The sequence below is a fragment of the Mucilaginibacter sp. P5_A6 genome (assembly GCF_056400585.1).
In genome coordinates this window covers 57,672-115,342 of sequence record NZ_JBFUKZ010000011.1, presented here as the reverse complement: position 1 = coordinate 115,342, position 57,671 = coordinate 57,672, and the positions used below count along the sequence as shown (strand labels likewise).

Annotated in this window: 42 protein-coding genes, 1 pseudogene and 1 riboswitch (1 of these 44 only partly in view); of the genes and pseudogenes, 17 read left to right on the top strand and 26 right to left on the bottom strand. The window is 42.7% G+C overall.

The window, feature by feature from the left end; all coding sequences use genetic code 11:
• The first annotated feature begins 416 nt into the window (after nucleotides 1-416).
• Nucleotides 417-4,457, top strand: a complete 4,041-nt coding sequence (locus tag AC1DO4_RS13990) for a hybrid sensor histidine kinase/response regulator transcription factor (protein ID WP_477416792.1) — start codon at nucleotides 417-419, stop codon at nucleotides 4,455-4,457.
• 184 nt (nucleotides 4,458-4,641) lie between these two features.
• On the opposite strand, the gene AC1DO4_RS13985 is transcribed toward AC1DO4_RS13990, so the two are convergent.
• The 5 genes from AC1DO4_RS13985 to AC1DO4_RS13965 form a co-directional block, all read right to left on the bottom strand.
• Entirely contained in the window at nucleotides 4,642-5,985 is a 1,344-nt protein-coding gene (locus tag AC1DO4_RS13985) for a family 43 glycosylhydrolase (RefSeq protein ID WP_477416790.1), read from the bottom strand.
• A 325-nt stretch (nucleotides 5,986-6,310) separates the two neighbouring features.
• Complete coding sequence (locus tag AC1DO4_RS13980; RefSeq protein WP_477416788.1) at nucleotides 6,311-7,888, bottom strand: glycoside hydrolase family 43 protein; 1,578 nt, start codon at nucleotides 7,886-7,888, stop codon at nucleotides 6,311-6,313.
• A gap of 225 nt (nucleotides 7,889-8,113) precedes the next feature.
• The gene (locus AC1DO4_RS13975) at nucleotides 8,114-9,238 is read right to left on the bottom strand and encodes an alpha/beta hydrolase-fold protein (RefSeq protein ID WP_477416786.1); all 1,125 of its coding nucleotides are present in this window, start codon (nucleotides 9,236-9,238) and stop codon (nucleotides 8,114-8,116) included.
• A gap of 55 nt (nucleotides 9,239-9,293) precedes the next feature.
• The gene (locus AC1DO4_RS13970) at nucleotides 9,294-10,742 is read right to left on the bottom strand and encodes a family 43 glycosylhydrolase (protein ID WP_477416784.1); all 1,449 of its coding nucleotides are present in this window, start codon (nucleotides 10,740-10,742) and stop codon (nucleotides 9,294-9,296) included.
• Nucleotides 10,743-10,792: 50 nt separating this feature from the next.
• The gene (locus tag AC1DO4_RS13965) at nucleotides 10,793-11,524 is read right to left on the bottom strand and encodes a hypothetical protein (protein ID WP_477416782.1); all 732 of its coding nucleotides are present in this window, start codon (nucleotides 11,522-11,524) and stop codon (nucleotides 10,793-10,795) included.
• Between the two features lie 983 nt (nucleotides 11,525-12,507).
• Between AC1DO4_RS13965 and AC1DO4_RS13960 the strand changes: the two genes are divergently transcribed.
• Complete coding sequence (locus AC1DO4_RS13960) at nucleotides 12,508-15,531, top strand: SusC/RagA family TonB-linked outer membrane protein (RefSeq protein WP_477416780.1); 3,024 nt, start codon at nucleotides 12,508-12,510, stop codon at nucleotides 15,529-15,531.
• A gap of 30 nt (nucleotides 15,532-15,561) precedes the next feature.
• Nucleotides 15,562-16,944 (top strand): SusD/RagB family nutrient-binding outer membrane lipoprotein, encoded by a 1,383-nt coding sequence (locus AC1DO4_RS13955; RefSeq protein WP_477416778.1) that lies wholly within the window; start codon nucleotides 15,562-15,564, stop codon nucleotides 16,942-16,944.
• 495 nt (nucleotides 16,945-17,439) lie between these two features.
• Here the strand turns inward: AC1DO4_RS13955 and AC1DO4_RS13950 are convergent, their stop codons facing one another.
• The 4 genes from AC1DO4_RS13950 to AC1DO4_RS13935 are packed head-to-tail and all read right to left on the bottom strand — an operon-like array spanning nucleotide 17,440 to nucleotide 19,206.
• Nucleotides 17,440-17,841 (bottom strand): VOC family protein, encoded by a 402-nt coding sequence (locus tag AC1DO4_RS13950; RefSeq protein ID WP_477416776.1) that lies wholly within the window; start codon nucleotides 17,839-17,841, stop codon nucleotides 17,440-17,442.
• Between the two features lie 11 nt (nucleotides 17,842-17,852).
• Nucleotides 17,853-18,302: an SRPBCC family protein gene (locus AC1DO4_RS13945; protein ID WP_477416774.1), complete on the bottom strand. Its 450-nt coding sequence runs from the start codon at nucleotides 18,300-18,302 to the stop codon at nucleotides 17,853-17,855.
• A 37-nt stretch (nucleotides 18,303-18,339) separates the two neighbouring features.
• A complete protein-coding gene (locus AC1DO4_RS13940) occupies nucleotides 18,340-18,765 on the bottom strand; it encodes a DoxX family protein (RefSeq protein ID WP_477416772.1) in 426 nt (141 codons plus the stop codon).
• Between the two features lie 18 nt (nucleotides 18,766-18,783).
• Nucleotides 18,784-19,206, bottom strand: coding sequence for an SRPBCC family protein (locus AC1DO4_RS13935; RefSeq protein ID WP_477416770.1), 423 nt, complete (start codon nucleotides 19,204-19,206; stop codon nucleotides 18,784-18,786).
• A gap of 130 nt (nucleotides 19,207-19,336) precedes the next feature.
• Here AC1DO4_RS13935 and AC1DO4_RS13930 point away from each other — a divergent pair, with 130 nt between their 5' ends.
• The 5 genes from AC1DO4_RS13930 to AC1DO4_RS13910 all read left to right on the top strand — a co-directional run bounded on the left by AC1DO4_RS13930 (nucleotide 19,337) and on the right by AC1DO4_RS13910 (nucleotide 26,250).
• Nucleotides 19,337-20,314, top strand: a complete 978-nt coding sequence (locus tag AC1DO4_RS13930) for a GlxA family transcriptional regulator (protein WP_477416768.1) — start codon at nucleotides 19,337-19,339, stop codon at nucleotides 20,312-20,314.
• A gap of 437 nt (nucleotides 20,315-20,751) precedes the next feature.
• On the top strand, nucleotides 20,752-22,890 hold the full coding sequence (locus AC1DO4_RS13925; protein WP_477416766.1) for a xanthine dehydrogenase family protein molybdopterin-binding subunit: 2,139 nt from the start codon (nucleotides 20,752-20,754) through the stop codon (nucleotides 22,888-22,890).
• Nucleotides 22,891-22,925: 35 nt separating this feature from the next.
• Nucleotides 22,926-23,399: a (2Fe-2S)-binding protein gene (locus AC1DO4_RS13920; RefSeq protein ID WP_477416764.1), complete on the top strand. Its 474-nt coding sequence runs from the start codon at nucleotides 22,926-22,928 to the stop codon at nucleotides 23,397-23,399.
• Complete coding sequence (locus tag AC1DO4_RS13915; RefSeq protein ID WP_477416762.1) at nucleotides 23,396-24,046, top strand: cytochrome c family protein; 651 nt, start codon at nucleotides 23,396-23,398, stop codon at nucleotides 24,044-24,046. The genes AC1DO4_RS13920 and AC1DO4_RS13915 overlap by 4 nt, the downstream gene beginning before the upstream one ends.
• Before the next feature lie 47 nt (nucleotides 24,047-24,093).
• Entirely contained in the window at nucleotides 24,094-26,250 is a 2,157-nt protein-coding gene (locus AC1DO4_RS13910) for a molybdopterin cofactor-binding domain-containing protein (RefSeq protein WP_477416760.1), read from the top strand.
• Between the two features lie 285 nt (nucleotides 26,251-26,535).
• Here the strand turns inward: AC1DO4_RS13910 and AC1DO4_RS13905 are convergent, their stop codons facing one another.
• The 5 genes and pseudogenes from AC1DO4_RS13905 to AC1DO4_RS13885 form a co-directional block, all read right to left on the bottom strand.
• On the bottom strand, nucleotides 26,536-27,186 hold the full coding sequence (locus tag AC1DO4_RS13905; RefSeq protein WP_477416758.1) for an SDR family NAD(P)-dependent oxidoreductase: 651 nt from the start codon (nucleotides 27,184-27,186) through the stop codon (nucleotides 26,536-26,538).
• Between the two features lie 120 nt (nucleotides 27,187-27,306).
• Nucleotides 27,307-27,415: pseudogene (locus AC1DO4_RS13900) on the bottom strand (alcohol dehydrogenase catalytic domain-containing protein); the annotation flags it as partial.
• Nucleotides 27,416-27,539: 124 nt separating this feature from the next.
• The gene (locus AC1DO4_RS13895) at nucleotides 27,540-28,037 is read right to left on the bottom strand and encodes an NAD(P)H-binding protein (protein WP_477416845.1); all 498 of its coding nucleotides are present in this window, start codon (nucleotides 28,035-28,037) and stop codon (nucleotides 27,540-27,542) included.
• Between the two features lie 174 nt (nucleotides 28,038-28,211).
• Nucleotides 28,212-28,820 (bottom strand): flavodoxin, encoded by a 609-nt coding sequence (locus AC1DO4_RS13890; protein WP_477416756.1) that lies wholly within the window; start codon nucleotides 28,818-28,820, stop codon nucleotides 28,212-28,214.
• A 10-nt stretch (nucleotides 28,821-28,830) separates the two neighbouring features.
• Nucleotides 28,831-29,814, bottom strand: a complete 984-nt coding sequence (locus tag AC1DO4_RS13885) for an aldo/keto reductase (RefSeq protein WP_477416754.1) — start codon at nucleotides 29,812-29,814, stop codon at nucleotides 28,831-28,833.
• Between the two features lie 170 nt (nucleotides 29,815-29,984).
• Between AC1DO4_RS13885 and AC1DO4_RS13880 the strand changes: the two genes are divergently transcribed.
• The 4 genes from AC1DO4_RS13880 to AC1DO4_RS13865 all read left to right on the top strand — a co-directional run bounded on the left by AC1DO4_RS13880 (nucleotide 29,985) and on the right by AC1DO4_RS13865 (nucleotide 33,841).
• Nucleotides 29,985-30,881, top strand: coding sequence for a helix-turn-helix domain-containing protein (locus AC1DO4_RS13880; RefSeq protein ID WP_477402369.1), 897 nt, complete (start codon nucleotides 29,985-29,987; stop codon nucleotides 30,879-30,881).
• Between the two features lie 102 nt (nucleotides 30,882-30,983).
• Nucleotides 30,984-31,142, top strand: a complete 159-nt coding sequence (locus AC1DO4_RS13875; protein WP_477416752.1) for an aldo/keto reductase — start codon at nucleotides 30,984-30,986, stop codon at nucleotides 31,140-31,142.
• A 43-nt stretch (nucleotides 31,143-31,185) separates the two neighbouring features.
• Nucleotides 31,186-31,692 (top strand): nuclear transport factor 2 family protein, encoded by a 507-nt coding sequence (locus AC1DO4_RS13870; RefSeq protein ID WP_477416750.1) that lies wholly within the window; start codon nucleotides 31,186-31,188, stop codon nucleotides 31,690-31,692.
• Nucleotides 31,693-32,440: 748 nt separating this feature from the next.
• Nucleotides 32,441-33,841, top strand: coding sequence for an EndoS/ChiA family endoglycosidase (locus tag AC1DO4_RS13865; RefSeq protein WP_477416748.1), 1,401 nt, complete (start codon nucleotides 32,441-32,443; stop codon nucleotides 33,839-33,841).
• Nucleotides 33,842-34,217: 376 nt separating this feature from the next.
• Here the strand turns inward: AC1DO4_RS13865 and thiD are convergent, their stop codons facing one another.
• The 8 genes from thiD to thiS are packed head-to-tail and all read right to left on the bottom strand — an operon-like array spanning nucleotide 34,218 to nucleotide 41,384.
• Nucleotides 34,218-35,051, bottom strand: coding sequence for a bifunctional hydroxymethylpyrimidine kinase/phosphomethylpyrimidine kinase (thiD, locus tag AC1DO4_RS13860; protein ID WP_477416746.1), 834 nt, complete (start codon nucleotides 35,049-35,051; stop codon nucleotides 34,218-34,220).
• Between the two features lie 20 nt (nucleotides 35,052-35,071).
• A complete protein-coding gene (moeB, locus tag AC1DO4_RS13855; protein ID WP_477416744.1) occupies nucleotides 35,072-36,127 on the bottom strand; it encodes a molybdopterin-synthase adenylyltransferase MoeB in 1,056 nt (351 codons plus the stop codon).
• The gene (thiH, locus tag AC1DO4_RS13850) at nucleotides 36,127-37,242 is read right to left on the bottom strand and encodes a 2-iminoacetate synthase ThiH (RefSeq protein WP_477416742.1); all 1,116 of its coding nucleotides are present in this window, start codon (nucleotides 37,240-37,242) and stop codon (nucleotides 36,127-36,129) included. The genes moeB and thiH overlap by 1 nt, the downstream gene beginning before the upstream one ends.
• Nucleotides 37,235-38,002 carry a thiazole synthase gene (locus AC1DO4_RS13845; RefSeq protein ID WP_477416740.1) on the bottom strand — a complete coding sequence of 256 codons (768 nt, stop codon included), beginning with the start codon at nucleotides 38,000-38,002 and terminating at the stop codon, nucleotides 37,235-37,237. The genes thiH and AC1DO4_RS13845 overlap by 8 nt, the downstream gene beginning before the upstream one ends.
• Nucleotides 38,003-38,018: 16 nt before the next feature.
• Nucleotides 38,019-38,666 (bottom strand): thiamine phosphate synthase, encoded by a 648-nt coding sequence (locus AC1DO4_RS13840; RefSeq protein WP_477416738.1) that lies wholly within the window; start codon nucleotides 38,664-38,666, stop codon nucleotides 38,019-38,021.
• An 11-nt stretch (nucleotides 38,667-38,677) separates the two neighbouring features.
• Nucleotides 38,678-39,277 carry a thiamine phosphate synthase gene (locus AC1DO4_RS13835; RefSeq protein WP_477416736.1) on the bottom strand — a complete coding sequence of 200 codons (600 nt, stop codon included), beginning with the start codon at nucleotides 39,275-39,277 and terminating at the stop codon, nucleotides 38,678-38,680.
• A gap of 3 nt (nucleotides 39,278-39,280) precedes the next feature.
• Entirely contained in the window at nucleotides 39,281-41,164 is a 1,884-nt protein-coding gene (gene thiC, locus AC1DO4_RS13830; RefSeq protein WP_477416734.1) for a phosphomethylpyrimidine synthase ThiC, read from the bottom strand.
• A gap of 16 nt (nucleotides 41,165-41,180) precedes the next feature.
• Nucleotides 41,181-41,384 (bottom strand): sulfur carrier protein ThiS, encoded by a 204-nt coding sequence (thiS, locus tag AC1DO4_RS13825; protein ID WP_477416732.1) that lies wholly within the window; start codon nucleotides 41,382-41,384, stop codon nucleotides 41,181-41,183.
• 55 nt (nucleotides 41,385-41,439) lie between these two features.
• Nucleotides 41,440-41,527, bottom strand: a riboswitch (TPP riboswitch).
• 632 nt (nucleotides 41,528-42,159) lie between these two features.
• On the opposite strand from thiS, the gene AC1DO4_RS13820 reads away from it, so the two are divergent.
• From AC1DO4_RS13820 to ppsA, 3 genes are all read left to right on the top strand, one after another.
• On the top strand, nucleotides 42,160-43,179 hold the full coding sequence (locus AC1DO4_RS13820; protein WP_477416730.1) for a nitrilase-related carbon-nitrogen hydrolase: 1,020 nt from the start codon (nucleotides 42,160-42,162) through the stop codon (nucleotides 43,177-43,179).
• Nucleotides 43,176-43,634 (top strand): cupin domain-containing protein, encoded by a 459-nt coding sequence (locus AC1DO4_RS13815; protein WP_477416728.1) that lies wholly within the window; start codon nucleotides 43,176-43,178, stop codon nucleotides 43,632-43,634. Before AC1DO4_RS13820 ends, AC1DO4_RS13815 begins: the two co-directional genes overlap by 4 nt.
• Before the next feature lie 238 nt (nucleotides 43,635-43,872).
• The gene (gene ppsA / locus AC1DO4_RS13810) at nucleotides 43,873-46,509 is read left to right on the top strand and encodes a phosphoenolpyruvate synthase (protein ID WP_477416726.1); all 2,637 of its coding nucleotides are present in this window, start codon (nucleotides 43,873-43,875) and stop codon (nucleotides 46,507-46,509) included.
• A 325-nt stretch (nucleotides 46,510-46,834) separates the two neighbouring features.
• Here ppsA and AC1DO4_RS13805 read toward each other — a convergent pair whose 3' ends face one another.
• From AC1DO4_RS13805 to AC1DO4_RS13790, 4 genes are all read right to left on the bottom strand, one after another.
• Entirely contained in the window at nucleotides 46,835-47,884 is a 1,050-nt protein-coding gene (locus AC1DO4_RS13805; protein WP_477416724.1) for an aldose epimerase family protein, read from the bottom strand.
• Nucleotides 47,885-48,327: 443 nt separating this feature from the next.
• Entirely contained in the window at nucleotides 48,328-51,672 is a 3,345-nt protein-coding gene (locus tag AC1DO4_RS13800; RefSeq protein WP_477416722.1) for a tetratricopeptide repeat protein, read from the bottom strand.
• Nucleotides 51,673-51,687: 15 nt separating this feature from the next.
• Nucleotides 51,688-53,031, bottom strand: coding sequence for a sugar porter family MFS transporter (locus AC1DO4_RS13795; RefSeq protein WP_477416720.1), 1,344 nt, complete (start codon nucleotides 53,029-53,031; stop codon nucleotides 51,688-51,690).
• A gap of 54 nt (nucleotides 53,032-53,085) precedes the next feature.
• Complete coding sequence (locus AC1DO4_RS13790) at nucleotides 53,086-55,341, bottom strand: hypothetical protein (protein ID WP_477416718.1); 2,256 nt, start codon at nucleotides 55,339-55,341, stop codon at nucleotides 53,086-53,088.
• A 390-nt stretch (nucleotides 55,342-55,731) separates the two neighbouring features.
• Here AC1DO4_RS13790 and AC1DO4_RS13785 point away from each other — a divergent pair, with 390 nt between their 5' ends.
• Entirely contained in the window at nucleotides 55,732-56,637 is a 906-nt protein-coding gene (locus tag AC1DO4_RS13785; protein WP_477416716.1) for an AraC family transcriptional regulator, read from the top strand.
• A gap of 142 nt (nucleotides 56,638-56,779) precedes the next feature.
• A protein-coding gene (locus AC1DO4_RS13780) for an N-acetylmuramoyl-L-alanine amidase (protein ID WP_477416714.1) crosses the window boundary here: on the top strand, nucleotides 56,780-57,671 show its 5' portion. 11 nt of this gene lie beyond the right edge of the window; only the first 892 of its 903 coding nucleotides appear in the window; it begins with the start codon at nucleotides 56,780-56,782; its stop codon lies beyond the right edge, outside the window.

The window sequence follows — 57,671 nt, the reverse complement described above, 5'->3', positions numbered from 1 at the left end:
GCTGCCCTCAATTTGCAATAAATTAAGAGGGTGTTATCGGATATGTTACGCTATCATATTCAAATATGCATATAAACATTTCGCCAGATATCCAGTTTATGTCACTATTTTTTTATTTATGCAATCGATTGTTTTTTGTAGATTTATGGTTTACATTTACGTTATGTGATTTTCAGTAAACGTTTGAAGTCGCACCTTTATAAACCTCTTGTTTTCGAAATTAAATTTATCAGTACAATCATCTGCCGATAAAAACGGATGGCTGTGCATTTTTTAAAAAAGCTATGGCATTTGGCATGTTAAATCCCTCTCTTTCACATAAGCACACTACGGTTACCCGGTTGTTTTTAATTATATTAACGGTATCACTCGGCATCACTATTCAATGCCGCGGGCAGGCTATACGATTTACTGTAATGACATCTCACGACGGTTTGCTCTCGAATACGGTTAATGCGATCATAAAGGACCATTACGGATTTTTATGGTTTGCAACCGCCGATGGGCTGGACAGATTTGACGGTATGGAACATAAGCCATATCGCTTTGATCCGGCAGATAAATCAGGCTATCGCTCCAAAGAAGTGACAAGCATGTATGAGGATGAAGCAGGGCAGTTTTGGGTAGGTACGATGGGGGGCGGTTTATATTACCTCGACCGTTCTCACGATCAGTTCCGGACCTATCCGGAGAGTCCTGCAGGTGGCCATCTTGCAAACAGCTATATAAAATCTATTTATGGTGATGCTCATGGCCGTCTTTGGATAGGTATGCTAGGAGGCTTGTGCATACTTGATCCCAAAACAAAAAAAGAAATATTTTATAAGGCCGACGAACACAAACCGGGGCAGCTCCATTCGGGTGTCATATTATCCATCTTCAGGGATAGCCAGGGGCGAATGTGGATTGGTACGGATAAAGGCCTCTATCTTTATCATGAAGCATCAAGCAGCTTCATTGCCTTTCGACATGAAAACAACGCCCTCTCAAGTATCCCAAGCGAGGGAATAAATACCATAGCCGAATACCAGCACAGGTTATGGATAGGAACTAATGATGGATTAAGCTGTTTATCGCCGGATTTAAAAACTTTTAAAAATTTTAAATACACGCCTAATGACGATAGTACGCTCAGCGGCAACCTTATTTATAGCATAGCCGCGAACGGTAATAAAATTTGGGTAGGCACCGAAGGCGGTTTGAATATTTTAGATCCGGCATCCGGAAAGGTAAAACGCTACAATCATGACGACCGGGACAAATTCAGTGTAAGCAGCAAATCTATCCGCTGCATTTATAATGATCCCGATGGGATTTATTGGCTTGGCACTTACCAGGGAGGCGTGGATAAGTATGACAGAAACCTTACCTTATTTAATTCAAAGCAAAATAATGCTTATGATCCTGCCGGACTAAGCGCCCCTTTCGTTTCATCGTTCGCCGAGAACAAAGACGGAGATCTGTTTGTTGGTACAGATGGCGGAGGCTTGAATCTTTTTCATATCAGGAGCGGTTTGTTCAGCCACATTGCTATAAAATCTAAAACAAGAAATAATTCTGCCGGTCTTCCGATATTAAGTATGATGCTTGACCGCAACCAACAACTTTGGATCGGCACTTTTCAGGACGGCCTGTTCATTTACGATACAAAAACCGGCGGGTACCAACAGTTAAATGCAGGAAAAGATGATGCGCATATAAACAACAACGAAATTTTTTGTTTGAAGGAAAGCAGCAAGGGCAAAATATGGATAGGGACCAATGGCGGCGGGGTTAATGTGTATGACCCTGGTAAAAAGACTTTTTTTAAATACGTATCAACTCCCGCTTCTGCCCGGGAAAGGCAGTTGCCTGTTAATGGTTTTATCAGGGCTATTGAAGAGGATAAAGAGGGAAATATTTGGATTGGCACCTATGGCAGTGGAATAGCAGTTTTAAATCCTACAACTCAAAAGTTCAGGGTGTATAATAATAAAAATACCGGAATGGCTATCGACCGCCCGTTTTCGCTATTGCAGGACCATAATGGCAATATGTGGATTGGCACTGCCGGAGATGGGTTATATTGCTTTAATCTGAGCAAAAAAAAATTGGTTAATTACTCCGCACCAGACGAACTGCCAGACGGAGTAGTGCATAAACTACTGGAAGACTATAGCGGTAACATATGGTTAAGTACTGATAAAGGCATATGTACGTTTAATACGGTGTCGAAAAAGTTCACTCATTATTCCGCCCACAATGGCCTGCAAAATGATGCTTTCATCGACGGCTCGGGCCTCCGGTCAACCAAAGGACTGCTTTTCTTTGGCGGTGCCAAGGGCTTTAATTATATTGACCCACAGCAAGAGGTAAAAAGTAACAACAATGCCCCCCCGGTATTTTTAACCAACCTTAAAGTAAATAATAACAATGTATTATCTGGCAGCCACTCGCCACTTAAACAAGATATTTCGGTAGCGAAGCAGATTGACCTGGATTACAAGGAAAACTTTTCGATCAGTTATTCTGCAATTAATTTTACGCTTCCACAGCAGAACAAATATGCCTACATTCTTAAATCATTCAATAAAAGCTGGAATTATGTCGGTTCGGCCACCACGGCGTACTATACCAATTTAGACCCGGGAGAATACCTGTTTGTAGTGCGGGCTTGCAACAACGATGGAATATGGAACAACACAGGCGCACAAATCCGCATCGTGATCCACCCACCAATATGGATGACCTGGTACGCCTATTTGCTATATGCGTTGATAGCTGTTGGCACACTTCTGTTCATCCGTCACCGGGGTATAAAAAAATTAAAAAGTAAACTGGCGCTTGAACAGGAAAGAAAGGAAGCAGAACGGCTGCATGAACTTGATGTGCTTAAGATTAAATTTCTTACCAACCTAAGCCACGAGTTCCGCACGCCAATTTCACTTATCATGGCGCCAGCAGATAAGCTATTAGCAGAACATAAGGACGAGCAAACCACAGGACAACTGGCAGTGATACGACGAAATGCGCGACGGCTGTTGAATTTGGTAAACCAACTTTTAGATTTCCGCAAATTAGAAGAACAAGAATTAAAGCTTAACCTGACCGAAGGTGAAATAATTTCATTCATAGGCGATGTTGTAGATTCTTTTCATGATTTGTCGGAATCGAAAAGCATCACCTTTAATTATAAGGCGCCTCAGGAAAAATTGTTCGTACGCTTTGATCACGACAAATTGGAGCGTATTTTATTTAACCTGCTCTCCAACGCTTTCAAATTTACATTACCCGGAGGGATGGTTTCTGTTAATATTACCAGGCATCCCACATCCAACATAGATAAAGCGGTGTTGGAATTCAAAATAAGTGACACAGGTATTGGTATTGACCCGGAGAGAAAAGATTTAATATTTAAACGATTTTATCAGGCTGGGGATCCTAATATAGGAAACGTAAATCCGGGAAGCGGAATCGGTCTTTCAATCACCAAAGAGTTTGTTGAAATGCACGGTGGCAGCATTACTGTTAAAAGTGAATTAGGAAAAGGTTCAGATTTCAGCGTGTTAATTCCTCTTGAAGTTTTTGCTGATAGGTCAATAGAAATTCAGCTGCCGGTTAAAACAGATATTAAAGAAAAAGATCTCCGTATAAAAAGAAATATTGCCCAGGCAATTACAGACATGCCGGTACTGCTTATTGTAGAAGATAACGATGAGTTTCGCTATTATATTAAAGATAGTTTAATGGCCCAATATAAAATTGTTGAGGCTTCAAATGGTATAGAGGGTTGGGATAAGGCGCTATCATGCCATCCTGATTTGATCATTAGCGATATAACTATGCCATTTATGAATGGCATTACGCTGAGCAGGAAAATAAAAGCCGATAAACGTACCAGCCACATCCCATTGATAATGCTTACCGCCTGCACACGCGAAGATGAGCAGCTGAGAGGACTCGAATCAGGGGCAAACGATTACTTGACCAAACCCTTTAATTTTGAAATTTTAAATGTCAAGATTAAAAATCTTTTGCAACTCAACACCATGCTTAAAAACACCTATAAAAAGCAATTAAAAGTTATTCACCCGGACATAGAGGTGTCATCGAGCGGAGAAATTTTTTTAAATAAGGTGGTCAATTACATAGACAACAACTTAAATAATCCAAAATTCTCTGTTGTAGATCTCAGCGAACATTTGTCGATGAGCAGGGGGGCGCTCTACACCAAAATATTTGAGCTTACCGGTCTTCCCCCTGTTGAATTTATCCGATCATATAAACTCGACCGGGCCGCAATATTGCTTCTGAAGAGTGATTTAACCGTTACACAAATAGCCTATGAGGCAGGTTTTGCGACACCTCATTATTTTTCACGGTCGTTTAGAGAGAAGTTTAATATGCTTCCATCCGATTATAGAAAGGTAGAGAATAGCAGCGTGATGGATAAAAAAGAGGCTCTTATGTCATTGTAACAATGCCTTCTATGCCAGGCAGATCTGCGCGTGCCTTTTGCATTTGAGCAAACAAAGTGTAAGAAAAAGCGAGGAACAGTTGTAATAATTTTCGTGTCACTTGATTTTAGCGGCGTGTATACAGGTTTAAATCAACGGGTTTTACACCCAGATAATTTTGTCGGACACTTACGGTATATAGGGCTTATTCGAAGCTTATCCAGTCAACTTCAACATGGCCGCTGCCTTTTAATTTTACTATAAGGTTCCTGACACCACCGGGCATCGATAAAACTGCTTTTTTAACAACACTCAAGTTATTTCCTTTTGGTATAACAAGTTTTGCTATAACCTTGCCCGGTTTATCTTCAGTACTTATAGATAAAGTTCCTCCGGTTGCTGAACAGGCATTTATGTTAATGTGCCCGGTTGTTTTTTTGCCAAAAACCACACTATTATATTTCACCCACGAATTGGTTTTATTGAAAACAATTTTCCAACCCTTGAATTTGTTTATCGTGTCGAGAAACCCCACCTCTACTCCATCTGCGCTTTTAGCGCTAAACCTGTCTATCTGTATTTTTTTTGATGAGGCGGTTACACCAACGCCACGTAATGTGGGAATAACCTTGCGGATAGTACCATCTTCATTAAAAAACAAACTATCGGCCCGTACCGCCCGGTTTTTATCAAAGCTTGGCGATAAGTCGTCATTATGATAAAATAAGTACCATTGATTTTTAAATTCGATAATCGATTGATGGTTTGTCCAGCAGCCAGAAGCTGATTCGTCCATGAGCACACCGGCGTATTTAAAAGGCCCTAAAGGGCTATCTGACATGGCATATTCCAGCCGTTCTGTTTTATCAGCTACATGCGGATAGGTCATATAGTAAATACCTTTTCGTTCAAATAGATAAGGCCCTTCTTTTAAGCCCTTATCTGGAAAGCCTTCAAGTTTTACCGGCTCCGATGCCAGTTCAAGCATATTAGCTTTGAGTTTAGCGCCGTACAGGTTTCCCTGCGCCCAATAAATATACGCCTGTCCGTCCTTATCGATCTGTACATTCGGATCTATGCCATGAATCCCGGCTATGGGCAACGGCTGTGGAACGAAGGGGCCGTAAGGTTCGTCGGCAATTGCAACACCAACAGAGAACCCTTTGGGGCTACCGGGTTTTGCAGTGGCGGGGAAATAAAAATAATATTTTCCGGCCCGCTCAATACAATCAGGAGCCCACATGCTATATGCTGTCGAGTCGGTCCAGGGCACTTTATTTTGACTTACTATTACGCCGTGATCTGTCCAATCGGTTAGGTTAGGCGATGAGAATACATGATAATCCTGCATACAAAACCAACCAGGTTTGCCATGCCCGGGCGTGGCAGGGATATCGTGTGAGGAATAAAGATATACCTTGCCGTTAAAAACGCGGGCCGAGGGATCGGCGGTGAACTGGTTTTGTATAAGTGGGTTTTGCGCCATCAAACAATTGAACCATAACATAGATACAATTAGCGCTGCGCATTTCTTAAAATCCTTCATCATTTACAATGTATTACTGTTCATTATCTTGTTCGTAAAATCGATTTCATTTGCCGGCCACAGAAAAAATGCAAAAAGTGGTGTTAAGTTTTTCATAGTTTTTATTTATTAAAAGCATACTACTATTCTGGTTACAGGCCTGTTTCAGTAAGGGATAGTGCTGCAAGGTAAAGTGATTACCAGTTTCAGAATAGCACGGATTAATACAATTGTAACACTGTTGTTTATAATCAAATAAATTATTGTGTTTTTACTTTGTTTAAAGCGCATAACTGCTTCAAGCAGTCGCTTTCAGTAAAAACTTATCCTATCTTGATAAACAACTGGTTTAATGTTGGGTTGAGATTTTATCGCTTAACCGAAAATAATCGAAGTCGGCATATCCTCCCGTCGCTTTTGTGGCGTAGTTAAAAAGACCAAACCTGTAACCCATAAAGTGTGGAATGGTATAAGCCATTTGAAGCGTGGAGCCAATTGATATCCAATTATTTCCGTCGGTGCTATAATAAAAATAAGCTTTGTCGGCCCTGTCTTTAAAATCACACGCTGCCTTTAAATACACAAGTTTTTGGGTTAACGGAATACTTGCCAACTCTGTTGGTGAAGCACCCTGCGCATTTACCATAACGATAAACTTATTCCCGTTTTCGACCTTTACGCCCACCCATCCAAATTTTCGCTGCAACAATGCAAGGCCGGCATGGTCGCCATCCTTAAGCCCAGATACATCAACAGCCGTTATAGCTGAGCATTCCGGGCCACACGTGCGTTGTGTAAGTATATTTCTTGCTGCCACTAAAGTTGTATCAAGCCTCCCGGTAGTTAACCTAAGGTATCCCTTACGCTGTCTTACAGACCATAATTGGTTAACCGGGTTATGGTTCCATTGCCAAACCAGGGGTAAATCGCGTTCACCGCGCATACGGTTAAATTCATCCGACGAGATTATCCCTGGCATTAATGATTTGTTTGCCGGCAAGGCAACAGTATCGGGGGCTTGATGATTTATACCCAATACAGGCCAACCATCCTCCCAATTTACAGGAACCAGGTAAGGCACCCGGCCTACTGAACCAAAATCGCGGAAAAGATACGCAAACCACCGGCCATTGGGTGTACTTACTAAACCACCCTGGGCTACGCCTTTATCCTGTAATGCAAGGCACCCCTCGTAGGGGCCAGTAATATTGTCTGCGCGGTGAATAAGAACACTTCGCATTCCACCACGCGGCCATGAAATATTGAACAGGTAATATTTCCCATTGATTTTAAACATCTGAGAACCTTCTGCCGGCAATCCTAAACTCGGTCCGGCAGCCAGGCTGGCATTCTCTATCAACACCTGTGGCTTTGCGCCGGGTTTTATTCCCGAAAGATCATCCTTTAATTGAGCTAACATGATGCGCCCGCTTCCGTAAATCATATAAATTTTACCATCATCGTCAAAAAACAAGGAATGGTCATGCAGGCTTGGTTTAAAGGATAAAGCCTTCCACGGGCCTTTTTCAATATTATGAGTGGTATAAATATAAGTTTTGCCGGTATTGCCCGCAAAGGTAGATACATAGTAAATGCCATTATGATAACGCAGGCTGCTTGCCCACGAACCTCGTCCATAACTGCTTTGGCCATTTTTTAGGTTCAGGTCATCAGTGTCGTCTAAAATATCATACGCATAGCTAACAAGTTTCCAATTGACTAAATCCATAGATTTCATTATCGGCACCCCAGGGCTCATATGCATAGTAGTACTGCTCATGTAGTATGCATTACCCACCCTGATCATTGAAAGATCAGGCACATCTGCATAAATAATTGGATTATGAGCCGTTTGTGCAAAAGACACGGATGGGGCCAACAAAAAAAATGCTATTCCCAAAAGAAGATTATTGAAAATTTCACTCATACTCGGATGGTTATGTTGTTATTTTTAAGCAATTAGCGTCACTGCCAAAGCAAGCATTTATACCTGCAGCAGGCAAATTTGAAATCAATTTCCAGCACGGAAATTAAATACTTTGAGGAATTATTGCATCTTGAATACTTTATGATATACATAGATATTAAAAAAACACGCTTAATTGCTTGCTCACAATTAAGCGTACTTAATATATTAACACAACAAGACCACTCAGTCATTAAACAACAGCGGTGCAAGTTCTTTCAGGCTGCGGCGCCAGGTTTGAAATTCATGGGCAGTATTCTCTGAAATAAAAGATACGGCATTGTAACCCGCTTCTTTTAATGCAGCCGCAGCTTTATTTACGCCAGCAGGATTTTCCTTGCTGCCGCAACTTATAAAAATGAGCTTAGCTTTAGGTTTATCCTTTAATTCGGCGGGAGTATAAGTCCCTCCGCTTAAAAGACCGTAGTATGCAAATTCATCTGGCTTAACAAGTGTTATCAAATGCGTTTCCATGCCTCCCATTGATAAACCTGCCATCGCACGGTGCGCCCTATCTGCAACTGTACGGAAGCTGGCATCCACATAAGGCACTAATTCATTTGTTAATACGGTTTCAAAAGCATCTATCTTAAAATTCCTCAAACCGCCCGCTCCTATTTTAACATCGTTGGTCATGCCATAACTCATCACTATAATGAAGGGTTTTATTTTGCCTTCGGCAATTAAATTATCCATGATCAGATTGGCATGCCCCTGGTTGCTCCATGCAGTCTCGTCTTCGCCCCAGCCGTGTTGTAAATACAGCACCGGGTATTTCTTCGATCTTTCCTTATCGTAACCCGGAGGTGTGTAAACGAAAGCCCTCCGCTGGGTGTTTGTACTTTTTGAAGGAAAAAGTATTTGCTGCACATTACCGTGAGGTACATCCTTCAATGCATAAAAGTTCTTGTCATGGGCCGGTATTTCTATACCGCTTTCCCAACGGGTGGATCCATAATAATTCAATGTGCCCGGGTCATTAAATATGCCGCCATCAACTATTAAATGGTAGTAGTGAAACCCCTCGTCCATTGGACCTTCCGTTGTGCCAGAAAAATATCCGTCAGCGCCTTTGGTAAGTTTAGTACCCCCTCTTCCGCCCAGGCCTAAAGTAACCCGTATGCTGTCGGCATTAGTTGCCTTTATACGAAAACGTGCATAACCTTGCGAATTAACCTGGGGATATTCCTGCCCCGGCTGGTTAAGGCCGGAAGCTTGAAAATCTTCCTTGATATCTACAGGCGTTTGGGCCTTGCCAATACTACTGGCCAGGGTAACCATTAATACAATAACTAAACATTTAAAATTCATATCTGCATAATTTAAGTTTCAGGATAGTTGCATTTCCAGATCACATTTAAATAAGTTAGTGAGTCCTAAAATTCCACTTAGAATTATCACTATTCATATCAAATTTGGCGAGTGTAGGTGTGCTGTCGCCAGAAGATACTAAAGTCAATTGCTCTTTCGAATTTGGAACCACTTTTGGCATAATTCTATAAGTTCCATCAGTCAACTGATCAATTCGCCATAATTGTTCGGGCGCGCCGGTAAACGTTGGAACTGTTATCAGTTCAGCTTCTGCTGTTGCTGCTAATGCACGGTCTGTTCCGGCAATTACTATTTTATAATATGGTCCGCCTAAATATCCTCCTGCGGCAGGAACTTGTGAAATAGTCCATTTTTGATGTGGACGGAATACATAATCACCTATCCTTACACCAATGTTTCCAGCTGGCCAGCTTTTAACTACATCTGCTAATTCCTGGGACGGCACCGGTTTTACGGGTTCATCATTATTTCGGTTAAATCGCATTCCACCCGGCATTCTTATAAAATCAACACCTAATTCTAAGGCGTATCCCCTTCGCTCAGACTCAATTTCGTAAGTTCCATCCTTAAAATTATCACCCGCAACAGGCCATCCATTTTTCCATAGTAACGGGCGGATGCCTAACACGCTACGACCACTTTGATCCAGATCTGCCTCGTAATGACAAGACATCTTTTCAACGCCGTTTTCAACTACTATACGTCCAAAATGCCCTGGCCCAATCAACCTATCGCCAGCTGCAACTACCATTTTACCACCTCCCTTCAACATACCTCTTCCCATGTTATCAAGGTATGGACCTGTTATCTTTTTGGAGCGGCCAACAACAATATTATAAGTTGAGTTTGGGCCGTCACAGCATGTGCCGTGTGTTCCAAGCAAATAGTACCATCCGTCCCGATATAACAGATCTGTGGCTTCACAATCGATGGCTATGTTTAATGCTTTATTACCTTCCACACGCTTACCCGTTTTGGGATCAAGTTCCACAAGGCGTATATACCCAAAATAGGTACCGTATGATAACCATAACCTTCCATCGTTTGGGTCCAGAAGAAGCCCCGGATCTATCGCGTCATTATCCTCTATCCCATCGGACGAGGCAACTTCGACAGCCTCTGAATATTTAAAATCAGGGGATTTTTGATCAAGCGACTTATTCCACATGGTAAGTATTGTTCCGTTATGACCGCCCGCCAGGCCACCGCCAGTTGCGCCATAAACAATCAGGTAGCGGTCACCAATTTTTAATACATCAGGAGCAGCTCCGCCGCCGGGTCTTACTGCGCCTCCGGTCCAAGTCCAGCCATCTACGGATATTAATCCGCCTCCTCCTGTTCCAAATGTGAAATACTTTCCATCAGATTTTGTGATAGTTGACGGATCATGTATAAATGGTTTGCCAACTTGTGCTATCGCATTTCCGGTTAACCACAATAAAAATATGGGTATGGTGCTTATTCCCTTTATTATTAATTTCATAATAAATAATTGCTATACAAATTCGACGTTAAGTGGGATGATCAACTAATTTATTTTAGGCTGATAGTGAGATTTTTTATCGGACTTCCTTTTTCGTCCAGCAGACGAACGCAAAAATCACTAAGTCCGGGCCCGTTGATTATTGCTGCCCGTATGATATTTTTGCCTTTGTTGAGTGTCAATCGGGCCGAGACGCAATCATCCATTACCATGCGTCTATCGCCGTCAAGTATCACTGCTTCTTTTCCATTTAGCCACCACATTGATCCTCCATTTGACCCTACAGCCAATCTTACATTTTTTATTTCCCGTGGACTGTTGACTATGGTTACCGCCCAAAACAAAACGGCATAGGTCTGTTTCCTTAACCCGTAGGCAAAACGAAATAATTTGAGGTTGAAATCCGGACTTTCCAATGCATGCCATAATAACTCCTGCTCCCCAACTTTTACTTTTTCCCGATCTTTCGGAATAACCGTAAACTGGTTTGGAAAGTAATCGGTCTCAAATTGTGTTTTCAGATAGTTGTCTGTAAAAACAAGATTACTCCGTATTGATTTATTAATGGGCTCTAAAAGTAACCACCGCTGAATAAATCCCTCAGGATTCGGGGTCTTTTTTGATGCGGTTGCCGGGATAAAGAATGGTGCGAAGCTTCGCGTGGTATCATTTTCGGTTATAGGATCGATCTTGCCCGAAGTTGCAGACTGTCCCTGTGACCTTAATCCTACCAAGATTACAAAGCCCGCCGCCAGCAACGATGCATTACGTTTCATATTCATAGTAGATACTTTAACTTAAAATCAATTTTGATAAATAATAAATTGTCGAAAATGCAAATGAAGTTTGGCTTGTCGATGGATTGCATGGAAATCGTTTGCCTATGCAACATCGATGGCCAAATACCTTCAAGTATTATTGATGATATTTTGCGTCAACATTAAAATGTTTCTCCAATTTAAAAAATGGCTTATAAATTATTGACCCAAAACTATGCCTTCAGAAAAGGACTACATGACACTATTCAGCAATAAAAGTCAACTTTTGTCAATTAATGCTGTATAAAAGGAAGTATTCGTCAACAAAATCAATAAAAAAATCCCCTGATGTTCTGTTTTCCAAAAATCCTTTTGTGCCTTTAAAATCGAGGATAATCGCATTTCGGGCAGATACCATTCACTACCCAAACGATATTGCGATAAAAGCTCTCCCGGGACAGAGTCTCCTGTGGGCCCAGATTGGAATCAAAAAGAGTCTCGTTATTAGAGGTTAAAAAAAACATTGAAGAAGACATACTTACCCCAATAGCAATTTTGAAAGTGCCTGTTGAAGCAATCAAAAACCCGATCGTTGAGTAGGTCAACCGTTTGTGATCAGGCAAATAACCCGGTTGCAGTAAAAAGAGAAAGGAATGCAGGCAGATAGCGTGGTATCATAGGAGCTTTTTTAAGGGTAAATTAAATGGGATTTGGAGTAAGGTAAGTTAGCTTACTGATAATCAAAATTAACGACTATAAGCGGCAGGGAAATTCAGGATATTGATAACTTGTTCTTATATATTAACGATGTTGAAACATACCTGGCATCCTTTCAAGGTTTTAAAATCTCCGCTCCAACCGCGGATGTCATCGTCAACCATGGCGATTTTAAAGTCGGTACGCTAACAGTTAAGATATAGTTAACTTCGGTTAATTTATAAACAAAACAGATTGCGGCCACAAATAACTTTACAAATTGGAATTCAGAAACCTTCAATTGTAAAATTATGTATATCAAACCATTACTAAAAAGATTGCTACTAACACACGTATTTGTGTGTTGTTCAATACTTACAATTCTCGCTCAGACTATACTGAAAGGACACGTAAGTTCAGAAAGCGGGGAAGCCATTCCGGGCGCCTTGATTAAAATAAAAGGGAGCGCTGGTGGAACCACTACCGATGGGAACGGTAACTTTTCAATAAGCTATACCAAGCCCGGCACTTTAACGGTCAACGCATTGGGTTACAAAACCTTTGAAGTGGCGATTTCTTCCCAGACCACAATAGACATTAAACTTTCTGAAAATGTAACACAACTTAGTGATGTTGTGGTAACCGCAATAGGCGTTAAACGTGAAAAACGCATGCTTACCTACAGCACACAGGAAATAAAAAGTGAAGACCTCAACCGTGCTAAAGAACCCAACGTTATTAATGCTATGGATGGTAAGCTCTCGGGCGTACAAATCACATCCTCGTCTGGTACCGCAGGCGCCTCTACACGTATTGTAGTACGCGGCGCGGTATCTGTAAACGGCAATAATGAAGCTTTATTTGTTGTTGACGGCGTTCCGATAGATAATACGGAAACCGGCAACATAAGCGGTGGCGCGGCCGGGGCCGGCAGCAGCCGTATTGTTGACATCGATCCTAATAATGTAGAAAGCATCAACGTTTTAAAAGGAGCAGCAGCCACCGCCCTATATGGTTCAAGAGGTGCATCAGGCGCTGTACTCATTACTACTAAAAGTGGTGCCCTTAATAAAAAGGCGGCAATAACGTTTACGTCCGATTATTCTTTTGAAAAAGGCCTTTTCCCCGAAAAACAAAATATTTACGGGCAGGGCACGGGCGGCGTTTTTTACAACGGCGAAACCCAAAAAACCAGCGCATCCTGGGGGCCGAAAATGGATACACTTAAGATCAATGGTGTAAAAGCACCAACCTATGATCCCTTTTCTTTCTTCAGAACCGGGCACACTACCACCAATACCTTAAGCATTGGCGGCGGTAATGACAATTCTACTTATTTTATCTCCTATTCTTATTTAAATCAACAGGGGATTTCACCTAATAATGATTTCAAAAGACATTCATTTTTTACTAAGTATACCACCAATATTGCAAAAAACTTTTCAACAAGTTTCCAGCTGGGTTATTCAAATTCGGCCCAGGAACGTTTGCCAGAGGGAGCAAGTAACGGACCTTTGTTTGTTGTTTTAGTTCAACCGATATCATGGAACCCTTACCCGGTACTTAACCCGGATGGTTCACAAAGGCTTTACAGATTCTCCCGGAACGCGCCGTTATGGACATTGGACAATATCAGTAATACCGCAGTGGTAAACCGTTTTTTACCGGTAACAAGTTTTAATTATACCGCAACCAAATGGTTAACTATAACTGAAAGACTGGGGGCCGACATCTATACCGAACAGGACAAATACACCGAAAATCCAAGCGCGGCCATCGGCCTGAAGGGGCAGATAAAAGACCAGGTTGTTAATTACAGACAATTCAATCATGACCTGATAGCCAATGCAAGCCAGAAAGTAGGAAAGTTTGATTTAAACCTGTTATTGGGAAATAACTATAATTCAATTTACTCGCAAAGCACCAATTTAACCGGCACTGGTTTGGCTGTACAGGACTTCTATAACGTATCTGCCGGTTCAACCTTAACTGGTTCTGAGGGCCACAGCTCTCAACGGAAAATTGGCTTTTACTCCCAGGCAAATATTGAATATAATAAATTCTTGATCTTATCGCTCACCGGCCGTTATGACGGCAGCTCGGTACTTTACCAGAAAAAGCAGTTTTATCCTTACGGATCAGTTGCCGGTGGTTTTATATTCACCCATTTTTTACCTGAACAGGTAACACAGGTATTAAATTTTGGTAAAGTTCGTCTGTCCTATGCAACCGTGGGTAACGATGCCGTAGGGCCATATGCTTTGAATACACCATACGTGCTTGCCGGCAGAAATACAAATGCCGGTTATTTTCCATTTCCATTCCAGAGCCAGCCTGGATTTTTACAAAGCTCCACCCTTGGAAATCCTTACCTGCAAAACGAGAAGCTGAAAGAATTTGAAACCGGGTTAGAATTAAAATTCCTGAATAACAGGATAAGTTTTGAAGGCTCCTATTTCAGCCGTAAATCGCTCAATGGCATTATTCCGGACATCCAGATTTCAAATGCAACAGGTTACGGCGGTACAACAGTTAATTCGGCAAGTATCAGGAATAAAGGATTTGAGTTACTGCTAAATGCCAGCCCCGTTCAATCAAAAGACTTTAGCTGGGATGTAACCCTCAACTTTACCCGAATACGCAACAAAGTATTGGCTATCAACGACGAAAAGAAGATCACCCAGTTGGGACGTATCATTGTTGGGCAACCATATAATATTTTTTATGGAACACGTTACAAACGCAACGCCAGCGGACAAATGCTTATTGACGATGCCGGTTTACCTGTAGTTGATTCTGAGCAGGGAGTGGTTGGTGATGCCAATCCAGACTGGACAGGTGGGATAAGCAACTCATTCCGTTACAAGCAATTTAGCCTGAGCTTCTTTTTCGATGTGAAAATGCATGGCGACGTGCAAAATGATGTAGAAAGTGTTGCCTTCTTTTACGGAACCGCTAAAGTTACAGAAAACCGTCAGCCCTTTGTAGTAAGCGGAGTTAACGCAACTACCGGTGCACCCAATACAGTTAAAGTTAATACACAAACCTATTACCAAAGCAGGCAGTACGAATCATCTATACAGGATGGTACTTATATAAAACTTAGGAATGTAAGTTTTGCCTACCAGCTTTCTCCTTCAGTTATACAAAAAACGCCATTTAAAAATGCTTCGTTAACAGTAACCGGCCGTAACCTCTGGATTTATAGTCCACACTTTACCGGGGCCGATCCGGAAGTTAGCTCCTACGGCAGCGCTAACGGCGTGCAAGGCATATATGCTTTCTCAACACCAACTGCAAGATCATTTAACCTGTCATTGAAGTTAGGTTTTTAACCCATGTTTAACCGATTTAAAAATTATCAAATGAAAAAAATAACGATATATCTGCTTGTACTGATAGCTTTAACAAGCAGTTGTAAAAAGGTGCTGGATGTAAACAAAGACCCTAACAATCCTACAGATGTTCAGGAATCGCTGTTACTGGCGCCTATTGAATTAAACGTATCTGACCAGGTTTACGCCGGCAATGCCAGCATCATTGTACAAAATTTCATGCAAACCATAACTGCCAATCAACCCAATCCTGGTATATGGAACTACCAGTTATTCAATATTGATTTAGATGGCGATTGGTTTAACTATTATGTAAACATTCTTAATAACCTTAAAATTCTCGATACCAAAGCCACGACCGACGGACAAGCTAATTATTCTGCTATCGCTAAGATCTTATCGGCTTACACATTAGGAACAGCCACAGATATCTGGGGCGATATACCCTATTCACAAGCCTTTAAGGGTAACGACAAACTTACTCCTGTTTATGATAAACAGGAAGACATTTACAAAGCAGTTCAAACACTTTTGGATAACGGTATTGCGGATATCGAAAAAAACAGCACTACCAAACCAGCAGGCGACGATTACTTTTATAACGGCGATATGGCTAAGTGGAAAAGGCTCGCCTATACCTTAAAGGCGCGCTATTATATGCACCTGACCAAAGCCCCGGGTTATACCGCTGTAGCACAAGCAGATCTTGCCTTAACCGCACTTACTAAGGGAATGCAAAGCAGCGACGATGATTTGACGTTCGCGTATTCAGGTGGTGCAGGCAGCGAGAACACCATCAGCCTTAACTTTTCACCGGTTACTACATACGTGTTGAACAACACGTATGTAGAAGGGTTTAAAAGCCGCAATGATCCTAGACTAAGTAAAATTGTAAAACCAGCCGAATCGACCAAATTGTACCATGGCCGAACAGTTGGCGAAGTCACCGGCGATCTATCGACCTATTCATACCCTGCCGATTTTTATGCCGGAGCAAATTCTCCCAATTATATTTTCAATTACGAAGAAGCATTGTTCCTGAAAGCCGAGGCAACATTCATCAAATCGGGAGCAGCAGCAGCGCAGCCGATATACCAGGACGCGGTTAAACTAAATATGGCCAAACTGTCGGTAACTACCGGCGATGCCAACGCTTACGTGCTGCAAAGGGGCACACTTACTGCGGGTAATGCCATTCAACGGATAATGGAAGAGAAAAGCGTAGCTAATTTTTTCAATATCGAAAACTTCAGTGATTGGAGACGGACGGGTTACCCTGCAATTACCAAATCAAACGGTGCGTTGTCAGATATTCCACGGAGGCTGTTATATCCGCAAAGCGAAATTTTAACTAATGCTCAACCCCAGCAAAGTGCCAAACTTACCGATAGGGTATGGTGGGATGCACTATAACATTATTTAACTTTTCACTTGGTAAAAATCCTCCTGGCACACAGGGGGATTTTTTATTGTCAAAAATTTCGGATCGCTACAGCTTATAGCGTAACCAAAGATCATGGCCGTTTTCCGTGCAGGCGAGAAAATGAAGCCCAAGTATGGCTAGCGCAGCCGAGGTCATAAACATCATCTCACCAAGTATAGTAGGTTTTGACCCGAGACGCCAGGGGATACGTGTTTTATGCAATCGATTGTAATATAATATCTTTGTCCTGTTTTCCTACCAAAACTCGCATACAATCGGATCAGTCCGAAAATTTCTGCCATCCCGACTAAAGCGATACCAATCGAGTCGAAGCCCCCTTAAATCGTATGATTTAAGGGGGCTTTTCTTTTATTTCAACCCAAGTTAACCCGCTTTATCCCAGGTAAAGCGGGCTTTGTGCTTTTAGGAGATTCTCTCAGGCAAGTTGAACGTTTTACTTTCCGGGCAGACGTAGTACGCACAACTCACAGACCCAACACCCACTTCACCTCAAAAGCATCAGTCACTTCAATTAGACTATCCTCAACATAATTCCTTGTTGCCTCGTCACGGTGGTCAGATTCTAATTTCTCGATAAGTACCTTTCTGTCATCAGCATTTTTACACGGAAGAAAAATTGAAAGATAATTTCCAATTTTTCTTCCGTCGTTGTGTACCAGATCCGAACCGTGAATAACTATACTATCAGAAACCAGGGAACCGCTAATGACAGGTATTTCCGTATAACCCTGTAATTCCTTGTCAAAAGTTTCAAAATGCAGCGTGCCACCAAAGCAAGTCTGGTAAAACGTAAGTGCTTTTTTGCAATTTCCGGAAAATGTGATGAAAATCCCGCTGATTAATTTATCGCTATTTTGAAATAACATATTACAATAAATTATGCATCCGGTATTTGGGGTTCAACCAGCTTTTTCAATTTCTCCAGGGACTCCTGCCAGCCCAAATAACACATTTCAGCCGGAATGGCATCAGGAATACCTGTTTGTACTATTTTAAGTTCCGTGCCGCAGGAAACCTCATTCAGCCATACTGTCGTTATCATTTCCCCGGGTAAATTAGGGTCGTCAAACTTATCGCTGTACTTAATAAACTCATTCGGTTTTATCTCTAAATATTCTCCGCCAAATGAGTGACCGTTACCGGTACTGAAATTAATAAAGGTCATACGGAACTTGCCGCCTGTATTAAAATCCATTTGCTGCACTTCGCATAAAAAGCCGTAAGGGGGTAACCAGCTAGAATACGCTACTGGGTCTGCAAATGCACGAAATACCTTTTCAGGACTTGCCTGAATTACCCTGTGTAATGAAACCGTGTTATCTTTCATTTTTTTAAGTTTTTTGTGATTGATCAATTATTCTTCTTTAAAGCTTTACACTAAATGATTGATGGTACTCATTAATCGTTTTGTTAGTTTGGCCATGATCCCGGATCTTATCGTTATACATGTAAGAGACGGCAAGAATGCCCAGAAATGCCAATGGCATTAACATAAACCCAATATTTTGATCTACATATGTATGACTGATGAACGCATAGATCAAATTAAATGTTAGCCCTGCATATGCCCATTCCTTTAGCTTAGCCGGGGTCTTAGGATAGGCAATTGCTATAACTCCAAGCACCTTGCAAACTATGAGCGTGTAAGCGAAGTAATCAGGATAACCTAAAGCTTTTGTACCTGCAGTTACATATTGTGATGCAAACAGCATGGTCGCAAGGGGCATTACACCTTCCCATAAGACGATGATCGTAGTAGCCACCCCAAAAATTATTTTATTCTTTTTCATGTTGTTAAAACTTTATTATTAATTATTTGATTCCACGTATTTCACAAAACTGTTTAAGATAGCCTGCCAACCTTGTTTCTGAAATTCAGGCGCGTTCTCTGTTTCCGGATCAAAAGTTGTTGTAAGCGTGGTTTTACCTTCCTTATCTGCAAACAATGTTGTGGCGGTTCTGCCATCGAGCATGGTGTAAGCTATTTCCTTGTGCAAGTCAACCTTATCATAAGTGCCTTCAAAATCAAAACCGAAGCTGCCATCTTTAGCTTCCATCCTGTTCTTAAACTTGCCGTTTAACCGAAGGTCGTTTTCGCTGCGTGGAGTGTGCCAGCTTGGGTCTGGAGTATTCCATTTCATAATGTCGGTTGGGTTATTCCAAGCCTGCCATACTTTTTCTACGGGAGCATTTATTGTTGCTTCTACCGTAATTTTTGTTTGTTCTGTCATTGTATGTGTTTTTAGTTAAAGTTTATAGTACAAAGATGCTACAGACTCCAGAATCCGGTCTGTTGTAAAAACGACAAATTAGGGGTAGGATTACGACAAGACATGCGTATCTTTAATTAATCTAAAGTTTATGCGAATTTCCGTTTTCGTTCCCCAGTATGGAGTAATAGAAGCTATTACACCAGCATTCAGAACCTTTCACACGGCCAATGAGTTTCTAACTGCATTTGGTAAAAAGCCCATATTCAAAGTAGAGTATGTGGGCTTAAATGAATATGTACCGGCCAACAATGGCGAATACACGGTAAAAACAGATAGGCTGCTCAAAGATGTTAGCCATACGGACCTGCTCATTATACCACCCACTTTCGGAAACACTGACACGGGGATCCGGGCCAATGCCGAAGCAATACCCTACTTCAAAAAGCTCCATGAGAATGGTGCCAGCCTTGCCAGTTTATGCATAGGGGCTTTTCTGCTGGCAGAAACAGGATTGTTAAATGGAAAGAAGTGTTCTACCCATTGGGCACACATAACCGAGTTTAAAGAAAAATATCCACTGGTAGAAGTGGAAGACGGTGCGGTCATCACAGAACACGATAACATTTATAGTAGCGGTGGTGCAAGCAGTTTGTGGAATTTAATACTGTATCTGGTCGAAAAATTTTCCGACAGGGAAACGGCTATCATGATCTCCAAATATTTTGCCTTAGATATAGGCAGAGACAGCCAATCCCAGTTCGCCATTTTCAAGGGACAGAAAAACCATGGTGATGGCGGAATTCAAAAGGTACAGGCTTATATCGAAGAAAATTATGAAGATAAGATCACCATTGAAGATCTGGTAAATCTTATCAATGTTGGCCGCAGAACTTTTGAAAGAAGATTTAAGGATGCAACAACCAACACCCCAATCGAGTACATACAACGGGTAAGGATAGAAGCTGCAAAGAAGTTTTTCGAAGCCTCACGAAAGAATGTCACTGAAGTTATGTATGGCGTGGGTTATACCGATACCAAGGCATTTAGGGATATTTTTAGGAAGATAACAGGGCTTACACCAATAGAGTATAGAAATAAGTTTGCAAAGGTTGCGAACGAGGTATGATTTGGCGATTCAAAGAATGATGTAAGCCACTTGCCAATTTGGTTACTATTATTATCACCGCTCGTCTGCCTAGCATCTGAACATTTCAAAACAAAAATTTTTGTTGTTTGGACGGCAAATTTAATTGATATGCTGTAAACCACCCCTTCTCCGGATAAACGAACTCTTCAACAGCATTATTTACATGCTCACACCTTCTATATCGAAATCTATGATGATTGAACTATTACGTTCAAAGCGATCAAAACAATAAGAACAACGGAGATGTTTTATACAATAAATTGTATAAGAATTGTTTATAATCTGTAATAATGGTTGTAAAATCAGTAATATGTATAAGTCCTCCATGAAAATAGTAATGTACCTTTATTGGAGTTGAAGTGGCTTCTCTTAAGGCAAAAGGCTTTACATCATATCACACCTAAGTTATAAATCAAATGAAAGGGACATCAAGACGAGACTTTATAAAAAGCGGCGCTACAGTAGGGCTCTCATTTTGGCTGGGCTTGTCTGCCAAGGGAACTATGCTGCATGCGACAAGCCAGGCGACAATTAAAAACTTCTCCCCTTTTATCCTCGTAGAATCAAATGGACACATAACAATATTCAGTAATAAGCCTGAAATAGGTCAAGGTACTTTCCAATCTATCCCCGCTTTAATTGCTGAGGAATTTGAGGTCGATCTTAATAAGGTGCTGATTAAAAGCACCAATGGTGAAAGTGAATTTGGCGGGCAATTTGCAGGCGGGAGCAGTTCCGTGAGAGGTAGCTATACCCAAATGCGAAAAGTAGGTGCTTCCGCACGGGAGGTTTTTATCAAAGCGGCAGCCAATAGATGGCAAACGGATGTAGTTAACTGCTATGCTGAAGACGCAACCGTAATTAACAGGTTAACTAATGCCAAACTTTCATATGGTGACCTTGTTGAAGATGCTTCAAAAATTGAATTATCAAAAGAGCCGAAATTAAAAGATGCCAAAGATTTTAAAATATTAACGAAGGCCGCCAAAAGGCAGGATATACCGTTAAAGACTAACGGCTCGGCGGAGTTTGGGATCGATGCGCGGGTTCCGGGCATGGTTTACGCCACAGTAGAAAGATGTCCTGTATTGGGCGGAACGTTAAAAAGCTTTGATGCAACCGAAGCGCTGAAGGTGCCCGGTGTACAAAAAGTTGTTGAGATAGAGCGTGTAGTAGGAAAGTATTCATCTGTCGGTGTCGCGGTGATCGCAAACTCTTACTGGGCGGCACTGCAGGGGCGCAAAAAATTAAGCATTATTTGGGATTTTAAAGAATTTGAGACTTTTGATTCTGCAGAATACGAAGCAAAACTCAGGAGCCTGGCCAGCGAGCCGGGCCTACCCGATAAAACAAAAGGCGATGTTGATGCTGTAAAAATAACAGCCCAAAATACGGTTGAGGCATTTTCCGAAACGCCTCAGATAGCGCATCATCCGCTTGAACCGCTTAATTGCGTAGCTCAAATAACAGGTGATAAAGTAGAGATCTGGACATCAACCCAAGTTCCAAGTTCTGTTACAGGTGGCCTTCCGGCGATGACAGGCTTTAAACCGGGAAGCGTAAAATTAAACAGCAAATTTACAGGTGGCGGTTTCGGCAGGAGGCTGCAGATCGATTATATTGCAGAAGCGGTTAATATTGCTAAGCATACAGATAAGGCTGTTAAAGTGATTTGGACCCGTGAGGACACTACAGAGCAAGGTTCTTACCGGCCGATGACCTTCTCAAAATTAAAAGCTGGTTTTAACGCCGATGGCCGGCTTCTTACTTTTGAACATAAAGTGATCAGCCCCTCATATGGCGAAGCCCAGGCCGCTAAATACGATAAAAGTAAGGTTGACGGTATAATGGTTGAAGGAATTGGTGAACAGGCTTATGAAATTCCTAATGTGAAAACCTCTTACGTCAGGGCCGATTATCATGTGTCCCTTGGGGCCTGGAGGTCAGTAACAAGTTCTACCGTCGCCTTTGCCCATGAATGCTTCATCGATGAATTGGCTTATAAGGTCAAAAAAGATCCACTCTCCTTCAGGCTTGAGCTATTAACCAAACCATCAGATACCAAAAAAGTATTGTTGAAGCTAAAAGAATTATCAAACTGGGATAAGCCATTACCCAAAGGCAAAGGAAGAGGCATTGCCGTATGGGAATTTTTTGCCGGACTTTGCGGGCAGGTGGTTGAGGTTACCTATAATAAGGATAAATCCATAAAAATAGACAAGGTCATTGCTGTAATAGATCTTGGCGAGGTAGTTAATCCTGATAACGTAAGGAACCAGGTTGAAGGAGCCATTGTAATGGCACTCGGCGCGGCTACCAAACCGGGAATTACGCTAAAAAACGGCCGTGTCCAACAGCATAACTTTTACGATAATCCTTTAGTACGTATTAATGAAGTGCCAAAAATTGAAGTACACATCCTTACCGACGGCGGCAAAATAAAAGGAGTTGGTGAACCAGGCTTACCTCCATTCGCGCCTGCTTTAGCTAATGCCATATTTGCGGCAACCGGAAAGCGGTTCCGCAAAATGCCTTTTGACTTAAAAGTGGGTTAAACAAATTGATTATAAACTAACACAAATACTATCCAATGATCAATCTAAATGTAAATCAAAAGGCGTATCAGGTCGAAGCTGATCCGAATATGCCATTACTGTGGGTGATAAGGGACATTATCGGTTTAACGGGTACAAAATATGGGTGCGGGGTAGCGCAATGTGGCGCTTGCACCGTCCATCTGAACGGCGAAGCAGTACGTTCCTGCGTTACAAAGGTCAGCCGTGCCGAAGGGCAAAAGGTGGTAACCATAGAAGGCCTTTCCAATAATAATAGTCATCCGGCACAGGTGGCCTGGAATGAGGAGAATGTACCGCAATGTGGTTACTGCCATTCCGGCCAGATCATGTCGGCTGCAGTACTGTTGCGTGAAAATGGAAATCCAAGTGATGATGATATAGATGCAGCTATGGCCGGCAACATCTGCCGCTGCGGCACCTATCTACGCATCCGTAAGGCTATCCATTTAGCAGCTGAATTACAAAGAAAGGAGGGCGCAAGCAAATGATGCAGCAAATAAAAAATAAACACGCTTACCGGAGTTCAGTAAGAGCGTTCACTATAATTGGTGTGCTATCATCCATGATATGTATAATGGCATTTACACTGAATTACAGTAATGATTCAAAAGTAAATGCCGGAACAGCGCTGCCCGTAATCAAAAAAGACAGCGTCGCTTCTGTAAAAGCTTTTAAGCAGGTATACACCGTGCTAACGAGTGCCCGCTGTATGAACTGCCATCCATCCGGCAACATACCGTTGCAAGGCGATGACAGCCATCTGCATACCATGTCTCCACAGCGAGGCGTCGATGGCAAAGGCGTATATGCCATGAAATGTTCCAACTGCCACCAGGCTACCAACACGCCCGGGCTGCATACGCCGCCAGGTAATCCAAACTGGCATTTGCCGCCTGCTGATATGAAAATGGTGTTCCAGGGTAAAACGCCGCGTCAGTTAGCGCAGCAATTAGTTGATCCTAAACGTAACGGGCATAAGGATTTGAAAAAGCTGATTGAACATGCGGACGATGGCTTAGTATTGGCTGGCTGGAACCCGGGTGAAGGTCGTAAGCTTCCCCCAATGAGCCATGCAGCTTTCAAAAAAGCATGGTTGACCTGGCTAAACACCGGTGCCTATGCGCCAAAGAAGTAATAAGACGAACGTTCGTAAATAAATAATCACTTAACTCTTAACTACCTATGAGTACAAGTAATATATCAAGAAGGAACTTTTTACGCACAACAGGTGTTACCGGCGCTGCACTTTGCCTTGGCTTTTCATTCGTCTCGGCAACTGATAAGGCCGAAGTGGTCAACGCAGCGTCAGCCGACCCATCGGAGATAGAACTAAATGCCTGGATAAAAATCGATGCGACGGGAAAAGTCACCCTGGTTGACCACCGTGCAGAAATGGGCCAGGGCTCTTACCAGTCTGTTCCGCAAATTCTTGCCGAAGAACTGGAGGTGAACCTGAATGAAGTGAACATTATATTTGCCCAAGGCAATAAAGAGAAATATGGAAGCCAGATCACCGGTGGCAGCTCTACCATCCGCGGCTCGTACAAAAATCTGTTAAAGCTGGGCGCCACTGCACGGGTAATGCTAACCACGGCAGCCGCTGCAAAATGGAAAGTTCCGATCACAGATTGTTATGCTGAAGCCGGCCATATCATCCATCGTCCGTCCGCAAAAAAATTCCATTATGGCGAATTGGTTGCAGATGCCTCAAAGCTGGAGCCGCCAAAGGACGTAATATTGAAACCGAAGTCGGCATATAAATTGATCCGCCAGCCACTGCACCGTCAGGATACGCCGTTGAAAACAAATGGCACGGCAGGTTTTGGGCTTGATAAGAAATTACCCGGAATGCTCTACGCCGCTGTAGAGCGCAACCCACGGCTGCGTGGTAAAGTAAAAAGCTACGATGACACGGCGGCCCTTAAGGTACCCGGTGTTAAGAAAGTGTTTAAGGTAAAGATGGGTGTTTTTAAAACTTTTCGCGAAGGCGTGGTTGTTGTGGCTACTTCTACCTGGGCTGCATTGCAAGGCAAAAAAGCGTTACGTGTAGAATGGGATGATACCGGCTTCGATCATGTAAATACTGCTGATATTTTCAAAAGCCAGCAGGCAAAGCTAAATACTGAAGAAGGCCTGATCCTCAAAAAGCAAGGTGACCCGGATGCCGCGATAAGCAGTGCTTCAACTAAGCTGGATATTGTGTACCAAACACCCTACCAATCGCATAGCGCCATGGAGCCGGTGAATTGTGTAGCGCATTATCAAAACGATAAGGTGGAAATATGGGGGCCTATCCAGGCACCGGAATGGGTGCAGGAATATATTGCCGGACAGTTAGGCTGGACAAAAGAAAAAGTGATTGTCAATATGACTTTTTTAGGTGGGGGCTTTGGCCGCAAGGCTTTTATGGACTATCCGCACGAAGCCACCATGATCTCCAAAGAGATCGGCGCTCCAGTTCAGGTAGTCTGGACTCGTGAAGATGATGCCACACAGGGGCCATACCGCCCGGGAATCAGCTATCGTTGCCAGGGAGCTATTGAAAATGGAAATATCAGCGCGCTTAAATTCCGGATGGCCGGACAGAACAATGATCATTGGAGAGATGGCCCTAACGGAAAAGCTAACCGGAGTACATCAGAGGGTTTTTTAAAGCCCTATTATGATTCCATCAAAAATATCAGTTTTGCAGAGGTGATCTTTGAAACTCCTATCCCAACGATGTGGTGGCGCTCCGTGTATGCATCCACTAATGGCTTTGCTTATGAAAGCTTCTTAGATGAATTGTCGATTGCCGCCGGAAAAGATCCAATGGATTTGAGGAGACAGTACCTGAAAGATGCAAGAAGCCAGAAGCTAATTGATAAAATAGAGGAAGTTTCTGGTTGGAAAAACCGGAAGAAAAATGAAGGTTACGGAACGGCTATTACAGAATGTTTTTCAAGCACAGTGGCTCAAGTAGTAAAAGTATCTAAAGATAACCAGGGAAAGTTAAAGATCGACCATGTATGGGCAGTTATGGATTGCGGCTGGTATGTGAACCCCGACATTGTAAAGGCACAGGTTGAGGGAGCAATTGTGATGGGCCTGGGAGCTGCTACCATCCATGAGATCACCTTTAAAGACGGTTTGGTAGAACAACGCAACTTCTACGATTATAAAATGCCAAGAATTACCGACATTCCACCGATTGATGTTTTTATTATGGAAAATGATGAAAATGCAGGCGGTGTTGGCGAACCGGGTTTACCAGCCTTTGCGCCGGCTTTAACGAATGCCATATTTGACCTGACCGGAAAGCGTATCAGAAAATTACCATTTGATTTGACAACCGTTTAAACAGTTGTAATTTGAAAGAGTTCCGGGAACGACCAATGCAGCACACCTGAAAGAAAACATAGGCGCGATGAATGTGAAATTTTCACTTGCTGAACTCACAGAATTCTGGTCCGCAATATCTGGAATCCAGCTGGTCGGCGTAAGGGAACCCGCATCTGTTGATAAAGACCAGTAAAATTGTTGACTGCCGCAGTCGTTTCAAATTTGTCGCCCAGCTTTGTCCTGGCGTCAATCCAATAAAACCAATTTATATTTTTGGTTATTCATTCTGTTTTTATATTGACATTAATAGATCACTTCTACTTCAAAGTCTTCTTTTGGCTGCTGATATAACTTCCAAAATAATTCAGCGATGGTATCAGGTGCATATTTAGGATCTGGACCACCGATAAATCCATAAATGGTCACCGTAGCCGCATGGATATTCGTGCCCTCCAACTTCTTTGCTGTAGCTTGAACCAGGTTTCTTAATGCGGCTTTACCCATGCTTAGTCCTACCAGATCTGGATTGGGATCAATTCCAAAACCGCCTCCAGTGAAAAACAGCTTACCTTTTCCCTGCTGCTTTAAAGCAGGAAGAAGACCTTTAATTAAATTGAATGCGCCGCCAACATTTACATCAAACTGCTTTTTAAGATTTTCCCAGCTTTCTTCTTCAATCCCTTTTTGAACAGGCGCAGAGGCATTATACAAGATCATGTCCGGCACATTATTAGTTTCGATCATATTCTTTAGGAATGTCGCCAGCGAGTCTTCATCACCTGCATCGGCAATAACATAATCAGCCTTGATTCCGGCAGCTTTTAGTGCCAGAATTTCCTCCTTCAATTTAGCTTCATTACGAGAAACCAAAGTTGCTTCAAATCCTTGCTGCCCAAACAGCGTTGCAATACTTCTGCTCAGGCCGGGGCCAGCCCCGATAATTAAAATTTTCATATGTCCTTGTCTAAATTCTTGATACAAATATAGGCTGCTAAACCGGGGCGTGCGGTTACCCGTATTACGGTTGTTCTTACCATTATTACTTATTAGAAACATGATCGCCAACTTTAATCACCTGCCGACGATTTCATGCCCGGGCACTATCGGATAGGCCGTTCCCCCGCCATTCGTTCCGCGCTGCGTGAAGATCTGAATGGCAAATTCCGCAGAAAAGGATCTCTATTTATACATTATGATGCTAAACGCTTCTGCGTTGATATTTAGGGTCTTTAAAGGTATTTTGGCTATTTCCTTACCGAATGCATTTATTCCGATTCTAATCCTCATAATGCGCTCATCTTTTAAATTCAGTGAGTTGGCTTGCTAATGCCCAGATTTTCGTTAATATGTAAACGGGAGTCTTTAAACACTTTCGTAATAAACGTTGCTATACTCTTTCTGGAAATGGCGGTGCCTGTTTCGGGCTCGCCCTTGCGCGTCAAGATATAATCTACTTCATTGTTGCCGGTAAACCAGTCCGGTCTTAAAATCGTATAATCAAGACCGGAAGCTTCTATGACATCGGCCAACTTTCGGTATGGGATCAGGACAGATCTTAGCGGCACATCATAAATACCGATAGAACTGATTGCTACGATCCTTTTAACGGCGGTTTCCTGCATGGCCTTAACAATATTCTTTGCCATCTCCTCCAGGTTTCCTGCAAGGTTCACATAGACGATATCCTGGCCGGCAACAGCTTTTTTTACACTATTGTAATCCATAGCATCGCCTTCAAAAACGGTGCAGCCCCGGCATCGCTTTTTGAAAGCCTGTTCTTGCTTCTCACGAACAGCGTAAGTGATGTGTTATCTAACTGCTTTGCCTCTTCGATTACAGATTTAGCAAGGCTGCCGCCAGCCCCAATAATTAAGATCTTTTTCATGATAGTTCTTTTGCATTGCCTATTACTACCGTTATAAACGTTTTTCGATTCAATTAGCTGGTTGTTATAGCAATTTCTGTATTACCAACTATTATTACTGATTTGAGAATATGGACAATTTGGAAAGCCATTGCTTTACCTTTTTTTGCGCCTCTTTTTCATATTGTCCCTGAATGACCAGTAACTTGCCGTCACGCTCTATACCACCTTTCATCGTAAACCCTTCCAGGACTTTGCTTTTTGGGCATAGTTCTTTGACGGTTTGAAATGTCGAGCCAACCCCATAGCCCGCGTTTGTATTAAATGGAATGATAGTTTTGCCCTCCAGATTATGCTGATGCAGGAAGCTTTTCACCGGCGGCGGCAACTGCATCCCCCAAGTAGGGAAGCCGACAAATATGACATCATATTTGTCGATACCTTCGATCTGCGTTTTTAAAGGCGGCAGGTAGCCTGTTTCATTTTCTTTGGCTACCTGGTCTACCGTTGCTTTATAATTCTCAGGATAAGGTTTTTGCAGTTCTATCGGCACGAGCTTTCCGCCAACCTGCTGTTGGATAATTTGTGCGATTGCTTTGGTGTTATTTGTTCGCGAGAGATAAACGATCAACACTTTTTTATCGCTCCTGTTTTGCTGTGCTTTTGCACGTCCTGGCTGCATGCACATTGTTAACAATAAGAAGGAAATAAACAGCAGTTTCATAGTGTTTAGTTTACTTGCCGACCCTTTGTTGTAAATGAGCCGGGTAGCGGTCGCCCTGAACATTCGTTTTGGCAAAGGCATCATCAATTGCCTTGACATCATCGCCGGAAAGATCAACTGATGCACCGCCTATATTTTCTGTTAAGCGCTGTGATTTTGTCGTGCCCGGAATAGGTACAATCCATGGTTTTTGTGCTAATAACCAACCCAATGCTATTTGCGCGGGGGTTGCATCTTTTTGTTTGGCGATTTCGCCAAGCAGGTCAACTAACATTTGATTCGCTTTCCGGTTCTCCTCATTAAAGCGGGGTACTGAATTGCGAAAATCTGTACTGTCAAACTGCGTGTTTTCATTAATGGCTCCTGTTAAAAACCCTTTTCCTAAAGGACTGAATGGCACAAAGCCAATTCCTAATTCCTCCAGTGTTGGGATAATTTCTTTTTCAGGTTCCCTCCACCAGATCGAGTATTCGCTCTGCAAAGCAGTAACAGGTTGTACGGCATGCGCTTTACGAATAGATTCAACGCCCGCTTCTGAAAGACCAAAGTGCTTCACTTTACCTTCCGCGATCAGCTCTTTTACCGTTCCTGCAACATCTTCCATCGGTACATTGGGGTCAACACGATGCTGATAGAACAGATCGATGACATCAGTTCTTAGTCGTTTTAACGAAGCTTCCACAACCTGTCTGATCCGTGCCGGGGTGCTGTTCAATCCTTTACGCGAGTCCCCGTCCTCAAATCCGAATTTGGTTGCCACTACAACTTCTTTGCGGAAGGGTGCCAGAGCTTCGCCCACTAATTCTTCATTAGTAAAGGGACCATAACATTCCGCTGTATCGAAGAAAGTTATACCTTGTTCGTAAGCCTCCCTGATCAGGTTTATGCCTTGTTGTTTATCTGTAGCAGGGCCATAGCCAAAGCTCAAGCCCATACAACCTAATCCCAGTGATGAAACTTCAAGACCGGTTTTTCCTAATTTTCTATGTTTCATTTTTTTCCTATTTGTATCTCGTATTTAATGATATGTGCAAATGTCAGGCCTATTTTTAGCCTTATTGTTATACAGATTACTGGATTTCCTACCATTATTACTGATTGGCCTAACAACTTATCTTAACATGTAAGGGATAAACTATCTTTGGGTTAGTAAAGGAAATAGCAATGGAAAATGTGATGAGGATCGATACCATCGGTCAGTACAACGCGCTTAACAATAATGAGACGCTGCATCCGCTGGTTAATATAGTTGACCTGTCGAAGGCAGATAAAAGACCGAACCGCCGGAGTAATTATGGTTTTTATGCTGTATTTCTAAAGGAGATCAAATGCGGCGATCTGCAATATGGTTGTAACTATTATGATTACGAAGAAGGAACTTTGGTGTTTGTCGGTCCCGGACAGGTAATTGGAGTGGAAAACAATGGCGAACTTTATCAGCCAAAGGGACAGGCGTTGGTCTTTCATGCTGATCTGCTTAAAGGCACTTCACTTGGCCGCCATATTACTGATTATAATTTTTTTTCGTATGAAGTGCATGAGGCGCTTCACCTGTCCAAAAGTGAGCGAAAGATCATCTATGATTGCTATGATAAGATCAGGAACGAGCTCCGGCGCGGCATTGATAAACACAGCAAAACATTAATCGTAAGTAATATTGAACTCTTACTTAATTATTGCATACGTTTTTACGACCGGCAATTTATTACCCGGGAAAACGTAAACAAGGGTACATTGCAAAAATTCGAGGAATTGTTGAATGGATACTTCAGTTCCAACAAGCCTTCAGAATTGGGCTTGCCAACTGTTGGTTACTGTGCGGATCAACTTAACTTATCGGCTAATTATTTTGGTGACCTGATCAAAAAAGAGACTGGAAAATCGGCCCAGGAATATATACAATTGAAAACTATGGACGTAGCCAAAGAGAAAATATTCGACACCACTAAATCAGTAAGTGAGATCGCATATGAACTTGGCTTTAAATATCCACAGCACTTCACGCGATCTTTTAAACAGCATACTGGTTTTACACCTCTGGATTATCGAATGATGAACTAGAAAATTGACCATTTCAATTGTGGAAGATGTAGGATTGCATTTAATACGCTTCGTCAGTGAGTTCTTTTTTCGGTATGTACAAACGACATTTTCAATCACCCGGTGCTGCTTGCCATTGTCAATAGCTATCAAAAAACTGTTGCCCAGATAATCCTGCGGTGGCTGACGCAACGAGGCATAGTTGTTATTCCGAAGTCGGTCAGCAAAGAGCGAATTGCAGAGAATATAGACATCTTCGATTTTGAGCTATCCGCTAACTAAAACGTAATACCTGATCAAACCAAATTATATAAATCAAATCAGCATGAAAAAATCATTATTAGTAATTGCCTTACTATTGGCTTATTTAACACCAAAAGCACAAAACATGAAAAACTTACAGGAATTATCAGACCGGGTCGCTCTTAAAGAATTAGTAGACACCTTTTCCATCCTTGCAGATAAAAAAGACGTGCATACCCAGGTACAGCTTTTTACAGCTAACGCCACCTCAGAAACCTTTATCGGAGGAAACTCGGTATCCAAACTGACGGGCCGCAAACAACTGGAGGATGCATTTGGTGCTTTTCTGGCAAACTTTCAAACCGTCTATCACTTTAACGGCCAGCAAAAGGTGACGATTACCGGCGACAAGGCTGTAGGAACATCCTATTGCACCGTTACCCTGATCGGTACCGAGGATTGCAAAAAAATGAAAACCACCATCGGCGTTGTTTACGGGGACGAATTTGTGCGGGAAAACAATCACTGGCTGATAGCCAACCGCAAAGCGAATTTTGACTGGCAGGAAAAACAGCCAATGGCTCAATAGAACCTCAAGGGTCCCTCGCAATTACAAAGAAACCTTCCTAAAAAATGCCATGCTGGCAATCACGTAACTGAATGAAAAGATACTAAGTCAAGCAGCCATGAAAGCGCGCTCTTAACAGGCGTGATTTTATCAGTAAATCGGCTATAATAAGTGCTGTAGTATTGGCTTTAGGGCCAACCTCTATTATCACAGCTGTAAAGAAAAACGATCAAAATGGACAATAAGGTTTAGACGATTTACGAATTAAAAATCGCCAACTACCCAAATAAACCGCCAACTGCTAAATGCCACGGGTAAAATACAGCGCTAATCTTATACAGTTAAAGCCCCGCCCTGATCATTTCCTGCTAAACATCAGATGATGCCGCGGCGGCTTAGTGCCACATTGGCTTTTAAACTGTAAAGCTGCGTAGCCCCAGGGCTTTTGATATAGGGCTAAATCTCAAAAGTTTGTGTAAACAATTAAACACTGTTCGCCTTTGTTCGCGGGAATCCCAGAATACTTTTTAATAATATGTTCCTCCTGATCACCGTACAGAAACCCGGTTCGGATAGCTAAAACCCAATTGCTGAAGAAATCCTGTTATTGGGAGATTTTGAATTATAGAGACCTTACTGTATCTTCATCTTCCAGTTGCTATTGCCGAATGTCCAATATCAATGCTGCTACCGGAAACCATGTAACAGGCTCAGCTACACCCTTACCGACGAATAATTTACCAATAAACCATACACTAAAATTACCACTATGAGAAAATTGAATCGTTTAAAATGCATGCTTGCTTCAATCTTGTTCCTGTCGTTTATTGCATGTAAAAAAGAAGCAAAAGATTTAAGCACACCTGCTATGGATGCTGCGCAAAAAACCGGGCTTGCTGCATCGCAGAAGCTAAGCCTGGCCACTACGGCATTGCCCGCAACAGGGCAAAACAAAGTAGCGTATTATGTCTTTGATGTTACCCCGGCAAATCAAGGCATATTACCAATGACCACATTTACAGATAAAGCAAATGTGGTGGTGGTGTTTGAAGGAACCTTATGGGAGCTCGCAGATACGGTGCATTATAATACCGGTTCGATGCAAAATGCATATTATAAAAATAAAAGACAGGTTCTTGCTGATATTCAAACACTACGTACAAGAGGGATGAAAGTATTGATGAATGTTGACGATAATGCAAACTGGAGTTCTGCAACTCCGTTTACCACTTATAACGGCACTGCTTACAATTATGTTCAATTCGCTTCATTTGTGAACGATTGCGTTAATACTGCTGGTTTTGACGGAATTTCACTTGATGTTGAGCATGGTGCTACCGACAACACAAATTACCGAAACCTGATCAAGGAGTTAGGCAAATATTTCGGTCCCTTATCGACAAATAGCACCACAAAGATGTATGGCGGTGCTTTCTATTCAGGTGGCGCCCCTGGTCCAATTTTCCGGGAAACTTCATTAAGCCAATATTTGAATTTTGTTATGGATATGGGCTATTTTCAGGATAACACCTCGCGGTTCAACTATTGGGCTAACACGCTGGGCAATGCAAAGGTAATGCTTGGAATGTCCTATGATGATAACTCGCAAAGTAGTGCCGTAACTCAGGCACAGTGGCATCCGGACCCGGATAAGGCAGGCATTATGGTTTTTGCAGGCAATAAAAATAAAGTTTATACAGATGCCATTTTTTCTGCGCTTGAGATTAATACAACACCGGCACCAAGCGGTTCAGATATAACTGATTATGCCGGTTCGCTTACTGCTCAATATCAAACAGGTTCGCCTTCAGGTGAAGAGTTTACAAAAATCATTGATAACAACACAGCAACAAAATATCTTACCCAACATTCATCTGGCTGGGTTCAGTTCAAGCCAACTACAGCAGCAACCGTTGTTAAATATACTATTACATCTGCAAATGATGTTCCCAATCGTGACCCTAAAAACTGGACCCTGCAAGGTTCAAATAATGGCACCTCCTGGACAACCTTAAATACGCAAACCAACCAGACTTTTGCATCAAGATTGCTTAAGAAGACTTATACCTTTACTAATACAACTTCCTATGCTTATTACCGCTTAAATATTTCAGCTGTACAAACCGGCAGTATTCTCCAATTCTCAGAGTGGGAGCTCATAAGAAATTAATGCTTTTTTTTTAAATACGCTACAAATGAACATATTGTTTGTAGCGTATTTTACGCTTTTTGCTGTCGTTCATCCAATTTTTTGCAGCCGCCTGCTTTAATATGCCCCGACCTGGAAGCTACTTTTACGGACTTGGTATTGAGTATTATGTGGAGAGAGCAGTTTAGCGTGATATTCGCTTGTCAGCCTGTCTTGGAGGAGGAGTGATCCACAAAGCGCGGCCACTCTGGTGAACGGCGAAGGCCATTCAGTCAGGTGGAAGCGGCATTAATCGCTACCGGAACTTTCCTTTAACCAACGTGCCATTGATGATATTTTTCATAAATAAACCTGTAATGACCCTTATAAGTGAATTTGCGTTTCCTGCCGGATAATTTTATTCCGACTTTAATTTTATTAGTTTTTGAGGATCAAAAAAGTGGTTTAGTGGCCCGTGCCCGTTACCGGTTTTTACGTCTTTACCATGTTCAATAGCATGTTGAACATATAGCTTACTTTGCATTACTGCTTTATTCAAGTTGTACCCCAACGCTATGAAAGATGCGATAGCAGAAGACAAACTGCACCCTGTTCCGTGTGTATTTGGGGTATCAATAGCTGTCGACCTGAAAATGCGCTCATCGCCGTGCTTATCCAGGTAAACATCAAACAGGTCGGGTCCTTTTAAATGCCCGCCCTTAACCAGTACTGCGTTACAACCGTATTGCATGATCTGAGTCGCCGCAGCCTTCATATCGGCAAGTGTGTCGATCTCAATTTCGGCCAGTATGGCCGCCTCATCCAGGTTTGGCGTAACAATTTGAGCTAATGGAAAGAGCTCTTTTTTCAACATTGCTGCCGTATCGCTTTCAATCAAACGGTAGCCGCTGGTGGCTACCATCACCGGGTCGAAAACAATGGGAACTTTGGGATAGCCAGCTAATACTTCGGCAATGGCTATAGCTAGTTCGGTACTGTGCACCATGCCAATTTTAACAGCCGATGGTTTTAAATCGCCCATTACAGCTTTGATCTGTGCTTTTACAAAATCAACCGGGATGGGATGTATGCCGCTAACCCCTAAAGTGTTTTGTACAGTAACCGCGGTAATGGCCGTAGTGCCAAAACAGCCCAGGGCACTGATGGTTTTCAGGTCGGCTTGTATACCGGCACCACCGCCACTGTCCGACCCGGCAATGCTGAGTACTACCGGATATCTAAATTTACTCATATGTAAAGCTGAACTGTCGGTTAAATAATGCCATTTTTTAAACTGTACATTTGGCCTTGGTACAAGGCTTTTATCAGCTGAATGGCCATTTTGCTGCGTTGCCCCGTTTGGCAGCAGAACACCAGCTTTTTATTCGGGCGCAATAGCCCAATATGCTCTTTTAGCTCGTATAAGGGGATATTGATCCCACCAATATTATATTCTTCAAACTCATAAGTTTCGCGCACGTCAACAAGTTGTACTTCGCCCGGAGTCCCGGTTAGCCAGTTATTCAATTCATCCATGGTTATTTCAGGGTGAGTGGGCGGGGCAGGTACAGCAATGTTGATATCCAGCGATTTTTCCATTTTTTGCAGCTTTCCAACTTTAAAAAAACTGGTGGTATTATCCAGCGCATTTATGGTCATTAATTTACCGGATAAGGTTTCGCCGATACCACAAATCATCTTGATGGCCTCATTAGCCATATAGGTGCCGATGATTCCGGGTAATACACCCAGTACGCCTGTCTCGGCACAATTAGGTACTTCATCAACGGGTGGCGGTTCGGGGAATACATCCCTGTAATCGGGGCCACCCTGGTAATTAAATACCGCAACATGTCCCTCAAATTTGAATATTGAACCAAATACAAGCGGCTTATTTAATGCCACGCAGGTATCATTTACCAGGTATCGGGTACTGAAATTATCCGATCCATCTATAACCAGGTCGTAGTGCTTACAAATGCCTAACGCATTATCGGAGGTAAAACGCTCATTATAAGCTACAATATTCACGTATGGATTTAGCAACATAAGCTTTTCTTTGGCCGCATCGACTTTCGATCTGCCTTTGTCCGCTGTAGTATATAATATTTGGCGGTGCAGGTTACTCAGAGCTACCAGGTCATCATCCACAATACCGATCTCACCCAGGCCGGCCGCAGCAAGGTATTGTAACACCGGGCAACCCAAACCACCTGCACCAATCATTAGCACTTTGGCGTTCTTCAGTTTTTCTTGTCCGGATAAACCGATTTCGGGGAGGATGATTTGCCGGCTGTACCGTTTTAATTCTTCGCCTTCAAACATCATTAGAGGGCTAAACCGTTATCCCAATCTTTCCAGACCGGCTCGTAACCCTGCGCAGTAATCATTTGCGCAACTTGTTGCGGACTGCGTTCATCACTAATTTCAAACTGTTCCAGCGACTCCGGCTCAACAGTATATCCACCAGGATTGGTTTTAGAACCCGCACTGATATTGGTAATGCCCAATTTGATGATATTGTTGCGGAAGTTTTCAGACTCCCGCGTTGATATGGAGAGTTCAACCTCTTCATTAAATATCCTATAGGCACATATCAGCTGTACCAGCTCGCGGTCGCTCATTTCTACTTTGGGTTCCAGACCGCCGCTAAAGGGCCGTAAACGAGGGAAAGAAAGACTGTATTTGCTTTGCCAGTATTTTTTTTCGAGGTAATTGAGGTGCAGTGCGGTGAAAAAACAGTCTGTGCGCCAGTCTTCCAGGCCTATCAATACGCCCAGGCCCATTTTATGGATACCGGCCTGGCCCAACCGGTCGGGGGTTTCCAGCCGGTAATCAAAATTCGATTTCTTGCCCTTTGGATGATGTTTCTTATAATCTTCTTTGTGATAAGTCTCCTGGTAAACCAGCACTGTGTTTAGCCCATAAGGGGTTAACTGTTGGTAATCTTCCAGATCTAGCGGCTGTACCTCCATTGATATATGCGAGAATTGTGGCCGGATCAGCTCGAGTACTTTTTTAAAATAGTCTACATGAACGTTTTCATTATCTTCTCCTGTAACCAAAAGTACGTGGTTATAGCCCATATTCTTAATAATGTCCACTTCCTGCATGATCTCTATCGGAGAAAGCGTTTTACGCTTTACCTTATTGTCATAACTAAAACCACAATAGGTGCAAATATTTTTACACTCGTTAGATAGGTAAAGCGGTATATACATCTGTATCACCTTGCCAAAGCGTTTTAGTGTTAATTGCTGGCTAATAACTGCCATTTGCTCCAGATAAGGCACTGCCGCAGGGGATATCAGTGCCTTGAAATCTTCCATTGTCCGTTTTTTAACTGACAGGGCCCATTCCACATCCCGACTTGTTTTGGCATAGATACTGGACTTGGTTTCATCCCAGTTATAGGTTTCGTAAATATTTTTAAAGCTACTCATTTAAAAAAGAGGTTAAGGGGCTGCTTGCAACAGCATGGGTTACTGGCAAGGCCAGTTTGGCCTCGTAGGCCATACGTCCGGCAATTACAGCCATCTTAAATGCTTCTGCCATTTGTGCAGGATCACCCGAAACGGCAATGGCCGTATTCACCAATACGGCATCGGCGCCAATCTCCATAGCCCAGGCGGCATCAGATGGTGAGCCGATACCTGCATCCACAATAACCGGCACATTGCTCTGGCTGATGATGATTTCTAAAAAATCAATCGTTTTTAAACCTTTGTTACTGCCAATAGGCGAACCTAAAGGCATTACGGCCGAGGCACCTGCATTTTCCAATCGTTTACACAGCACCGGGTCGGCATGAATGTAAGGCAGGACGATAAACCCCAATGCTGCCAATTCTTCGGTTGCTTTTAAGGTTTCGATGGGATCGGGCATCAGATACTTAGGATCGGGGTGTATCTCCAGTTTGATCCAGTTGGTTTCCAATGCCTCCCTCGCCAGTTGAGCCGCAAAAACAGCCTCTTTGGCATTTCGCACACCCGATGTATTGGGAAGCAGGTTGATATGCGGATATTTGAGGCGGATGAGCAGATCGTCCTGGTCATTATTTCGGATATCCACACGTTTTAGGGCAACGGTTACCAATTCCGACCGGGAAGCAAGCAGAGCCTCTTCCATTAAAACGGAAGAGCTGAACTTACCTGTTCCGGTAAATAAACGAGAGGTAAACGTTTTATCGGCTATTTTTAACATGATTTTCTGAAAAGTTTTAAATAACTTGTTTTAAAGAAGGGCTATTTAAGTGCTGATAAATTTGTTTTACAATTTGTTCGCGGTTATCCGCAAAAGTGATAGCTCCGGAAATGGCTACACCATGAATTCCGGTTTGCCTTATTGCGGCAACATCATCCGGTAAAATACCACCTATGGCAATAACGGGTATGCAGATATTTGCTGCGTCCATTTGCTCAATAAACGTTTCATATCCGCTTAAACCCACAATCGGGCTAAGTTTTTTTTTTGTTGTGGTAAACCTGTAAGGGCCGCAGCCAATATAATCAACGCCTTCATCTGCCCTTTGCTGTATATGGGCAAAAGTATTGACAGTACCCCCGATGATCATTTTATCGCCAACAATACGCCTTGCCTGGGCTACTGGCATATCCTGCAAGCCAAGGTGTACGCCATGGGCACCTGCTGCTAACGCAATTTCAGGATGGTCGTCAATAATCAATTTGGCGCCATACTGATTGCATAGCTTAATCGCCGCCATGGCATATTCAAGGATGACATCATCGGGCTGATCCTTAACCCGGAGCTGTATCCATTTGCACCCTGCCACTAATGCCCGCTGAATAGCGGCGAGGTGTGACCCGTTTCCGGATTGCTGCGAGATATAGTGTAGTTTATCGATCATTGTTGAATATTTTAATAAGTATATACTTCGTTAAGTGCCCGGAAATTGCTTATCGCCAAAGCTGGGTCTGCCCATATCGTACCTAAAATAGCCGCTCCGTCAAAACCCATAGCCCCGATCTTTATTAAATTGAAGCCGTTAACCCCTCCCAAAGCAAATACTTTAGGTTTGATATTGCTTTTGTCCAGTTTAAAATCAACAGGCAGGGTACTTTTATAACCCGGTTTTGATATGCTGTTGAATACCGGTCCATAAAAAACATATTCAAAGTCAGGTATTAAAGGCAGCTGCGTAATGTCATGCACAGAGGTACTTAAAGTATATCCCCCGGCTTTTTGCAAAGCCCATTTTTCATCATTTGATTCTTCTCTGTCACGTTCCGTATAATGCAGTCTTTTGATCCCGTAATCAGTTGCTATCTCGTGAAATTGATGCAGCGATATGCGGTTATAAAACTGCGGCGCGATCCCGTCGATCAGTTCCCTAACCGATTGAATATCGCTTTCCGGTTTCCGGATATGAAAGTATTTTAAACCCACCTGAAACAGATTATTAATGATAATGCTTTCATTATCAACAACATCTGGTAGTGAAATAACGACCAGTTCCATATTTTACAAATAAATCTCGCTGCCTTTTTGTAAAAACTCTTTCGATTTTTCTTCCAGTCCTTTAGATAGGGCATCAGTTTCGCCAATGCCGTTTTCTTTGGCATAATCGCGCACATCCTGCGTGATCTTCATGGAGCAGAAATTAGGGCCGCACATGGAGCAGAAATGGGCGATCTTGGCGCCATCTGCAGGCAGGGTTTCGTCATGAAACTCTCTGGCGGTGTCGGGGTCGAGCGACAGGTTAAACTGATCCTCCCAGCGGAATTCAAAACGGGCTTTGCTTAAGGCATTATCACGATATTGTGCGCCGGGATGTCCTTTGGCCAGGTCGGCTGCGTGAGCGGCAATTTTATAAGTGATCACTCCGTCTTTTACATCTTTTTTGTTAGGCAGGCCCAAATGCTCCTTGGGTGTTACATAACAAAGCATCGCCGTACCAAACCAGCCAATCATCGCTGCGCCTATAGCGGAAGTGATATGGTCATAACCTGGTGCAATATCTGTAGTGAGCGGGCCTAAAGTATAAAACGGTGCTTCACCGCAGTGCGCCAACTGTTTATCCATATTTTCTTTGATCATGTGCATTGGCACATGACCCGGCCCTTCAATAATGGTTTGAACATCATGTTTCCAGGCTATCTTGGTCAATTCGCCCAAAGTTTCCAGTTCGCCAAATTGCGCGGCATCATTGGCATCGGCAATACAACCGGGGCGCAAACCGTCGCCCAATGAAAACGCTACATCATAAGCTTTCATGATATGGCATATCTCTTCGAAATGCGTATACAGGAAGTTTTCTTTATGATGCGCCAAACACCACTTAGCCATGATAGAACCACCGCGCGATACAATGCCAGTAATGCGTTTGGCGGTCAGCGGTACATAGCGCAACAATACCCCTGCGTGGATGGTGAAATAATCAACTCCCTGTTCGGCTTGCTCGATCAGGGTATCGCGGAAAAGTTCCCAGGTAAGGTCTTCGGCTTTGCCGTTTACTTTTTCTAATGCCTGGTAAATGGGCACGGTACCAATTGGAACCGGCGAGTTGCGGATAATCCATTCGCGGGTTTCGTGTATGTTTTTACCGGTCGAAAGGTCCATAATGGTATCGGCACCCCAACGGCAGGCCCATACCGCTTTTTCTACCTCCTCTTCAATACTTGAAGTAACGGCAGAGTTGCCAATGTTGGCGTTTATCTTTACCAGGAAATTACGCCCGATGATCATCGGTTCGCTTTCGGGGTGGTTAATGTTGGATGGTATTACCGCGCGGCCAATGGCTACTTCCTGGCGCACAAACTCAGGAGTGATGTACCCTTTGGGCGTATTGGCACCAAAGCTTTGGCCGGGGTGCTGGTGCGACATCACATCGTACTGGCCATTGAGCTGTTCATTTAATAGATCAATGCGCTGGTTCTCGCGGATAGCGATATATTCCATTTCAGGAGTGATGATCCCTTTTTTGGCATAATGCATTTGCGACACATTCATTCCTGGTTTGGCCCGATAGGGTTTGCTAATGTGTGCAAACCTTAAAGTATCAAGGCTCTGATCATTAGCGCGCTGGTTTCCATAATCTGATGAAATATATCCCAGTTGTTCTACATCGCCACGATCAACTATCCATTGTTCGCGCAGGCGCGGCAAACCTTGTTTTACATCGATCTCAATATCCGGATCGGTGTATGGCCCGCTTGTATCATAAATAGTGACGGGGGCATTCGGTTCAGTTTCGCCAAACCTGCCGTGAAGTTTAGTTTCGCTGAGCCCAACCTCGCGCATCGCAACTTCGATGTTATGGATATGTCCTTTGACATAGACTTTGCGCGACGCGGGGAATGGCGTTCGGCTGATTGCTTGTTCTCCTGGAGTTTTTTCAGTTTTCATGTTTTGGTTGTATATTTTATCCGCCCTGGGTTGCTTTGATAATGGTAATATGATCGCCGGGGTTTAAGAGGTGAATAACCCAATTGGCTTTAGGGACAATTTCCTGGTTCACTGCAATAGCGATGCCTTTGGCAGGCTGCGTAAGAACAGTGGCAAGCATTTGCTGCAAAGAGCAGGTATCGGAAACGGAATAATTTTGTTGATTTACGGTAATTTCCATCCTGTTTAATTTTAAACGATAGGAATGGACCCGTTGGAGGATTGGTAAACAACCTTAAGGTTGTTCTACTTTTCCCTTCGGCAGTACTAACTGCATCAGGTTCAAAGGGTATTTCTCAGCACAAGGCACCCCTAAAGTTTTTTGTAAAGGTATAAATTTAGTTGATAAAAAAACTTTTAATTATCGTTGCTCCTCCCTTTAAATATTTTTGGTATTTCCTTAAATGGCCTTTATCCAAATTGATGCGCTTTGTTTCTTGGTAGTAAATAATCACTGGCAAATAGCCCGGAATGCAACAAAATGAATTATGACACCATTAGATTTAATCACCAAGCAAGACCTCAAACAATTCAAAACCGAACTGTTTGAGGAATTAAAAAATTACCCGGCGGTACTTCCACCGAACAAGCAGGTAAAAAATGGCTCAAAAGCTTCAAAGCACACACGCTGTTGCAAATCTCTGCAGGAATGCTTCAAAATCTTCGTATTAATGGCACCACACTAAAGTAGTAGCCTGTTATACTATAAACAGGAAGATATTATCAAACTGCGATGAGTAAGAAATAAAAATACGGTCCATCTCAACCGGTAAAATACCTGACTCACCTACCCGTCTGTCCGGTTAAGCAACTTTTTGATTGACCCCAACCAACTGCCGCGGTACTTTTGAATTGAATAAAGCAGACATCGGAAGTACCAAATTGAAATAGAAACGACTGATTGGCTATAATTTAAATGTAAATAGAATAATTCGTCATCATAAAAAATAAAAAAAATGGAAAATATTAATAAAGCAAAAGGAAGTAGAGTTGTAAAAGTTGCAGCTGTACAAATCAGTCCGGTCCTATATAGTCGTCAGGGAACAGTTGAAAAGATCATCAATAAAATTAATGAGCTGGGAGAAAAAGGTGTACAATTTGCAACCTTTCCAGAGACCATTATTCCTTATTACCCGTATTTCTCTTTCATCCAGGCTCCCTACATGATGGGGAAACAACACCAACTCCTGATGGATGAAGCGATCGTAGTTCCTTCGGCCGACACAGAATCTATCGGGCAGGCTGCTAAAATGGCCAACATGGTCGTATCGATTGGCGTCAATGAGCGTGATGGTGGTTCAATATACAATACGCAGCTTCTATTCGATGCAGACGGTACCTTGATCCAACGCAGACGCAAACTTACGCCTACCTACCATGAGCGCATGGTTTGGGGGCAGGGCGATGCATCCGGATTACGTGCAGTAGACAGTGCAGTCGGTCGTATCGGTCAATTGGCTTGTTGGGAGCACTACAATCCGTTGTTTCGGTACGCCATGATAGCCGATAGCGAGCAGATCCATTCTGCAATGTATCCGGGATCTTTTTTGGGTCCGTTGCACGGTGAGCAGACAGAAATTAATGTACGCCAGCACGCCCTTGAATCAGCCTGTTTTGTAGTTTGCGCGACAGGTTGGCTTGACGCCGACCAACAGGCGCAGATCGCAAAGGATACAGGCGGCCCTATTGGTCCAATTTCTGGCGGCTGTTTCACTGCTATTATAGCCCCCGACGGACAAATAATTGGTGAACCCATAAAATCTGGTGAAGGTGAAGTAATTGCCGATATCGATCTTGCTCAAATAGATGCGCGCAAACGATTGATGGATGCAAACGGCCATTACAGCCGTCCCGAATTAGTTAGTTTGCTTATCGACCGGACCCCGGCCACTCAGGTTCATGAACGCAAAACATATGGCCAGCCTACAGCCGAAAATCAGCAATTCATATCATACAACAAACCCGTCAAAAAATGAAAACGCTTAATGATAAACATGTTATAATAACTAAAATTAAAAAAATGAAACCTTTTCAAAAACTCCTATTAAGCCTGCTAACTATTTTTAGCATAGCAGTATTCTTTATTCCCGCGAATGCAATAGCACAACAATCGGGAATCATACGCACAGATCTTCAGCGACATGATATCAGTGTGGCCGGACATGAAGCAATTCAAGTGCGTGTCGACTTTAAACCTGGTACTGCATTCGGAATGCACGCTCACCCCGGCGAAGAGATTATCTATGTGCTGGAAGGGATACTGGAATATGAGATTGAGGGTGATCACCCGGTAACGCTAAAGGCCGGAGATGTGCTTTTCGTACCGGCCGGGAAGTACCACTCGGCCAGGAATGCAGGAAACATTAATGCTGCTGAACTCGCAACTTATATTGTAGAAAAAGGTAAACCTCTCCTTGTCCTAAAAAAATAAGAGGATTTATTTACGGAGATTAGCTCCCCTACCCGCGCAAATCTGCCGTTGCTTCACCTATAAACCAAAAAACAGGACTCCGACCGGCACTAAAAACGGGTTCATGAACTACCCTTGTTTGTATGGATAACGCCCCGTTTCCATCATTATTGCGCGCAAAAAAATATAGTTAGGAAACGGCGTTTTGATACCTGATACCTTATATTTTTGGCTTTGCGCACCTCAAAAAAACATCAGTATGATACCGGAAAACAAAAAAGAAGATAAAAACACGAACACATTTATACTTGGGTTTCAGGAAATCGAAAGATCAAAGTTTATGGCTGTGGGAGGCAAAGGCGCTAACCTGGGCGAACTGTCCGGGATCAAAGGGATACAGGTGCCGGAGGGTTTTTGCGTTACCACCGAAGCGTATAAAAAAATAACCCAAAATAATCAGGAACTTAACAGCTTGCTGTATGAATTAACGCGTTTTAAAGCCGAAGAAAGGGAAAATATCGCCGAAATCAGCGCAAAAATCCGCCTGGTCATTGAAAACGCACCGATTTCTGAGGATATAGCTGAGGCGATTGCGGCTTATCTAACCAGGTTGGGTGAAAAAGATGCCTTTGCTGTGCGGTCCAGTGCTACGGCGGAAGACCTACCAACGGCATCCTTTGCAGGCCAACAGGATACCTATTTGAACATTATCGGAAAGGAGGCCATTCTAAAGCATATCAGCAAATGCTGGGCGTCACTATTTACCGAGAGAGCAGTAATTTATCGCCTTCAAAATGGCTTCGACCACCATAAAATTCACCTTTCGGTAGTTGTTCAAAAGATGGTCTTCCCGCAGGTGGCAGGAATTTTGTTTACTGCCGATCCCGTTACTTCTAACAGGAAAGTGTTATCCATTGATGCCAGCTTCGGACTTGGTGAGGCCATGGTTTCCGGCCTGGTGAATGCTGATCTCTACAAAGTGTGTAACGGCAATATTATCGATAAAAAGATATCCACCAAAAAACTGGCCATTTATGCCTTAAAAGATGGCGGTACGAAAGAACAGGAGATTGAGCCTGAACAACAGAATAAGCAAGCATTGACGGATGAGCAGATTTTACGGATTGAGCGCATAGGCAGAAAGATTGAAGAGCATTTCGGCAGTCCCCAGGATATCGAATGGTGCTTGGCCAGCGATATATTTTATATTGTGCAGAGCAGGCCAATCACTACTTTATACCCGGCCCCTGAAGCGAATGACCAGGAAAATCACGTGTATGTATCTGTCGGTCATCAACAGATGATGACTGATGCCATGAAACCATTAGGGTTGTCTTTTTTCCTCTTAACGACCCGCGCACTCATGCGTACAGCTGGAGGAAGGTTGTTTGTTGATATCACGCCTATGCTGGCTACGCCTGCCGGCAGAGAAACTATATTGAACGTACTGGGAAAATCCGATCCGCTCATAAAAGACGCCTTTACGATTATTATAGAGCGGGGAGATTTTATAAAATTATTACCTGACGATAATTCCGGCAAAAGCAATAAAAGTCCATCCCTTGCAGATTATAAAGCACTAAATGAATATGATCCCGCCATCGTTACTAATTTGATCAAGCAAAGTCAAACGTGGATAGAAGAATTAAAACAAAACATCCAAACGAAATCTGGCCTGGATCTATTTGACTTTATCCTGGAAGACCTCCAGCAATTAAAGCAACGTTCAGCTGAATCACAAAGCTTTAGTGTAATCATGACTGGTATGAATGCTTCGTCATGGATCAATGAAAAAATGAACGAATGGTTAGGTGAGAAAAATGCAGCAGACATACTTTCTCAATCTGTGCCAAACAATATTACATCGGAAATGGGCCGCGAACTATTGGATGTGGCAGATGTAATTCGTCCTTACCCTGAGGTAGTGGAATATTTACAACATGTAAAAAACGATAACGTTCTGGATGAACTGGTTAAGCTGAATGGTGGACAGGAAGCCCGTGGCGTTATCGAGGCTTATCTCAACAAATACGGAATGCGATGTGCCGGGGAAATCGATATTACTAAAACCCGCTGGAGCGAAAACCCAATTACACTTGTGCCCACGATTCTTAGTAATATCAAAAATTTTGCGCCTGGTGCCGGCAACCGGAAATTTGAGCAAGGGCGACAGGAAGCTTTGAAAAAAGAACAGGAGTTATTAGATCGATTGGCGTCACTACCAGATGGTGAACAAAAAGTCAACGAAACACAACGAATGATCAACCTTGTCCGGAATTATAGTGGTTATCGTGAATATCCAAAATACAGCATCGTTAATCGTTACTTCATTTATAAGCAGGCTTTGCTGAAAGAAGCCGAACAACTGGTACAAGCCAACGTTATTCATGAAAAAGAGGATATATACTATCTCACATTTGAGGAGCTTCGCGAAGTGGTACATACCCACAAACTGGATTACTCCATCATCAACAAACGGAAAGACGAATACAAAATCTATGAAAAGCTAACTCCACCACGTGTTATTACATCTGATGGTGAAATCATTACAGGTAGGTACAAACGAGAAAATCTTCCGGCCGGAGCTATTGTAGGCTTACCTGTTTCTTCCGGAATGATAGAGGGGCGGGCACGTGTCATCTTAAACATGGAAGATGCCGACCTGGAAGATGGGGATATATTAGTCACCGCCTTTACCGACCCCAGCTGGACACCATTGTTTGTATCCATAAAAGGCCTGGTCACCGAAGTTGGTGGACTGATGACCCATGGGGCAGTTATCGCTCGTGAATATGGTTTACCGGCAGTTGTCGGAGTGGAGAATGCTACCCGGCTGATCAAAGACGGACAGAGAATTCGGGTGAATGGAACGGACGGATATGTAGAAATACTATAAATTGTGACTATCAGCCTGACAAAACCGCACAGCCATTAGCAAGCCTACGCTGGATAAAAGAGGATATATGATCTTTTTTTGCTTTTACACCCGAGTTGTGCTAAGCAGCGAAATTCCTGAACTGGTTATAATTAAAGAATTCCGCATCTTTAAAGTAAAACAGTTAAAGTCGGGCGATAACGTTCCCCAATGTTCAAAATCATTATTTATACGGTTGTAGGAATGGGATTATTCATTTGGTTTAGAAGGGCCGGTAAAGATAAATCGAAATGGGGCATGAATTTCAAGCGTGCGTACTGTCCGGTATGTAAAAGCAGGCAGCCTTTTATCCGCATGCCAAAGAGCCAAACTTGTAAACTATAGTTTCATTATATTCTTCGCCCGGATTTAGCACGGTTGAAGGGAAATGGGCATGATTGGGGCTATCCGGATAGTATTGGCACTCAAGACATAGTCCATCAAATGGTTTATACGGCCGTGAGAAAATGCCTTTAGCCTCACTATCCAGATAATCCCCGGTATAAACAACTATGGATGGATAAGTTGTATACACTGTTAGTTGCCTGCCCGATACTGTTTCGGTAAGTTCGGCGGCGGGTTTAAGTATGCCGGTTTTAGCATTTTGCAATACGTAACAATCGTTAAAACCCACTAACATGTCTCTATCAATCATCATTTTATCTCCGATAACTTCACCATTAAAGGCTTTACTACCGGCAGGTTTTATGGCACCGTTTGGAACATAAGCGTCATCCGCGTCCAACAGATCATCGGCATAAACTTTAAGTAAATGATCAGATATACCGTTGTCTTTTGCCGCCAGGTTGAAATACGCATGGTTAGTAAAATTGGCGACTGTTTTTTTATCAGTGACAGCCCTAAAATCTATATGCAGTTCGTTAGCATCTGTAAGATGGTAAGTTACTATGAGCGTGAGATTACCGGAGAACCCACCATCACCTTCTTTGCTCAAATAAGTGAACGATACGGCATTGCCCGTAACGGCATAATCAAATACTTTAGCATTAAAACCATTACTACCTCCATGATTGATGTTGTTGCCATCATTAGCGTCCAGTTGATACGTAGCACCATCCATGGTAAATTTAGCGCCGCCTATTCTGTTCGCAAAGCGACCTATAGTAGCCCCCATGTAACATCTATCGTTCACATAATCAGCCAGTGACGAATAGCCCAGCACCACGCTTTCAAAGTTACCATTCCTATCCGGCATCACAGCTGAAATCAGGGTGGCCCCATAATTGGTCAGCTCTACATAGGCACCACTTATATTTTGCAGCCTGAAGAGACGAACCGGGCAGCCAGCATATTCGCCCCATTGCCGGTAAGATACGGCGGCATGGCTATTGATCATTGTTTTGTTGGTTATATAGGTCAAGATAGATTATATTATTGTTAATTTAACAAATAGCCGGCTAAAACTTTTCAGGCTGTAAATTTATTTCCCAGCCGCTAAGGACTGCAAGCAAACTTACAGTTGAATATTGTTGTTATACGGATCGGCAATCAGCTCCAAGGTGTCATTACCAAGTACTCCAACATCAAATTCAATCTTCATGTTTTGGTTTCGCCTTTCATCAGGCTTTATTTAGTAAACAATATCGGATTGGGCAAATGCGCCGAAGTAACATGCAACTATCAAGCTAAAGGTTGCAGCTACTTTAGAAGCGGCGCTGTGTTTTTTAAACATATATTTTATTAAAGGTGATAGCCGGTTGCAGGTTTACAAACCGGGTTATTAAAATTGGCTTGCGGGGCAGCTCCAATAAACTACCTGCCCCGCTGATGTTGTTTTTGTTAAAAATGAGATACTTTTAGTTGCTGTTTGGCCATCTGTAAATGAGTTTTTGCGCCGCTGTGAGTTACATCAAACTCCAGCACTCTATTAAACATCGCCTGCGCCGCCTCAAACTCATGCAGGCCAAGCAGCCCCAAACCTTGTAAAAAGCAGGTATGAATAGTGTTACGAAGATTCAAGTCATCGTCAAATATCAGCAGATTGGGGAGTGATACTGCGAAGTAATCTATCTTCACCTCATCATTTTCATGAGCCTTGCCATAACTTACCAGCTTGTTGAATATCTGTTTTGCCTTTTCCTGATCGCCCAGTTTTTGCCAGGCCAAACCCTGGTAAAAGATTTTATCCGGTTGCTGATCGTTGTAAAACACCGCCGCCGATGGCTCATTCAAGCCAATGGTTGATTGGCGGAAATATTGCTGCGCAGTATCCTGCCGGCCTAATTTTTCATAAGCCATGCCCAGCCAATAATCGATATCGTTTTCCTGAGTACCGAACAATTTACCCTCTCCTAAATTATGCGGGTAGCTTTTGGCCATATTTAAATTGGCGATAGCTTTATTAAAGTCGCCCTCGTCAATATATTGTTTTGCCATCTGTACCAGGCTAAACACGTATTGTCCTGACGCCTTGCCTTCGCCACCCTCCCATGGATGAAATCTACGTTTCATTAACAAAGAAAACGCTTTATCATATTGGCCCGATAGGTTATACAATGTTACCCGCTCCAGGTAAACATCATCTCGCTGTTCGGCAACGAGCGAGTTATCTTCGAGGAATTTAAGGCGTTTATCAGTCGGGTAATTCAGCCTTTTATAAAGCTGATCCAGTTCCATCAGTACACGTGCATCGGTCTTATCCAGTTCAAAAGCCTTTTCAAAATAAACCAAAGCTTTTTCAGCATCGTTTTGTTTGTTAAAATAAGCAATGCCCAGATTACGGAAAACGGTGGAAAAACTACCATCCAGTTTCGCGGCTATTTCCCAATTGCTTACGGCATCATCATACTGGCGTTTATCATAAAACAAATTTCCTAAATAATATGGCGCCCTGGCATCGGCAAGGTTAGCTTTCATGGCCAGCTGTAATATCTTAACCTCATCCAAACGGTTAGGGAAACACAGGTAGGGATTGGCAGCAGCGGCTTTTTCAAACCAATTTTGTGCTTCATCCCGTAAATCTTTTTTATAATTGAAATAACCCAGGCTATAGTAAACCATCGGGTTGTTGCCCCCATCTTTTAAAGCCAGCTGCAATAGTTGATCAGCCTCGGTATATAAACCGGCGGCGGCATAATCCAAAGCGTATTCTATATAATTCTGGTCTTCATTGCGGGATAATGCAATCAATTCATCAATACAGATAGCCACTTTATCGCCATCGCCCATCAATTTATACACTTGGATCTTTTCAAAAATAACCCCAAGATTAAAGCTATCCCGTTCAAGCGCCACATCGGCAACTTTAAGAGCTTCTTCCATTTGCTTAAGGTTGCGCAGAGCAGCTATTTTTATCACATAAGCCTTGCTGTTATTGGCATTTCTATCTAACGACTGATTGATATGATCCAATACCAAAGCAAAATGTCCGCGGGCAAAATCCGTTTTTGCTACTTCAAAAAAGCCGGTATCTTTCCAGGCATTGCTCCAGGTAGCCTTATAAAAAACGCTGTAAGCTTCATCTGCTTTATCCTGATAATTTAAGCACAAACCAAGATTGTAATAAGGCTCGCTGTCATAAGGGTTAGGATTGCGTTGAATACTGGTCTCCACAGCTCTGCGTAAAAACGGCTCCGCTTTGGCAAACTGGCCTTTGCGGATATACCATTTACCCAACGCATTGTTATTACGGATGTCTGTCGACTCACGGCGCAGGGCCTCTTCGTAATAAGGCACCGGGCTGTATGTTGCATGGCGGTATTGCTCCAGGTGCTGTGCGGTTAAAAACAATTGCTCCACACTTTCTATACAGGCAGGCTCTAAGGCCGGTTTTGCTGAGACGGGCATTTCGTTCTTTTTGTTTTTGGCAGGCTCATAGCGCAATACCTCCTGATTACTGCTGTTGGTAATGACGACCAATAGCTGATTTTCATCCAGATCAGTATCCACCGCTAATTCCTTCACAAAAACATTTTCAGGATTGATTGTTCCCGAAAATACAAATAACTCCTGCCCTTTATAGGTCAGGTTAATGGTTAGGTTGTTTTGTGCCGATGTTACCTGTACTTTGATGCTTACCTTATCACCATTTTTACTTACTGCTAACAGGATATCCTTAGATGCATTTTTCACCATACCTAACTCGCGATACGGCAAAAAATACTGGGTAAAAGTTTTCTCCTCGTAGGACATCAGCCAGCTAAAATCGGGTTGGTTATCGGTAAATACACCCGTCATCAATTCAATATATGGGCCGTCCTCATCGGTCAGGTTCCTGTCCCAGGCCTGGCCGAAATCGCTGTGACCCCAGGTCCATTGTTTTTTTCCGGGGGATACATGATGATTGGCTACGTGTAGCAAACCAGCTTCACTGTCATGCTCGTATCCTCCCACAAAATCATAGTCGGAATTGATGGCCATGTATGATGTTGGCACAGGGATGTTTTTGTACATCGAGATATCGGTACCAGGCGAGTAATCCACCTTGTAATAAGTGCCGGTTGCTATCGGAAAATCGGATACATCACGTTTACCATGATCAAAAACCGCATTCACATCAGGAGGAAATACTGATTGGTAGTAATCATTTACCTTTACCGCAGGATTTGCCCACCATAAAAAGGTTTGCGGCAGTGCAGACCGGTTAAACAGTTTAGCTTTTATTTCGATATAGGCAGTATCCGGGCGCAGCGTAAAGCCCGCCATACCTTTGGTATGAAACATACGTTCCACCTCGTTTACCCAAACGGTTTTACTGCCATCGGCATGCTCCTCCAGCTTATAATCAACCGGATCAAAAGTGCTTGGGCGGTGGTGCTGCGGCCAGTTAAACTCGATACCACCCGAGATCCATGGACCGGTCAAACCCACCAAAGCAGGCTTAATTACCTGGTTATGGTAAATAAAATGGCGTTGTTTAACTTTATCAAAAGCCGTTTGGATTCGACCGCCCAATTGGGGCAGTATCATCACCTTCAGGTACTTGTTTTCCAGGAACAGGCCTATGTATTCCTTATCTTCTTTTTCGTTGGCAATTTTCTCAATCACCGGGTTTGGATAAACTACACCGCTGCTGCCCTGGTACACCCTTTTTTCAAAAAACATAGGGTTTTTATCAGGCTTGCCAACACCATAAGTAGGGATAATTACTTGCTCTTCCCAAACGGAAACAGTTGAATTTTGCATATTATGTATTGTATTTTAATGTCTTACTAAATTATCTTCTAACTCTTCCAGTGTTTTTCCCTTGGTTTCCTTCACTTTGGCTTTTACAAACAAAAAGCCAGCAAAACAGATAGCGGCATATAGGTAAAACGGACCATAAGCGCCCAGGATTTTAGCCAGGATAGGGAAGGTAAACACCAGTATAAAGTAAGCCCCCCAAAGCGATACAATGGCTACAGATGATGCTACATCACGGATTTTATTAGGAAAGATCTCGGAAATGAGTACCCAGGTAACCGGCGCAAGCGAAATGGCATACGTACTGATAGCCAGCAACACAAATATAGATACCAACCCTGCCGGAAAGTGGTTTTGCAGCAGGAACGCCAATACAATATACAGGATACACAAACCCAACGAACCCCATAACATAAGCGGGCGACGACCCAGTTTATCAACCTGCCACATTGCTAATAGCGTGAAAACGAGGTTCACTACGCCGATAGCTACGGTCTCAAATAATTGCCTGTTCAGGTTTGCTCCTACCGATTCAAAAATAGTTGAAGTATAGTTAAACACCACATTAATGCCGCAAAACTGTTGGAATACAGCCAGCGTGATACCCACCACAACAGCCGGGCGGACTGCCTTTTCAAACACCATGGCGTACGACTGCTTTGTTGAGCCGGTCAATGATTTTTCTACCGCTTTAAAAGTAGCCGCAGCAAAATCCGGCGAACCAATTTTGTTCAATATCACTTTTGCTTTATCTAACTGGCCGGATTTCATCAGCCACCTCGGGCTTTCGGGCAGCCAGGTAACACCAACTAAAAATATGGCTGATGGCACAGCCCCCAGGCCGAACATCCAGCGCCACGAATCGGCACCATGGTCGGCCAAAAAGTAGTTTACCAGGTTGGTTACCAGTATGCCGATCACTACCGTAAGTTGATTAATAGCCACATTACGTCCGCGAACTTCAGCAGGCGAAATTTCGGCGATGTACATGGGGCAAAGCATCGAAGCCATACCTACGCCTATACCGGCGGCAAAGCGCAATATCAAAAAATAGTTTAACGATGCGGAGAACGCTATGCCTATAGATGATACAGCAAAGATCAAAGCAGCGATAACAAGCCCTGGTTTACGGCCATATTTATCGGCAATATTACCTGCCAGCAGGCAACCTGCTATGCACCCCAAAGCCAATGAGCCGGTTAAAAAACCTTCCCAGGCGGGTGTAAGACTAAACTGGGTACGCAAAAAAGGTAGCGCCCCGGAAATCACCGCGAAATCGAAGCCAAACAGGTACCCACCGAGTGCCGAAATAAAGGAAATGCCAATAATATAACTACTGTTAAAGCTTTTTGAACTACTCATTTTTAGGTTGGATATGTTTAACTGGTGGCATAATATTACAATTTATTTTTATCATTAATTTACCGGTACTATTTTCACCAGCAAGGCATCTCCCGTGTTTGCTATCGTACTAAACTCCTGGGTATCAGCTTTTAACTCGCCGATTACCTTATCGGTCATAAAATCGCGGAATTCATATTTTTTATGCATATCAAGGTGTAATGCCTGCTTGCTAAACAATTGCTTAAAATCATTTTTAAGGTCGAAATTGAATAAGGCCAGCATAGTGGTGTCGCCCGGCAGGTAAAATGATAGTTGTTGATCGAAGCTTTCACCATCAGCCATTTTAAGGGGGATAAATGCTTTAGGATTGCTAAAGAATCTGGCGATGTTTTTATTATTCAAAAATGCCTGCGCATGGTAAGCGGCTATCGGGTTCCTGAAATCAGACCCATCACCCAAAATACTCCCCATCACCATCATGGCATACAGGCGCACTTTTATTTCCTGCTCATTCAAGTCGGGATTACGCTGAAAGTTTTTCATGATGCCTACATCCAGGTTGGTGTAAGGGAACAGGGTACCCTGCATCCAGCCCATATGTGATCCGGTTGCAAGCGACGACTCCGTACTGCCCCAGCCAGGAAAACCTTTCTGGTCATCGCGCAGGTGCGAGTAAACATCGGTAGATACAAACCGCGTATGCGCATACTGGTGTGGAAACAGCGGCGAAATGGCCTGTGTGATAAAAATATCTTTACCCATTATAGAATCGACCAAATGCCGCAGGGTTTTCATCCCATAGTTATAAGCCTGGATACCAGTGCGGATTTTAGGATCGTAACGTTTCGTACTCTCCAACGCGCCGGCCGTTAAAAAATCTATCTTGATAAATTTGGCGTTAATGGCTTTTGCCTTTTTCAACTGTCCGATGATAGAGAGCCTGACTGCAGGGTGCGTGGGGTCCATAGCGTAAGCGCCCCAATCGCCGTCTTTGTACATGATAGCCTTCCCATTTTTATCTTGCAACAGAACTTCCTCAAACATAATATCGGTACCAGGCAACTTGCGCCCTTTGGTATCGTTCTTCCAGCACCACATGGCAAACGGAGTAAAATAAAAACCCATCTGCTGGCCGTTTTTTGCGCCATACTCCCCTATTGATTTTAAAACTTCCGTAGAGTAAATGCCCTGATCATAAGAGTCGATACTTAAAACAGGTTTGGAATATGCGCCAAAGTTGGGCATTGAATGTATAAAATCCGAGATCTGGTTTACAGCAGCCGGCATCATCACCTTTTCGTAACCCAGCACACCTTCTACCCCAAAACTGTTCCAATACACTGGTGCAGCACCATCCCAGGTTTGCTTGCCGTTTATAATGGAATTTACACGTCCATAATCTTTAAAAGCTTCGTGCAGGTCATCCGACCCACAGACATAAACCACGGCAGAGCTAACAGTTTGGTCCAGCATGGTGCCATGTTCAACATGGTCATGCGTACCATCTAAACCGCCATAGCCCGATTTAAGAGATGGATTATCTGCTGTAGCAACACCACCAAAAACCTTTAACGAATCTACATACCCCGGCTGTGTGCCGGTTTGATAAGCCAGCCCTGTTTTCCAAAAATCGTGGTTCACGCTGCCGATCACTAATCCTGAATTTTTCAACTGGTCATAAACAGCTAAAAATTCATAGCTAATACCTTTACTTTTAGATTCATTGGCTTTACCCCAGGTTCGCTCAAGCGTGGGTGTCCAGTCGTCATTATCAAAGGGTACATCCAGAATACGTGACTCGGTACCGGGAATAAATAACTTGCCGTTATTGGCTGGCAGGATAGCTATTGGACTAATATCTCTTGTTTCAATAGGCTTCCCGGCCGATATGGCGCTCACGCTGATAAGCGCGTATCCTTTACCCTTGTATAAAGTAAACCGTTGTATAATGCTAATGGAGTGCCTGGCATCGCTATGTGTAACAGTAAGGCTAATGCCTTTACCTATGTTATCGCTAACCTGCCCGGTGGCACATATGTGATTAGAGAGGTCGGTGCTTGACAGGTAACCCGAATTCAGATCATTCACGTAAGCCACCGTATTGTCCATGTGCATACCATTGCTGAATGTGTAGCTAACCAGGCCACTATTTTTGTCAACCTTAATCTTCAGTTTCAAACCACTAATGCTGGTATTATCAGCGCTTTTTTGCAGATCCTGGGCCTGCAGTACGCTGCATGCTATTATTAAAGTAACTGCGAGGATAAACGCAACAGGTTTTATCATCCATAATTTGTACCGGCCTGCTGCTGCGTAAAAGTTTTGCATTTAGTATGAATTATTCTTTTAATTGTTTGCTGTATTCAGATCATTTTTTTTAACACTCGCTATTTCATGGATTTATTTCGACTGATAAACAGGAGTAAAAGCTAAACCATTAATACGCTTAAATTTCCGCTGATAGCTTAAATGGAAATGATTACGAATCATTTGATGTTGTTAGTATCGCTAATTGGTTACGGTGTAAATTTCATGGAATAAATGAGATAATAAAATAGTTAATGTTATGGAAATGATGGATTATATTACGGCATACTAAGTTTACTTTATTTAGTGCAGCATGTGTATATTTTGATATTTTTTATCAATGTTTGTATACCAGGAGTTTCCAATTGATCTGAAGTACAATTATAAATTATAAAGTATCCGCATATAAAAATGGCTAAAAGCACTGTTTTACGACGCCGGGATGGCTTTGAGGGTCAAAAGCTTATTGTTTTGCCCAAAAAGATCATCACCAACTTTTTAAGTAAGGATTTGGTTACCAAACAGATATACATTACCGATATAGGCTACTACCCAAAGGCAAAGCACCATTATGCCGAGCGGCCAAATGGTATAAACCAACACATTATCATTTATTGTACAGAGGGTTATGGATGGTTGGAGATCAACAAAAAAAAGGTGGAGGTATCGCCATCGCAATTTATTGCCATACCCGCTAACACGCCCCATAGGTACGCAGCCAATATGGACAAGCCATGGACGATATACTGGATCCACTTTGGAGGCGAGATAGCCTCGTTTATAGTAGACCTGATATTGAAGAACTCTGAAAACTACAAGCCGTATTTATCCTTTAATGAAGACCGCATAAAACTGTTCGAAGATATCTGCTTCAACCTGGAGAAAGGTTATAGCAGCGATGCGTTGCGATATGTAAATATGATCTTTTCGCACTTTCTGTCATCGCTGATATATGAGGATAAATTCAATCATGTTGATGATAAGCCTGCAGATAATGACATTGTAGAAAAAACGATTTGCTACATGCGGGACAATATCAATACCATGATACGGCTGGATGATTTGAGCGGCTTCGCCAAATTATCTACGTCCCATTTCTCTTCCATTTTTAAGGCTAAAACAGGTTATTCGCCCGTAGAATATTTTAACCAGCTGAAAGTTCAAAAGGCCTGCCAGTACATCTCGTTTACTACCATGTCTATCAAAAGCATTGCCCTGAGCCTGGGTATCGAAGATCAATACTATTTTTCCAGGATGTTCACCAAACTAATGGGCAGCTCGCCCAATGAATACCGGAAGAAAGCAAAAGCGAGTTGAGACAATTATGCTACCGGGAATATGGCAATCCTTCGGCTATAAAAAAGATCTAAAAACAATTTAAGATTACAATCTTTTATTAATTCTATTTACCTTTAATAAACCAAAGACAATCAATTGTTTAAACCTTACCTGCATCCATATGAAAATTACAAATCACTGGTTAGAAGCCGACTCGGACGGCGAAAAAATAAAAATTTCTAAATCCGGAAATGTCAGAGACCCTATAGATCCCGATTATTTGGTAATTCATTATACCGCCACCGACACAGCTCAGTCAGCAATAGACTGGTTTATGGATACCCGGTCGAACCCCGATAAAATTGCGGCGCATATTGTATTAAATACCGATGGCACTATTACGCAGCTGATACCTTTTAATCACAGGGCAAATCATGCCGGTACCAGCACCTGGGACGGAGTAGATAGTTTTAATTATCATTCCATAGGGATAGAAATTGTAAACCCTGGTTTTGTGGAAAAGCTGGCAGATAATAGTTTTAAACGCGCTACAGATGATGGTGTAAAAATTTACCCGGCTACCGATGGCGATAAGTTTATGAAGATTGATCATAAACATAAGTTTTGGACAGGTAAAAGCAACCATTACTGGCGCATCTTCCCTGATGCTCAGCTACAGGCGCTATACAAGCTTTGTAAGGTATTATTTGATGCATATCATTTAATAGCAGCCGTTGGTCATGACGATATCTCTCCGGCACGTAAGCCAGATCCCGGACCGGCTTTTCCCTGGGATACATTTAAAGCAAATGTATATGGCAGTACTAACAACACTGGTAAAATTTATACGATAAATACAGAAGGCACTAATTTTAGAGAATCGTTTTCTACCAATGCCACTGTACTTAAAAAATTAACAAAAGGTTATGAAGTCGGCCTGATAGAAACAAACGGACAATGGAGTAAAGTATACCTGGTAAACAGCCAGGCCGAAGTATTACAAAATGTGGATGGCAAGTTAAGGAGCATTAAAACCATAGGATGGATATTTAGCTCATTATTATCTTTAAAAG

Excerpts from the sequence above, each read along its gene's own strand:
- AC1DO4_RS13840 (WP_477416738.1), bottom strand. The coding sequence starts at position 38,666 with ATGATCGATAAACTACACTATATCTCGCAGCAATCCGGAAACGGGTCA.
- AC1DO4_RS13950 (WP_477416776.1), bottom strand. The coding sequence starts at position 17,841 with ATGTTATTTCAAAATAGCGATAAATTAATCAGCGGGATTTTCATCACA.
- AC1DO4_RS13820 (WP_477416730.1), top strand. The coding sequence starts at position 42,160 with ATGGAAAATATTAATAAAGCAAAAGGAAGTAGAGTTGTAAAAGTTGCA.
- AC1DO4_RS13795 (WP_477416720.1), bottom strand. The coding sequence starts at position 53,031 with ATGAGTAGTTCAAAAAGCTTTAACAGTAGTTATATTATTGGCATTTCC.
- AC1DO4_RS13845 (WP_477416740.1), bottom strand. The coding sequence starts at position 38,002 with ATGTTAAAAATAGCCGATAAAACGTTTACCTCTCGTTTATTTACCGGA.
- AC1DO4_RS13835 (WP_477416736.1), bottom strand. The coding sequence starts at position 39,277 with ATGGAACTGGTCGTTATTTCACTACCAGATGTTGTTGATAATGAAAGC.
- AC1DO4_RS13955 (WP_477416778.1), top strand. The coding sequence starts at position 15,562 with ATGAAAAAAATAACGATATATCTGCTTGTACTGATAGCTTTAACAAGC.
- AC1DO4_RS13970 (WP_477416784.1), bottom strand. The coding sequence starts at position 10,742 with ATGAAATTAATAATAAAGGGAATAAGCACCATACCCATATTTTTATTG.
- thiH (WP_477416742.1), bottom strand. The coding sequence starts at position 37,242 with ATGAGTAGCTTTAAAAATATTTACGAAACCTATAACTGGGATGAAACC.
- AC1DO4_RS13965 (WP_477416782.1), bottom strand. The coding sequence starts at position 11,524 with ATGAATATGAAACGTAATGCATCGTTGCTGGCGGCGGGCTTTGTAATC.
- AC1DO4_RS13785 (WP_477416716.1), top strand. The coding sequence starts at position 55,732 with ATGGCTAAAAGCACTGTTTTACGACGCCGGGATGGCTTTGAGGGTCAA.
- AC1DO4_RS13870 (WP_477416750.1), top strand. The coding sequence starts at position 31,186 with ATGAAAAAATCATTATTAGTAATTGCCTTACTATTGGCTTATTTAACA.
- AC1DO4_RS13945 (WP_477416774.1), bottom strand. The coding sequence starts at position 18,302 with ATGAAAGATAACACGGTTTCATTACACAGGGTAATTCAGGCAAGTCCT.
- AC1DO4_RS13985 (WP_477416790.1), bottom strand. The coding sequence starts at position 5,985 with ATGATGAAGGATTTTAAGAAATGCGCAGCGCTAATTGTATCTATGTTA.
- AC1DO4_RS13915 (WP_477416762.1), top strand. The coding sequence starts at position 23,396 with ATGATGCAGCAAATAAAAAATAAACACGCTTACCGGAGTTCAGTAAGA.
- AC1DO4_RS13910 (WP_477416760.1), top strand. The coding sequence starts at position 24,094 with ATGAGTACAAGTAATATATCAAGAAGGAACTTTTTACGCACAACAGGT.
- AC1DO4_RS13800 (WP_477416722.1), bottom strand. The coding sequence starts at position 51,672 with ATGCAAAATTCAACTGTTTCCGTTTGGGAAGAGCAAGTAATTATCCCT.
- AC1DO4_RS13940 (WP_477416772.1), bottom strand. The coding sequence starts at position 18,765 with ATGAAAAAGAATAAAATAATTTTTGGGGTGGCTACTACGATCATCGTC.
- AC1DO4_RS13805 (WP_477416724.1), bottom strand. The coding sequence starts at position 47,884 with ATGATCAATAGCCATGCCGCCGTATCTTACCGGCAATGGGGCGAATAT.
- AC1DO4_RS13815 (WP_477416728.1), top strand. The coding sequence starts at position 43,176 with ATGAAAACGCTTAATGATAAACATGTTATAATAACTAAAATTAAAAAA.
- AC1DO4_RS13890 (WP_477416756.1), bottom strand. The coding sequence starts at position 28,820 with ATGAAACTGCTGTTTATTTCCTTCTTATTGTTAACAATGTGCATGCAG.
- AC1DO4_RS13885 (WP_477416754.1), bottom strand. The coding sequence starts at position 29,814 with ATGAAACATAGAAAATTAGGAAAAACCGGTCTTGAAGTTTCATCACTG.
- moeB (WP_477416744.1), bottom strand. The coding sequence starts at position 36,127 with ATGATGTTTGAAGGCGAAGAATTAAAACGGTACAGCCGGCAAATCATC.
- AC1DO4_RS13930 (WP_477416768.1), top strand. The coding sequence starts at position 19,337 with ATGCGAATTTCCGTTTTCGTTCCCCAGTATGGAGTAATAGAAGCTATT.
- ppsA (WP_477416726.1), top strand. The coding sequence starts at position 43,873 with ATGATACCGGAAAACAAAAAAGAAGATAAAAACACGAACACATTTATA.
- AC1DO4_RS13935 (WP_477416770.1), bottom strand. The coding sequence starts at position 19,206 with ATGACAGAACAAACAAAAATTACGGTAGAAGCAACAATAAATGCTCCC.
- AC1DO4_RS13925 (WP_477416766.1), top strand. The coding sequence starts at position 20,752 with ATGAAAGGGACATCAAGACGAGACTTTATAAAAAGCGGCGCTACAGTA.
- thiS (WP_477416732.1), bottom strand. The coding sequence starts at position 41,384 with ATGGAAATTACCGTAAATCAACAAAATTATTCCGTTTCCGATACCTGC.
- thiD (WP_477416746.1), bottom strand. The coding sequence starts at position 35,051 with ATGAGTAAATTTAGATATCCGGTAGTACTCAGCATTGCCGGGTCGGAC.
- AC1DO4_RS13960 (WP_477416780.1), top strand. The coding sequence starts at position 12,508 with ATGTATATCAAACCATTACTAAAAAGATTGCTACTAACACACGTATTT.
- thiC (WP_477416734.1), bottom strand. The coding sequence starts at position 41,164 with ATGAAAACTGAAAAAACTCCAGGAGAACAAGCAATCAGCCGAACGCCA.
- AC1DO4_RS13990 (WP_477416792.1), top strand. The coding sequence starts at position 417 with ATGACATCTCACGACGGTTTGCTCTCGAATACGGTTAATGCGATCATA.
- AC1DO4_RS13975 (WP_477416786.1), bottom strand. The coding sequence starts at position 9,238 with ATGAATTTTAAATGTTTAGTTATTGTATTAATGGTTACCCTGGCCAGT.
- AC1DO4_RS13905 (WP_477416758.1), bottom strand. The coding sequence starts at position 27,186 with ATGAAAATTTTAATTATCGGGGCTGGCCCCGGCCTGAGCAGAAGTATT.
- AC1DO4_RS13790 (WP_477416718.1), bottom strand. The coding sequence starts at position 55,341 with ATGCAAAACTTTTACGCAGCAGCAGGCCGGTACAAATTATGGATGATA.
- AC1DO4_RS13920 (WP_477416764.1), top strand. The coding sequence starts at position 22,926 with ATGATCAATCTAAATGTAAATCAAAAGGCGTATCAGGTCGAAGCTGAT.
- AC1DO4_RS13880 (WP_477402369.1), top strand. The coding sequence starts at position 29,985 with ATGGAAAATGTGATGAGGATCGATACCATCGGTCAGTACAACGCGCTT.
- AC1DO4_RS13865 (WP_477416748.1), top strand. The coding sequence starts at position 32,441 with ATGAGAAAATTGAATCGTTTAAAATGCATGCTTGCTTCAATCTTGTTC.
- AC1DO4_RS13980 (WP_477416788.1), bottom strand. The coding sequence starts at position 7,888 with ATGAGTGAAATTTTCAATAATCTTCTTTTGGGAATAGCATTTTTTTTG.